The sequence below is a fragment of the Pedobacter sp. Bi126 genome, from assembly GCF_918698245.1.
In the GTDB taxonomy this organism is placed as follows: Bacteria; Bacteroidota; Bacteroidia; order Sphingobacteriales; family Sphingobacteriaceae; genus Pedobacter.
In genome coordinates this window covers 518,359-576,029 of the sequence record NZ_CAKKMS010000004.1, presented here as the reverse complement: position 1 = coordinate 576,029, position 57,671 = coordinate 518,359, and the positions used below count along the sequence as shown (strand labels likewise).

55 protein-coding genes (2 of these 55 only partly in view) are annotated in these 57,671 nt (G+C 37.6%); 28 read left to right on the top strand and 27 right to left on the bottom strand.

Translation table 11 applies throughout. The features are described 5' to 3' along the window. The 3 genes in view from LQ201_RS17360 to LQ201_RS17350 are tightly spaced (each overlapping or abutting the next) and all read left to right on the top strand, a layout consistent with a single transcriptional unit that may run on beyond the window. Positions 1-1,222, top strand: the 3' portion of a protein-coding gene (locus LQ201_RS17360) for a beta-ketoacyl synthase (protein WP_230144665.1). The gene continues 56 nt to the left of window position 1, outside the view; only the last 1,222 of its 1,278 coding nucleotides appear in the window; its start codon lies beyond the left edge, outside the window; its stop codon occupies positions 1,220-1,222. Further along, positions 1,215-1,475: an acyl carrier protein gene (locus LQ201_RS17355; RefSeq protein ID WP_131031059.1), complete on the top strand. Its 261-nt coding sequence runs from the start codon at positions 1,215-1,217 to the stop codon at positions 1,473-1,475. The genes LQ201_RS17360 and LQ201_RS17355 overlap by 8 nt, the downstream gene beginning before the upstream one ends. Then, positions 1,465-1,929 (top strand): 4'-phosphopantetheinyl transferase superfamily protein, encoded by a 465-nt coding sequence (locus LQ201_RS17350; protein ID WP_230144664.1) that lies wholly within the window; start codon positions 1,465-1,467, stop codon positions 1,927-1,929. Before LQ201_RS17355 ends, LQ201_RS17350 begins: the two co-directional genes overlap by 11 nt. Positions 1,930-1,970: 41 nt before the next feature. Here LQ201_RS17350 and LQ201_RS17345 read toward each other — a convergent pair whose 3' ends face one another. The 8 genes from LQ201_RS17345 to LQ201_RS17310 all read right to left on the bottom strand — a co-directional run bounded on the left by LQ201_RS17345 (position 1,971) and on the right by LQ201_RS17310 (position 9,775). Further along, positions 1,971-3,062 carry a carboxypeptidase-like regulatory domain-containing protein gene (locus LQ201_RS17345; RefSeq protein WP_230144663.1) on the bottom strand — a complete coding sequence of 364 codons (1,092 nt, stop codon included), beginning with the start codon at positions 3,060-3,062 and terminating at the stop codon, positions 1,971-1,973. Positions 3,063-3,121: 59 nt separating this feature from the next. Beyond that, complete coding sequence (locus LQ201_RS17340; RefSeq protein WP_121283822.1) at positions 3,122-3,304, bottom strand: hypothetical protein; 183 nt, start codon at positions 3,302-3,304, stop codon at positions 3,122-3,124. 61 nt (positions 3,305-3,365) lie between these two features. Further along, the gene (locus LQ201_RS17335; RefSeq protein ID WP_230144662.1) at positions 3,366-3,545 is read right to left on the bottom strand and encodes a hypothetical protein; all 180 of its coding nucleotides are present in this window, start codon (positions 3,543-3,545) and stop codon (positions 3,366-3,368) included. Between the two features lie 89 nt (positions 3,546-3,634). Then, entirely contained in the window at positions 3,635-3,943 is a 309-nt protein-coding gene (locus LQ201_RS17330) for a hypothetical protein (protein WP_230144661.1), read from the bottom strand. A 17-nt stretch (positions 3,944-3,960) separates the two neighbouring features. Then, complete coding sequence (locus LQ201_RS17325; RefSeq protein WP_230144660.1) at positions 3,961-6,162, bottom strand: peptidase domain-containing ABC transporter; 2,202 nt, start codon at positions 6,160-6,162, stop codon at positions 3,961-3,963. Between the two features lie 72 nt (positions 6,163-6,234). Next, positions 6,235-7,422 (bottom strand): HlyD family secretion protein, encoded by a 1,188-nt coding sequence (locus LQ201_RS17320; RefSeq protein WP_230144659.1) that lies wholly within the window; start codon positions 7,420-7,422, stop codon positions 6,235-6,237. A 309-nt stretch (positions 7,423-7,731) separates the two neighbouring features. After that, entirely contained in the window at positions 7,732-9,441 is a 1,710-nt protein-coding gene (locus tag LQ201_RS17315; RefSeq protein WP_230144658.1) for a hypothetical protein, read from the bottom strand. A 100-nt stretch (positions 9,442-9,541) separates the two neighbouring features. Beyond that, positions 9,542-9,775: a hypothetical protein gene (locus LQ201_RS17310; RefSeq protein ID WP_230144657.1), complete on the bottom strand. Its 234-nt coding sequence runs from the start codon at positions 9,773-9,775 to the stop codon at positions 9,542-9,544. A 288-nt stretch (positions 9,776-10,063) separates the two neighbouring features. Here LQ201_RS17310 and LQ201_RS17305 point away from each other — a divergent pair, with 288 nt between their 5' ends. From LQ201_RS17305 to LQ201_RS17270, 8 genes are all read left to right on the top strand, one after another. Next, entirely contained in the window at positions 10,064-11,476 is a 1,413-nt protein-coding gene (locus LQ201_RS17305; RefSeq protein WP_230144656.1) for a S41 family peptidase, read from the top strand. A gap of 132 nt (positions 11,477-11,608) precedes the next feature. Further along, positions 11,609-11,788, top strand: coding sequence for a hypothetical protein (locus tag LQ201_RS17300; RefSeq protein WP_057932114.1), 180 nt, complete (start codon positions 11,609-11,611; stop codon positions 11,786-11,788). A gap of 71 nt (positions 11,789-11,859) precedes the next feature. Beyond that, positions 11,860-13,272 carry a S41 family peptidase gene (locus tag LQ201_RS17295; protein ID WP_230144655.1) on the top strand — a complete coding sequence of 471 codons (1,413 nt, stop codon included), beginning with the start codon at positions 11,860-11,862 and terminating at the stop codon, positions 13,270-13,272. Further along, positions 13,269-14,405 carry a sensor histidine kinase gene (locus tag LQ201_RS17290; RefSeq protein WP_230144654.1) on the top strand — a complete coding sequence of 379 codons (1,137 nt, stop codon included), beginning with the start codon at positions 13,269-13,271 and terminating at the stop codon, positions 14,403-14,405. Before LQ201_RS17295 ends, LQ201_RS17290 begins: the two co-directional genes overlap by 4 nt. Further along, positions 14,402-15,127, top strand: a complete 726-nt coding sequence (locus tag LQ201_RS17285; RefSeq protein WP_230144653.1) for a LytTR family DNA-binding domain-containing protein — start codon at positions 14,402-14,404, stop codon at positions 15,125-15,127. Before LQ201_RS17290 ends, LQ201_RS17285 begins: the two co-directional genes overlap by 4 nt. Before the next feature lie 224 nt (positions 15,128-15,351). Then, complete coding sequence (gene pruA, locus LQ201_RS17280) at positions 15,352-16,986, top strand: L-glutamate gamma-semialdehyde dehydrogenase (RefSeq protein WP_230144652.1); 1,635 nt, start codon at positions 15,352-15,354, stop codon at positions 16,984-16,986. Positions 16,987-17,055: 69 nt separating this feature from the next. Next, positions 17,056-18,564, top strand: coding sequence for an arylsulfatase (locus LQ201_RS17275; protein ID WP_230144651.1), 1,509 nt, complete (start codon positions 17,056-17,058; stop codon positions 18,562-18,564). A gap of 112 nt (positions 18,565-18,676) precedes the next feature. After that, a complete protein-coding gene (locus LQ201_RS17270; RefSeq protein WP_230144650.1) occupies positions 18,677-18,937 on the top strand; it encodes a hypothetical protein in 261 nt (86 codons plus the stop codon). Between the two features lie 63 nt (positions 18,938-19,000). Here the strand turns inward: LQ201_RS17270 and can are convergent, their stop codons facing one another. The 3 genes from can to LQ201_RS17255 all read right to left on the bottom strand — a co-directional run bounded on the left by can (position 19,001) and on the right by LQ201_RS17255 (position 21,643). Then, complete coding sequence (gene can / locus LQ201_RS17265) at positions 19,001-19,657, bottom strand: carbonate dehydratase (protein ID WP_230144649.1); 657 nt, start codon at positions 19,655-19,657, stop codon at positions 19,001-19,003. Positions 19,658-19,659: 2 nt separating this feature from the next. After that, positions 19,660-21,267 (bottom strand): SulP family inorganic anion transporter, encoded by a 1,608-nt coding sequence (locus LQ201_RS17260; protein ID WP_230144648.1) that lies wholly within the window; start codon positions 21,265-21,267, stop codon positions 19,660-19,662. Positions 21,268-21,412: 145 nt separating this feature from the next. Continuing rightward, positions 21,413-21,643: a hypothetical protein gene (locus LQ201_RS17255; RefSeq protein WP_230146655.1), complete on the bottom strand. Its 231-nt coding sequence runs from the start codon at positions 21,641-21,643 to the stop codon at positions 21,413-21,415. 967 nt (positions 21,644-22,610) lie between these two features. Between LQ201_RS17255 and LQ201_RS17250 the strand changes: the two genes are divergently transcribed. The 7 genes from LQ201_RS17250 (at position 22,611) to LQ201_RS17220 (ending at position 28,477) form a co-directional block, all read left to right on the top strand. Next, entirely contained in the window at positions 22,611-24,152 is a 1,542-nt protein-coding gene (locus LQ201_RS17250; protein WP_230144646.1) for an acyl-CoA carboxylase subunit beta, read from the top strand. 89 nt (positions 24,153-24,241) lie between these two features. Beyond that, positions 24,242-25,414, top strand: a complete 1,173-nt coding sequence (locus LQ201_RS17245) for an MFS transporter (RefSeq protein WP_230144645.1) — start codon at positions 24,242-24,244, stop codon at positions 25,412-25,414. An 18-nt stretch (positions 25,415-25,432) separates the two neighbouring features. After that, on the top strand, positions 25,433-26,026 hold the full coding sequence (locus LQ201_RS17240) for a hypothetical protein (protein ID WP_230144644.1): 594 nt from the start codon (positions 25,433-25,435) through the stop codon (positions 26,024-26,026). Between the two features lie 2 nt (positions 26,027-26,028). After that, positions 26,029-26,442 carry a GNAT family N-acetyltransferase gene (locus tag LQ201_RS17235; protein WP_230144643.1) on the top strand — a complete coding sequence of 138 codons (414 nt, stop codon included), beginning with the start codon at positions 26,029-26,031 and terminating at the stop codon, positions 26,440-26,442. 55 nt (positions 26,443-26,497) lie between these two features. Continuing rightward, the gene (locus tag LQ201_RS17230; protein WP_230144642.1) at positions 26,498-27,613 is read left to right on the top strand and encodes a M42 family metallopeptidase; all 1,116 of its coding nucleotides are present in this window, start codon (positions 26,498-26,500) and stop codon (positions 27,611-27,613) included. Continuing rightward, complete coding sequence (locus LQ201_RS17225) at positions 27,613-27,879, top strand: hypothetical protein (RefSeq protein WP_029275483.1); 267 nt, start codon at positions 27,613-27,615, stop codon at positions 27,877-27,879. The genes LQ201_RS17230 and LQ201_RS17225 overlap by 1 nt, the downstream gene beginning before the upstream one ends. A gap of 187 nt (positions 27,880-28,066) precedes the next feature. Then, positions 28,067-28,477, top strand: a complete 411-nt coding sequence (locus LQ201_RS17220) for a PAS domain-containing protein (RefSeq protein WP_230144641.1) — start codon at positions 28,067-28,069, stop codon at positions 28,475-28,477. A 2-nt stretch (positions 28,478-28,479) separates the two neighbouring features. Here the strand turns inward: LQ201_RS17220 and xth are convergent, their stop codons facing one another. From xth to LQ201_RS17185, 7 genes are all read right to left on the bottom strand, one after another. Next, positions 28,480-29,256: an exodeoxyribonuclease III gene (xth, locus tag LQ201_RS17215; RefSeq protein ID WP_230144640.1), complete on the bottom strand. Its 777-nt coding sequence runs from the start codon at positions 29,254-29,256 to the stop codon at positions 28,480-28,482. A 313-nt stretch (positions 29,257-29,569) separates the two neighbouring features. Beyond that, positions 29,570-29,938 (bottom strand): two-component system response regulator, encoded by a 369-nt coding sequence (locus LQ201_RS17210; protein WP_230144639.1) that lies wholly within the window; start codon positions 29,936-29,938, stop codon positions 29,570-29,572. Between the two features lie 78 nt (positions 29,939-30,016). After that, positions 30,017-30,535, bottom strand: a complete 519-nt coding sequence (locus LQ201_RS17205; RefSeq protein ID WP_230144638.1) for an RNA polymerase sigma factor — start codon at positions 30,533-30,535, stop codon at positions 30,017-30,019. A 124-nt stretch (positions 30,536-30,659) separates the two neighbouring features. Beyond that, positions 30,660-31,310, bottom strand: a complete 651-nt coding sequence (locus LQ201_RS17200) for a response regulator transcription factor (RefSeq protein WP_230144637.1) — start codon at positions 31,308-31,310, stop codon at positions 30,660-30,662. A gap of 40 nt (positions 31,311-31,350) precedes the next feature. Further along, a complete protein-coding gene (locus LQ201_RS17195; protein WP_230144636.1) occupies positions 31,351-32,427 on the bottom strand; it encodes a PAS domain-containing sensor histidine kinase in 1,077 nt (358 codons plus the stop codon). A 698-nt stretch (positions 32,428-33,125) separates the two neighbouring features. Next, the gene (locus tag LQ201_RS17190; RefSeq protein WP_230144635.1) at positions 33,126-34,271 is read right to left on the bottom strand and encodes a Gfo/Idh/MocA family protein; all 1,146 of its coding nucleotides are present in this window, start codon (positions 34,269-34,271) and stop codon (positions 33,126-33,128) included. A gap of 147 nt (positions 34,272-34,418) precedes the next feature. After that, positions 34,419-34,844, bottom strand: a complete 426-nt coding sequence (locus tag LQ201_RS17185) for a helix-turn-helix domain-containing protein (protein WP_230144634.1) — start codon at positions 34,842-34,844, stop codon at positions 34,419-34,421. A gap of 274 nt (positions 34,845-35,118) precedes the next feature. Here LQ201_RS17185 and LQ201_RS17180 point away from each other — a divergent pair, with 274 nt between their 5' ends. Both LQ201_RS17180 and LQ201_RS17175 read left to right on the top strand, forming a co-directional pair. After that, positions 35,119-35,535 (top strand): DUF1801 domain-containing protein, encoded by a 417-nt coding sequence (locus tag LQ201_RS17180; protein WP_230144633.1) that lies wholly within the window; start codon positions 35,119-35,121, stop codon positions 35,533-35,535. Between the two features lie 381 nt (positions 35,536-35,916). After that, complete coding sequence (locus LQ201_RS17175; RefSeq protein WP_230144632.1) at positions 35,917-38,334, top strand: S9 family peptidase; 2,418 nt, start codon at positions 35,917-35,919, stop codon at positions 38,332-38,334. A 178-nt stretch (positions 38,335-38,512) separates the two neighbouring features. Here the strand turns inward: LQ201_RS17175 and LQ201_RS17170 are convergent, their stop codons facing one another. Further along, positions 38,513-38,677: a hypothetical protein gene (locus tag LQ201_RS17170; RefSeq protein ID WP_230144631.1), complete on the bottom strand. Its 165-nt coding sequence runs from the start codon at positions 38,675-38,677 to the stop codon at positions 38,513-38,515. Between the two features lie 238 nt (positions 38,678-38,915). Between LQ201_RS17170 and LQ201_RS17165 the strand changes: the two genes are divergently transcribed. From LQ201_RS17165 to LQ201_RS17145, 5 genes are all read left to right on the top strand, one after another. Continuing rightward, on the top strand, positions 38,916-39,812 hold the full coding sequence (locus LQ201_RS17165) for a DnaJ C-terminal domain-containing protein (RefSeq protein WP_230144630.1): 897 nt from the start codon (positions 38,916-38,918) through the stop codon (positions 39,810-39,812). A 5-nt stretch (positions 39,813-39,817) separates the two neighbouring features. Beyond that, a complete protein-coding gene (locus LQ201_RS17160; RefSeq protein ID WP_057932139.1) occupies positions 39,818-40,123 on the top strand; it encodes a chaperone modulator CbpM in 306 nt (101 codons plus the stop codon). Between the two features lie 94 nt (positions 40,124-40,217). Continuing rightward, positions 40,218-41,792: a helicase HerA-like domain-containing protein gene (locus LQ201_RS17155; RefSeq protein ID WP_230144629.1), complete on the top strand. Its 1,575-nt coding sequence runs from the start codon at positions 40,218-40,220 to the stop codon at positions 41,790-41,792. A gap of 120 nt (positions 41,793-41,912) precedes the next feature. After that, a complete protein-coding gene (locus LQ201_RS17150; protein ID WP_230144628.1) occupies positions 41,913-42,812 on the top strand; it encodes a sugar phosphate nucleotidyltransferase in 900 nt (299 codons plus the stop codon). Further along, complete coding sequence (locus LQ201_RS17145) at positions 42,803-43,879, top strand: phosphotransferase enzyme family protein (RefSeq protein ID WP_230144627.1); 1,077 nt, start codon at positions 42,803-42,805, stop codon at positions 43,877-43,879. Before LQ201_RS17150 ends, LQ201_RS17145 begins: the two co-directional genes overlap by 10 nt. A 705-nt stretch (positions 43,880-44,584) precedes the next feature. On the opposite strand, the gene dnaK is transcribed toward LQ201_RS17145, so the two are convergent. Next, positions 44,585-46,495 (bottom strand): molecular chaperone DnaK, encoded by a 1,911-nt coding sequence (gene dnaK / locus LQ201_RS17140; RefSeq protein WP_230144626.1) that lies wholly within the window; start codon positions 46,493-46,495, stop codon positions 44,585-44,587. Positions 46,496-46,938: 443 nt separating this feature from the next. On the opposite strand from dnaK, the gene LQ201_RS17135 reads away from it, so the two are divergent. Then, positions 46,939-47,298: a DUF1304 domain-containing protein gene (locus LQ201_RS17135; RefSeq protein ID WP_230144625.1), complete on the top strand. Its 360-nt coding sequence runs from the start codon at positions 46,939-46,941 to the stop codon at positions 47,296-47,298. Positions 47,299-47,480: 182 nt separating this feature from the next. Here the strand turns inward: LQ201_RS17135 and LQ201_RS17130 are convergent, their stop codons facing one another. Continuing rightward, the gene (locus tag LQ201_RS17130; protein WP_230146654.1) at positions 47,481-48,668 is read right to left on the bottom strand and encodes an SAM-dependent methyltransferase; all 1,188 of its coding nucleotides are present in this window, start codon (positions 48,666-48,668) and stop codon (positions 47,481-47,483) included. Between the two features lie 244 nt (positions 48,669-48,912). Here LQ201_RS17130 and LQ201_RS17125 point away from each other — a divergent pair, with 244 nt between their 5' ends. Continuing rightward, positions 48,913-50,649 carry a GMC family oxidoreductase gene (locus tag LQ201_RS17125; RefSeq protein ID WP_230144623.1) on the top strand — a complete coding sequence of 579 codons (1,737 nt, stop codon included), beginning with the start codon at positions 48,913-48,915 and terminating at the stop codon, positions 50,647-50,649. Between the two features lie 11 nt (positions 50,650-50,660). Then, on the top strand, positions 50,661-51,293 hold the full coding sequence (locus tag LQ201_RS17120) for a gluconate 2-dehydrogenase subunit 3 family protein (RefSeq protein ID WP_230144622.1): 633 nt from the start codon (positions 50,661-50,663) through the stop codon (positions 51,291-51,293). A 105-nt stretch (positions 51,294-51,398) separates the two neighbouring features. Here LQ201_RS17120 and LQ201_RS17115 read toward each other — a convergent pair whose 3' ends face one another. The 6 genes from LQ201_RS17115 to rpsM form a co-directional block, all read right to left on the bottom strand. Further along, positions 51,399-54,368: a glycoside hydrolase domain-containing protein gene (locus LQ201_RS17115; protein WP_230144621.1), complete on the bottom strand. Its 2,970-nt coding sequence runs from the start codon at positions 54,366-54,368 to the stop codon at positions 51,399-51,401. A 315-nt stretch (positions 54,369-54,683) separates the two neighbouring features. Then, positions 54,684-55,208, bottom strand: a complete 525-nt coding sequence (gene rplQ, locus LQ201_RS17110; protein ID WP_029278659.1) for a 50S ribosomal protein L17 — start codon at positions 55,206-55,208, stop codon at positions 54,684-54,686. Between the two features lie 111 nt (positions 55,209-55,319). Beyond that, complete coding sequence (locus LQ201_RS17105; protein WP_025145205.1) at positions 55,320-56,312, bottom strand: DNA-directed RNA polymerase subunit alpha; 993 nt, start codon at positions 56,310-56,312, stop codon at positions 55,320-55,322. Positions 56,313-56,397: 85 nt separating this feature from the next. After that, on the bottom strand, positions 56,398-57,006 hold the full coding sequence (rpsD, locus tag LQ201_RS17100) for a 30S ribosomal protein S4 (protein ID WP_029282720.1): 609 nt from the start codon (positions 57,004-57,006) through the stop codon (positions 56,398-56,400). 61 nt (positions 57,007-57,067) lie between these two features. Continuing rightward, a complete protein-coding gene (gene rpsK, locus LQ201_RS17095; RefSeq protein WP_025145207.1) occupies positions 57,068-57,457 on the bottom strand; it encodes a 30S ribosomal protein S11 in 390 nt (129 codons plus the stop codon). A 152-nt stretch (positions 57,458-57,609) separates the two neighbouring features. Beyond that, positions 57,610-57,671, bottom strand: partial view of a 30S ribosomal protein S13 gene (gene rpsM, locus LQ201_RS17090; protein WP_010599886.1) — the 3' portion only. 316 nt of this gene lie beyond the right edge of the window; only the last 62 of its 378 coding nucleotides appear in the window; the start codon falls outside the window, past its right edge; it ends in the stop codon at positions 57,610-57,612.

The window sequence follows — 57,671 nt, the reverse complement described above, 5'->3', positions numbered from 1 at the left end:
CATTGATGAGTTTTCAGATGCCATAAAAAAAGGACTTTCTGGCATCCGCCATCAGCCCGATCTGGAAGCCTTAAACTTCTCTTGTCAGATTGCAGGCAAGCCAGTACTTAGCGAAAAGCGGATCAGCCAGTATTTTACACCGCTTGAATTACGAAACCTAAACAGTACAGGAATTATATATGGTGTTATTGCTGGCTTGGATGCCTGGAAAGATGCGGGCTTAACCATCGAAAATAATGAAGAACCCGACTGGGACAGCGGTACTATTTTCGGAGCAGGCACTTCTGGTATAGATAAATTTAGATGGGCAATTAATAAAATAGATGCGCTTGAAATCAAAAAACTGGGAAGTTCTGTAGTGATACAAACCATGGCCAGCGGTGTAAGTGCGTTTATCAGCGGCAAGCTCGGCTTAGGTAATCAGGTAAGTACCAACTCATCTGCCTGCGCAACAGGAGCAGAAAGCATATTGCTGGCTTACGAAAGAATTAAAACAGGTGAGGCTACAAGAATGCTAGCAGGAAGTACAAGCGATAGCGGCCCTTATATCTGGGGTGGTTTTGATGCCATGAAAGTTTGCACCTTTAAACATAATGATGAACCGGAAAAAGGTAGCCGCCCTATGAGTGAAACGGCAAGTGGCTTTGTACCTGGAAGCGGCGCGGGTGCTTTGGTATTAGAATCGCTCGAAAGTGCAATGGCTAGAAAAGCCAAAATATATGGCGAAGTACTCGGCGGCCATATCAATTCTGGCGGTCAGCGGGGCTTAGGTACGATGACTGCACCAAATCCTACCGCTGTACAGCGATGTATCCAAACAGCATTAAAAAATGCGGGTATTGAAGCCCAGGAAATCGATGTTATTAATGGCCATCTTACCGCAACCACCAAAGATGCCCTGGAAATAGAAAACTGGAAAGCAGCACTACAATTACCTGCCGATGATTTTCCGTATATCAATTCTTTAAAAGGTATGATTGGCCATTGTATTGCAGCATCAGGGAGCATAGAATGTGTAGCCTCAATGCTTGAGCTTTCAGAAGGATTTATTTTTCCCAATATTAATTGCGAAGACCTAAGCCCCGAGATTTCCGCTTTAATTGATGCGAAATGCATTCCGCAAACTTTAATTCAACAACCAATTAATATCTTAGCTAAAGCCAGTTTTGGTTTTGGTGATATTAACGCCTGCATTATTTTTAAAAAATATACCCATGAATAAAGAAGAGATTATCGAAGCCTTAAAAACAATAGTTGAACCTTATAGCGAGGAGGTATCAGCCTTGGCACATATTGACGAAAACACCGATTTTATAAACGATTTAAAAATAAATTCGGCCAACCTGGTTGATATTGTTTTAGATATTGAAGAGAAATTCAACATCGAAATAGACAACGATTCGATGGCTAAAATGCTTACAGTAAAAGCCACCACCGAAATTATAGCTCAAAAACTGGAAGCGAATGCTGGGTAACGATATCGTTGATCTGGATCTGGCTAAAATCCAAAGTAACTGGAGGCGTAAAAATTATCTCGATAAAATTTTCACCGCCGAAGAACAGTTACTGATTGCGTCAGCAAAAAAACCTGATGAAATGGTATGGCTGTTATGGAGTATGAAAGAATCGGCTTATAAAATTTATAACCGTAAAACCGGAATCAGAAATTTCGCCCCTAAAAGTTTAAACTGCACTATTTATCCAAACATCGATCAGATAAAAGGCATAGTAAGTATAGACAACGATACATATTTCACTAGAAGCGACATACAGCTACAATATATTCATACCATTGCTGCTCCTGTTTATGGCAAGCTAGAAGAAATTAAAGTAACCATTTACGAATCACCAAATCATCCAAGTAACTATAAATGCACTAAACCAGGTTGTATAAGCCATCATGGGCAGTATTTGGCTTTGGTGTATTAATTAAGCTTATGCTTTAAAGTTAAGAAGGCAGATCTGATAAACTAAAAGAATCTATGAACTGGTATTTCATGTTTAGTTTTAAATTTGCTCAATTCATCACAATCCCCAGTTTGTTCGAGGTATTTTTCTAACCCACACTTATTAACATCAAAATTCCATTTATCTATATCTGCCCCCATTTGACGGAATACAAATATTTCATCATTTGTTGAATAGGAATTTCTTCCAATCACTTGCTTTGCACTTATAGATCCAGAAAAGAGTTCATTATTTAGATAAGCATAATCATAAAATAAAAAATGCTTTTTATTTACATATTGCTCGTAATACCGGGCTTGTTTTAATGAATTAGTTTTTTTATCCAAAATCCATAGGTAAGAAACCACAAGCTTTTCATTGGCAGAAAGGTTTCCTTTAACATTAATAACGATATTAATACTATCAGATTTAATACTTTCTTCCGTAATATTCAACTTTACCAGCTCATAGAAATGATTTGGCAATAATCCCAAACGTAATTTAATTTGAGGATTACTCCCATAAGTTACTTTCGGACGGCTATTTGAGTTAATTGGATTACAAGCGTAATCAATATTTAATTTTACTTTTTTACTACTACCAGCTACAATAAGCTCTTTTAAATCAGGACAATTCAGGTTTAATAATCCTTCATTTAACAAGATAACCTTTTCGTTATTTCTAACAACAGACTGCCTCAAAAAAACCTTTGCGTTAAAAGCATTTGGATTTAATTGTAGAAAAGATGCGTTCAATAATGAATCAATTGTTTTTCGTTTGTTAAAACTTACTTGAACATCATCTAATTGAAATGTCTTTGCAGTTAAAACTATATTTTTCTGAAGTGAATCAGTTAAAACAAAAGTGGTAGCATCATAAAAAGGAAAGGTTACCTTCAATGTATCGCCCAATTTTGTGCTGACTTCAAAATAACCAGATGCATCACTATTGCCAACATGTTTGCCGGAAATTATTATTGAAGCGCCTATTAGAGGCTCTTTACCATCAAAAACATGCCCTGTAAGGTAAAATGATTGCGCATCAACATTACCAGAGAATATAAAAAACAAAGTCGCTAAAAAAACATTTTTAACGTTAAATATATAGTTAAACATAAGATGGTTTGTAAGAGGAAATAAAAAGAGCAGGACAAATACCTGCTCTTTTCGTTTAATTATTTTCCATGTGCTCCGTCTGAGCCTAAGGTAAGTCCAATATTATCCTGTAACCAATGATAAGCATCATCCAAAGCATTACCAACTGCTTCGAATGCTCTGCTAAACCAGCTTCCGCCATCAATTGATTTCATTTCTGTTAAAGATAATTCTTCAACCTCGTATTTTTTTAGATTTTTCATGTTATAATTTTTAATTAGTTTTAGGTCAGCTATTTAGACCAATGGGTTTATATTTAGTTATTTAAAGGTTTGAAGTGGGATCAGCACCTACCACATCGGTAACGATTTCGTGCACTACATCCAAAACAAACTCTTTTATCGAATTCCACGCCCTGCCAATCCAGCTGCCTCCTTCAATAAGAGATATTTCTGAGCGGCTCATCTCCTGAACATTGAAATTCTCCAGATTTAATTTTTTCACAATTTAGATTTATTTAGTTCACCTACTCGTTAAAGGCTTTTCGGTATACGCCTTTTTGTTGCAACGCTACTAAATTACTTTTGCCCACTCTATAAAAAAAGGAGTGGATAATTTTGCTGGTAAAAAAAACCAGCATTTATATTCATTAACTCCTGAGGCTTTAAAACCGTAAAATCGGCGCTAATATTTACTTCGAATGCCTGGGTATAATAATATGTTTGTAACTGTCTCGAGTATTCTATTGGAGCGCCCATTAGTTTCAGCTCATCTAATACTACATATAATCTCGAGGTTGAAATTGATAACCTTCTTGCTAAATTTTCAGGAGCGCCTGTACGGCTTTCTTTTATCAATTTATGGATAATCTTAATGCGATCGATGTATTCTAATAGTTTCATAGTAAAACTGATGATAATTAAATGTTATCCCTTACAAACTCTAGTGTGGGTGTTATCAAACTTGTTTGGTCATCATCACCAAATTGTTGTTTCCATAAGTTGGCGTAATGGCCATTTGCAATCATCATTTCAATATGGCTCCCCTCCTCTACAACCTTTCCTTTATCTAATACAATAATCTGATCAGCTTTTCTAATCGTAGGTAACCGGTGCGCAATGATGATGATTGTTTTCTTTTGCATCCTCAACAAATCTATTGTTCGCTGCACATACTGCTCAGAAGCCGAATCTAAAGAGGAAGTGGCTTCATCCAGAATTAAAATTTCAGGATTGCGGTACAGTGCCCTTGCTATTGCAATCCTTTGTTTTTGTCCGCCCGATAAAGAGGCTCCGTTTTCACCTAAATAAGTCTGAAAACCTTCTGGCAAAGCTTCAATAAAATCGATAATCCCCAGTTGTGTGCAAATACTAATAATCTGTTGCATATTTGGTTCATAATCGCCAATGGCAATGTTTTCGATTACATTTCCTGCAAAAAGGTCAATTTTTTGCGGCACAACGCTTAGTAAATTCCTTAAAGAGGCATTGTTCAAATACTTAAGCGCATGATTACCGATAAAAATATTGCCCGATTGTATCGGATAAATATTTTGTAGTAACGACATTAAGGTAGACTTCCCAGATCCGCTTTCTCCTACGATTGCGGTAAAACTTCCAGCCTTAATTTTTAGGTTTAAATCTTCAAACACATTTACACGACTGCCATATCTAAAGGCTACATGTTCAAACCTGATATCGCCCATTAATTCTTTCGTAAGGAAAATGCCCGACGAATTTTGTTCAATCTCCAGGTCCATAATTTCGAACAAACGATCGGAGGCGATCATGGCATCCTGGATAGATTTATTTGCTCCAATTAAGGAAGTAGCCGGACCAGTGAAGTAACCAATAAGGGTATAGAAGGAAAATAATTCCCCAGGGGTAATTTCGCCATCTAAAACATAACCTGCGCCCACCCAAAGCAAGATGATAGTGAGCATACGGGCAATAACTTCGGTTGATGTTCCAGAGAAAACAGAGTTTAATCCTGATTTATAAATTGTTCTGAGCAGGCCAATAAAATGAGTTTCTGTTTTTTCGTTGGTAAACCTTTCAAGACCAAATCTTTTAATTGTGGCTACATTATTTAAGCCCTCAACCAATTGCGATTCCAACTCGGCCGACTCCTCCATCAACTTGCGCTGCATTTTCTTGTTCAGTTTATTGCTGATGAAATAAATCAGTAAATACAATGGAATAACCGCCAACATCATTAATGCCAGTTTCCAATAGTAACTGAACATTAAAATAAAAGAGAATACAACAATAAAGCCGTTTACAACCAGGTTAATAGAAACATCGTTTATAAAAGCCCTTATTTTAACGGCATCGTTTACCCTTGAGATAATTTCGCCCACCCGCATGGTATCGAAAAACTGCTGAGGCAGTTTTAAGAGGTGTTTGTAGTAGCCCAATATCAATCGGGCATCTATCTGCTGGCCCGTGCGGATTGTAAAAATAGTTTTAGCCGTTCCAATAAATAATTGCAGCGCTAAAATGGCCACCATCATTAAGCTCATTAAATTAAGCAGGTTCCGATTACCTTCTACCAGAACATGGTCGGTTATTTTTTGAACAAAAACTGAGGTAGATAGTCCAAGAATGGTATAAATCAAAGCACCAAAAAGTGCCTGCGTTACAATACTTTTATGCGGTTTAATCAGGTTCCAAAAGCGGCTTTTGGTATCGACCTTTTCATTGCCTTGCTTAAAACCCTCATCAGGTAACAACAGAACCAGTACACCTGTCCATTCACTTGTAAATTCGTCAATAGCTTTGCGGTGTATTTTCCCATCACCGGGGTCCATTACTTCAATGGATTTATCGGTTACTTTATAAATAACTACATAATGCTGCAATTGCTTCTTTACCACCACATGCGCAATGGCTGGCAATGGAATTTTAGAAAGACTATCTAAACTGCCCTTTACGCCTTTTGCTTCAAAACCCAGTTTATTTGCAGCTTCTATCAAACCTAAAACATTGGTTCCTTTTTGATCGGTGCTGGCCAATTGGCGAATGCGCGCAACAGGCATTTTTAATTTATAAAATGCAGCTATAGATGCCAAACAAGCAGCGCCACAATCGGTAATATCGCGTTGTTTTATTAGTGTAGACATTAGAAGGGAGATATTAGATGCGAGACTGGAGATGTGAGATTGGATGATTTGAGAATTTTCGGCTTTGGTCTTTTAGCTTTTAACTCCGTTTGGATTTAACCAATCATCAACTTTATCATAAAGCAATTGATACAAGTTTCGTTCTGCAATAGTAAAGTGTGCATTAAAGGTCATTCCCTTTTTTACCTGCCCTTTATAACCGTTTTTTAACTTTAAATAATCCTTGTCTAATTTACACTTCACTTTAAAATAAGGGCTTTGGTTAATCAATATAATATCGTCAGAAATGTCGGCTACTACACCGGCAAGCAGGCCCCATTGGTTATAGTTAAAGGCATCGATCTGAAACCTGACGGTTTGGCCAGCTTTAATTAAACCGATATCAGCAGGTTTAATATAACAGATGGCCAACAAAGCACTATCAGGCGATATCTCACCAATTTTCTGATTGGCGGTAATGAACGAACCCAATTGTAAACCTGATAGATTTTGCACTGTTCCGGATACCCCTGCGGTTAAATGATATAATTTCTCCTGCTCGGTAAGCTGGATTTTCTGACCATCGAGATCTTTTAATTCTTTTCTATATTGATTAGATTCTGTTTGCCACTGTGTTTTGTACTTTTTAGCCACCAGATTAAAATCAGAAAGCGCCTGATCGTAATTAAACTTATATTGCTCATACTCTGCTTCGGTAACCACCTTCTTGCTATACAGTGTTTCATACCTTTTATAAATCTTGTAGGCCTGTTCGCGTGCATTTAGTGCATTTTGAATCTGCTCCGCGTATTGTTGCCAACTTGCCGCATACAGGCCGGTTTGCAATGCAGGTTGCCCTGCATTGCTTAAGTCGACCAGTTTTAAAACGAGGAGCGCATCATTTAACAAATTTTTTAATTCACCTGAGCGATTATTCAAAATCACATTTTGTGTTTCAGGTATAGTAGGGTCTATATTTAAAAGAAGTTGTCCTTTTTTTATTTTTTTATTATCGGTTAAATTAATCAGGGTAATTTTCCCTCCCACAGGTGCCAGCAGTTCTGTTCTTTCAATATTACTCTGCAAAGAACCATTGCCCTTAACGCTTACCGTTGTATAAATAAATGGTAAGGCCGCTAAAGCCACAAGAATGAATAGAATTGTGGCAGAATAAATAATTTGTGTCCTTACCTTGGTATGGTGTAAAAAAATGATGGAATTATCTTCGAAATTGGCTTCTTCTGTAAAAGGCATATCATCAATTGGCTTGGTTAAGGCCAAGTTTGTAATTATTAAATTATGCCAGAAAAAAGATACACGAAAAGGGGGATTGTAGGGATGAAACTGTTTTTGACCTTAGAAAATAAAAAAACCGATAGATGCACAGCAGGCAATATCGGTTAACAATATTTTAATCGTATTAAGCTTTCTAAGAATTAATTTATATCATATTTAATTAAATACAGCTTTCTACTCAAAATACAGTTTAAATTAATTTGAGGGTTACTGGGATTTTCAATTTAACCATCAGATTATTTTTCTTTGTTGACTAAACTTTTCCGCAAAAATTATTAGAGAAACACCACTCCGTTATTTCTTAAATATAACGCCTAACCCTATAGCATAATGGCTAGGGGTAATACTTAGGGTATTTAGTATAGTGCTATTTAGTCCAGAGTTGAATCCAGAAGATAAAAATATTGCTTTTTTATGGGTTAACTCATAGGCTACCCTAAGCCCATAATTAAAAGTATTATTACGGACTTTACCCTCATTGTAACGAACAACTATCTGTTCAAAACCTGCGTAAGGTGTAAATGTTAAATTCCTTGAATTTTTATTTAAAATAAAATCATTTGAAATATTCAAATCAAATGTAGAAAGATTGATATGTTTATTGTTACGCAGGTTCGTATTTACCTGAAATCCTAAAAATAGATTTTTATATAACCTATAATTGATACCTAATCCAAAGCCATAATTGATACTTTCTGAAACGCGATAAAATTGATCATTCATTAATACTGGAAATTTTGTCAAACCTAATGTGGTACGTACATTATCTTTATTAAAATAGTCAAATACCCTTCTTCCAAACTGTCTCTTTATTTTTTGATTATCTGAATTAGCTATTCCATTATTACTTTTTATTGTATCAAGTGATTCACTGGATAATCTTTCCATTCGCCCTTCCTTTTCGGCTTTTTGAAACAAATGACTATTATTCTCCCATTCCTCATTATTTCTGGGTTTATTAATTAATAAAACATCATCCCGATGTTGAACAATATCTTTATATGAAATCTTATCCACATCTATGCTATCGATTTCAGTTCGAATAAAATCAACTGTAGTGCGAGGTGATTCTTTTTTCAATTCGGACGAAGCAAAAGTATGGGTTTCTTTCAAGTACCACTTCTCCCCTATTTTTTCATAAGCAACCCGATAATTTAACATTTTAAGAGGTAAAAAGCCAGCCCTTATCAGGTTATAAGTATATGTGTTTGCGGCAACAAATGCGTAGGTAGCTGTATCTATATACAATGTTGCCTGGATTTTATCATATTGCTTACTGGTATCACGTGTTGTTATATTAATTACAAATACTTTATGATTATCGTATATCTCCTTACCAGCAAGTAAATAATCAAATTTCTTCTTTTTAGCAATTTTATGAAGGATATAATTATTGTGAGCGATATCCTGAAAATCAACAACATTATAGTTCGATGTATGTTTCAGATACTTAAGAGTTTTATCATACAACGTATCCATGCGATTTTGCACCACAGCAACCGTGGTTTTTTCTTTCGAATCGTAGGCTGGTACATAAGCTTTTATTAATGCATCCGACTTAAAATATTCAGACTGGTTACGCCATGATTGTGTTCTCAATATTCCTTTAATGATAATAGGCTTATTTGGGTAGTTGTAAACAATTCTTTTAATTGCTTTTTTTATAATATCATCACCTGCTCCAATGATAACTTCCTGTAATTCAATACTGCTTTCGGTTAATTTAACTTCATAAAAATGATTAGATTGATATATTAAACGAATATTGAAATAGCCTACATGACTAAAATTTATCCCAAGCGCTGTTAAAGTCTTTAATGGAGCAGTCATTTCAAAATAACCATCGTGATCTGTACGTGTATACTCATTACCTACTTTTACGGTCGCTCCTGATAATTTTATGTTATTTTTTGCATCTACTACCCTACCTTTTAAAGTTACGGATTGTGTATAAGCATTGCTTGATACTAATAATAAAAGATAAATTATAAGTGTAAATTTCATATTTAACAATAAGTGATCTGAAGAATTTATTCTAAAAACAGATAAAGAAGGAATTGGAAATAATTTTAATTATTTCCAATTCCTAATTAATATTAGTCAATTAGATTGGAATAATAACTGCACCAGCTCCGGCGCCAATTAATCCTGCGGTAAACCAGTTATCACTACCAGATACCACCTCACCATTTATAGTAATCTCGCCAGAAACAAGAGCAAGAGTGGCACCAACAACAAAACCAATTAGCGCTCCAAAAAAGCCACCTCCTACAGTTTCATTTATTTCTTTAGCATCCATCTCCTGAACACCGAAGTCTTGTAATTTTAAATTTTTCATTTTTAGTTTTTAAAGTTTATTCCCTACTCTTTAAAGGCTTTTCAGGTTTCGCCCATGCCGGCCTAACACGAAACAAGTATTGGATATTAAATTTCAATCAAAAAAAAGATACACTAAAAGGCTTTTTATAGGGATAAAAGAGGCATTACATCAGAAATAGCTCAATATTGAATCAAACTGGCGCTAATTAGATGTTACATTAACCTGCACAGAAGATAATACAGATATGTATTTTAAAATAGTTTACCCTTTAAGTATAAATATCGACTATAATTGTAATTGAAAACTATGAAAAAAATTATCTTCTACTTATTGCTCTTATTTCCATTTTATAATCTACAAGCCCAGAACTGCGATTGCGGTGATAACTTTAGTTATCTTACCAATAGAATAACAAAAAACTATGTAGGTTATGCTGATAAAGTCACACCTGCAAATAGCCAGCAGTTTAAAAAATTCACCGATAGTCTGCAACAGGTAGCGAATAAAGCTAATCCCTATAAATGCCTGAGTGTATGCCGAGAATGGATAGATTTTTTTAAAGATAAACACATGGCTTTTGGCATGGACTTCGATAAGCTCACCGCTGATTCGGTAAGGACATTTTTTGCAAACGAAGAAAAAACCACCTGGACAGAAAACAGTTTTAAATCTTACCTGCACCAGAATAAAACCAAACTCGATAGTATAGAAGGGATTTGGAGTGCTGGTATATATGAAGTTGGGGTGGTTAAAGACACTAACCCTAATCAGTTTATGGGATTTGTATTAAAGGCTGATTCGATAAGATGGATGACCCAGCAAGTTAAATTCAGGTTAGTAAAAAAGGATGGACGATATGAAATGATTTATTTCAGCGGAGGAGACCATTCGGAACAGCACCCCAAATTATCAAAGCAAAAAGATACCATAACCCTTGGCATATTCGGTAAATGGATAAAGGCACCCAAGCCAACTGCAGCTATTACACCAAAAAAAGAGATAGATCTCTCCCCAAAATTCCGGGTTTTGGACAATGAAACGGCCATCTTTGAAATGCCATCTTTCGGCAAATTAGATTATGTGGCCCCCACAGCAGCCTTAATCAAAAAGAATGAAAACATACTAAAGAACACCAAACATTTAATTGTCGACTTAAGAAATAACAGCGGTGGCTCTGTTTTAGTGTACGAAAAACTGATGCCATATCTATATACCAATCCCATTCTACAAGAAGGCGGTTACGTTTTGGCAACACCAGACAATATTAAAGACGGTTATTCCAAAGAATACCCTGAAGCTTCTGACAGTATTAGAAATACTTTTAAGAAACGCCTCATCAAGTTAAAAGCTCACGAGGGAGAACTTTATAAGCTGTACCCTATTGACACTATCAGATTTAAAACAGTTTATAAGAACCCTGAACGCGTTTCGTTTCTCGTTAACGGCGGCACAGGAAGCGCTGCCGAACTGTTTTTGCTAGAAGCCAAACAGAGCAAAAAGGTGAAATTATATGGCCAAAATTCTGCTGGTGCTGTAGATTACACCGAGTTTATAAAAATAGAAATGCCATGTAAATACTATACTCTTTATTATCCTGCTTGTAAGTCTTTAAGATTACCAGATTATCCTTTAGATAATATTGGGATTAAACCCGATGTAGAAATACCTGCCGATACCGCCGATTGGATTGATTTTGTAAAGAAATATAAAACTAAATAACGATTCACTATTTAAACTATACAATCTACTGGTTTGATACAGATAAATGGCTGTTTGGTGTATAATTTTTGGCTATTGAATTCAGAAATAACACTTTTAAACACATTTATTTAACTATCTATTATTACGATTATGAAAAACAAAAAATTAGAAAAAAGAACACAGTTTATCTTTAAGAAAAAAACTATTATTAATTTAGATAATGACCAGTTGAGGAGAATTAATGGAGGAAGTAATCCTACAGGAGGAGGCCATTCAGGAAATCCACAATGTGATGAACTAAAAACGGTAAATCAAACAGTAAGTGGTTAAGAGATAACTGAAGCTAACAATTATAGTTTACATTAAGAATGAAAATGTAAACTATAATCATCCCATTAAATATGAAAAATATCATCTTATCTGTTTTGTTGTTCTTTTCCTTTAATAGCTTATGGGCACAGAACTGCAACTGCTCTGATAACTTTCGTTACCTTACTAATAGGATAACGAAAAATTATGTGGGGTTTAAAGATAAGATTACAATAAAAAATCAGCAACAATTTCAGAAATTTACCGATAGCCTGCAAACAATAGCAGACAGATCAAATGCTTATAAATGTTTGAATTTAGGCAGAGAATGGCTCGCCTTTTTTAAGGATAAACATATATCATTTGGAATGGAGTTTGATAAATTAAATCCTGATTCTGTGAGACATTTTTTTTCAATGGAGGAAAAAACTAGCTGGACAGAAAACGTTTTTAAATCTTACCTCGCGCAAAACAAAGAAAGCATTGATAGTATTGAAGGGATTTGGAGCTTTGGCATATATGAAGTTGGAATTATTAAAGACATAAAGCCTAATCAATTTATTGGCTTTATATTAAAGGCAGATTCGATCAGATGGATGCCACAACAAATTAAGTTTAAATTGATAAAGAAAGATAGTCAATATCAAACAATATTCTTTAATGGAGGCGATCACTCAGAACAACATCCTATACTTTTAAAAAATGGTGACACCCTAAATTTTGGGATCTTTGGCAAGTGGATAAAAAGCCCTAAAACTAAGCAAGAGACGCTACAACCAATAACTGTGAATAATAGCGCCCCATCATTTAGCATTCTTGATCGGAAAACCTCACTCATTAAACTCCCATCATTTAATTCTAAATATAAAACTCAAATCGATAATTTAATTCTTAAAAACAAGTCTCAACTTGACCGTACTGAGCATTTGATTCTTGACGTAAGGGATAACTCTGGAGGCTCGACTAAGTGCTTTGAGAAACTATTGCCTTATTTATACACCAACCCCATAAAAGTGGATGGAGGAATTGTTTTGGCTACAGAGGACAATATACGTGATTGTTACGAAATAGATTATCCTAATATTTCTAAGCAGAGTAAGATAGAAATGAAAAATGATGTTAAGAAATTAAGAGCTCACCTAGAAGAGCACTATCTTTTGTATAAAGAGTATAGAATAAAGTTTTCGAAGGTTTTAAAAAATCCGTCGCGGGTCTCAATTATAATTAATGAGAATACGGCAAGCAGCGCTGAACTTTTCATATTAAGAGCAGAGCAAAGTAAAAAAGTGGTTTTATATGGCAGTAACACATCAGGCGCAGTTGACTATGGTGAAACTGTACTTATAAAATTACCATGTAACTTTTACTCTCTTAGTTATCCTGCTAGCAAATCACTACATAGCGTAAAGCGACCACTAGACAATGTCGGTATTACACCTAATGTAAAAATACCTAGCGATACAACTAATTGGGTTGATTTTGTAAGAACATATTTTTTTAAATGATAAACACAAAGAAGAATTACAGGGTATTTATATATCATTTGATTTTTTGGATAGCTTATATGCTATTAGGCAATCTATTGGAATATCCCTTAGATCCAGAAGGATTTGTTTTTAGCCCGATTGATATATTAATCTCTCAGCTGCCAAACATTTGTACAGTATACGTGTGTATTTTAGTTTGCAAAAAATTTGCTAGTCCAATAAAACCGCTTTTACTTATTTTGGGGACAGTATTTGCTTTTACAGTTTGTTTTTTACTATGGTACATCACAAGTTACCATATAAGACCCCATTTTAGAGTGAATGGTCCAAAATCCCCTCCATTTAATTTTTTAAATTATGGAGCTGCAGTATTATGGGTTTTCATAAAGTATTCTATTTTGGGCTTTGGGTATTATTTTGCCTCTGAAGGAATTAAACGCGAACGAAAACTACGCCTCATCGAAAAAGAAAAACATGAAGCAGAATACGCTTTTCTCCGTGCACAGATTAATCCTCACTTTTTAAACAACACCCTTAATTTCTTTTTTGCGAAATCGTTACCCTTATCTCAAGAGCTTGCCGATGGCATTATGACACTCAGTAAAATCATGCGCTATTCCCTGGAAATGGATAAAGATGACCGCATGACATTAATAGAAGAGGAAATTGAGCATATTAAAAATGTAATTAAAATTAATCAGCTTCGTTTCAATAACAAGTTACAGATCGATTTTAGTGTGAATGGAAATACCGATAATGTAAGATTGATTCCATTAATTCTAATTACTGTTGTAGAGAATATCTTAAAACATGGCAATTGTACAGATAATTTGCATCCTGTTAAAATAGCCTTAAGCATCAACGAAACCGACCATCATATCCGTTTAAGCACTTGGAACAAAAAGAAAAAAGGGCCTAAAGAACTCTCGAGTGGTATAGGTATGGAAAACATAAGGAAAAGACTCTCAAATCATTACAAAAAAGGGGTTGCATTAAACATTAATGAAACCGAGATTGATTACAGCCTTGAATTAACTTTGCCTTACAATAAGGTTGCCGATCACCAAGAAAAACCATCATCATCTGACAATTTAGGCTTTTTGGAACAGTTCAAGATACCACAAATTAAACCTCAACCATACGCCTCATGATTAACTGCATTATTGTTGATGACGAAGATCATGCCATTGAAGTAATACAACATTACCTAAAGTCTGTTGCGGCAATACAGATCGCCGCAACATTCACCAATCCGATTGATGCCCTGAGTTTTTTAAGCAGCAACCCTGTAGATCTCATTTTTCTGGATATTCATATGCCAGAGATATCGGGCATTGATTTCATCCAAACGATGAACAACAAAGATGTACAGGTAATACTTACCACTGCCTATAAAGAGTTTGCCACTGCCGGTTTTGATCTTGATGTGGTTGATTATTTAGTTAAACCTATCCCCTTGCCCCGTTTTTTACAAGCCATAAACAAGGCTCAAAAGATTATTAACACTAAAAAAGTTCATATCCCTGTGAACCAGCAAGATGATGATTATTTCATGGTTAAAACAGAGGCTAAAGGTAAAATGCTAAAAATTAATATCGGCGAAATTGATTTTGTTGAAGGCATGAAAAATTATATTGCTTTTCACCATAATGGGATTAGAACGCTTGCGCTCCTAACCATGAAAGATGTAGAGGAAAGGTTGCCAAAAGCGCAATTTATCCGTGTGCAGAAATCGTTTATAGTTGCGCTTAATAAAATCACCTCCATTGATGGAAACAGGATTATTTTAAAAGGCATTTCTGCAGAAATATTGATTGGAGAAACTTATCGCAAAGATTTTTTAGACATGATGAAGCAAAAGCTGCTTTTGTAACCCGTGTTGACAACTTTCTTGCCACCTTATTAGTAAAGTTGTCAACTTTTCTTATACCCACATTTTAACCACAACTTCTTTAAAATTACCTGCTCATTGGCTTTGGTCTCCAGGCTTCTATCTCTGGCTATTCCAGTCAAACGTTTGCTCTATTTTCTTTACAGAATAATAGAATTGCCTACCCCAAAAAGCATTATCTTTGTCCAAATCATAAAAAATAAAATATGCTTAAAGGATTTTTTAACGTACCTACCCCGGTTAACGAGCCTATTAATAGCTATGCGCCAGGCACAAAAGAACGTTCGCTTTTAAAAGAGGCTATCGCAGAGGCACGTTCTAAACAATTGGATATTCCAATGTTTATTGGCGGAGAAGAAATACATACTAAAAACAAAAAGAAAGTAGTAGCTCCACATGATCATCAGCATGTACTGGCCACATTTAGTTATGGCGACAAAAGTCATGTGAAACAAGCTATAGATGCTGCCTTAGCTGCCAAAGCTGATTGGGAAGCTTTAGCTTGGGAACACAGAGCTGCCATCTTTATGAAAGCTGCAGATTTGATTGCTACAAAATACCGTTACAAAATTAATGCTGCAACCATGCTTGGGCAAAGTAAAAATGCCTATCAGGCAGAGATAGATGCCGCTTGCGAATTGGTAGATTTCTTACGTTTTAACGTAAGTTATATGCAGGATATTTATGGCCAGCAGCCTCCAGTATCTCCAAATGGCATGTGGAACAGAACCGAACAACGCCCTTTAGAAGGTTTTATATTTGCTTTAACTCCTTTCAACTTTACAGCAATTGCGGGTAATCTACCTGCTTGTGTAGCCATGATGGGTAATGTGGTGGTTTGGAAGCCTGCTGATACGCAAGTTTATGCGGCTAATGTAATTATGCAAGTTTTTCGCGAAGCGGGCTTACCTGATGGTGTAATTAACCTTATTTTTGCCGATGGTCCTGAAGTAGGCGATGTAGTTTTTAATCACGCTGATTTTGCAGGTATTCACTTTACCGGTTCTACCAAAGTTTTTCAGGAGATATGGAAAACAATCGGCACAAATATCCATAAGTACAAATCATACCCACGCATAGTTGGTGAAACTGGTGGTAAAGACTTTATTTTGGTTCACCCAAGTGCAGATGTTGCAGCTTCGGCTACTGCAATTGTACGTGGTGCTTTCGAATACCAGGGACAAAAATGTTCTGCTGCCAGCCGTACTTATATCCCACAAAGCCTTTGGCCTGAGATCAAGAAATTAATGATCAGAGATTTAGCTTCATTTAAAATGGGTGGAACTGAAGATTTCAGCAATTTCATTAATGCTGTAATTGATGAACGTTCTTTCGATAAACTGGCTAAATATATTGATCAGGCTAAAAAAGATAAAGGGGTTGAAGTTATTGCCGGTGGTAATTATGATAAGAGCAAAGGTTATTTCATAGAACCAACTGTTTTAGTGGTTGACGATCCGAAATATACCACTATGTGTGAAGAACTTTTTGGCCCGGTATTATCTGTATACGTATACCAAGATCAAGAATTCGACCAGATTTTAGAAGTAATTGATACCACTTCACCTTATGCTTTAACAGGGGCTATTTTATCACAAGATAGATATGCTATAGAAAAAGCCAGTTACGCATTACGCAACTCAGCTGGTAATTTTTACATTAACGATAAATGTACAGGTGCAGTAGTTGGGCAACAGCCATTTGGCGGCGCCAGAGGATCAGGTACAAACGATAAAGCAGGTGCAATGATTAACTTGTTGCGCTGGGTTTCCCCACGGACTATTAAGGAAACTTTTAATCCGCCAACTGATTACCGTTATCCGTTTTTAGCTGAAGATTAATATTAACATATAAGGCCAAGCATCATTGTTTGGCCTTTTTTATGCCTAACCGAATATCCCTTTCTAACCATGAACCACAAATTTTTACTATCCCTCATTATTGTCCTCGCCAGCTTTAACTTTTACGCCACAGCACAAAAGAAACCCAATGTAATTATTATCTATGCTGATGATTTGGGTTATGGCGACCTCAGCTGTTACGGCGCAACAAAAATAAAAACCCCAAATATTGACGCATTGGCAAAGCAAGGGCTGCGGTTTACCAATGGTCATGCAACCGCATCTACCTGTACGCCTTCACGTTATTCCTTAATGACGGGAAGATATGCATGGCGTAAAAAAGGAACGGGTGTTTTGCCAGGCGATGCTGCATTGATTATCCCAACAGATAATAGTTCCTTACCATCAATTTTTCAGCAGGCTGGTTATAAAACAGGTCTTGTTGGCAAATGGCACTTAGGCTTGGGCAATGCAGTAGAAAAAGACTGGAACAAAGAAGTGAAGCCCGGGCCAAAAGAAGTCGGTTTTGATTATTCCTTTATTTTCCCGGCTACGGCCGATAGGGTACCTACTGTTTTTATGGAAAATCAATTGGTAGTGGGTTTAGACCCTAAAGATCCGATTACAGTTGATTATAAAAGTCCGGTTGGTACTGATCCAACAGGAAAAGACCATCCAGAACTGTTAAAAATGCCTGCTGAAGCTAATCATGGGCACAACCAAACCATTGTAAACGGCATTGGCCGTATTGGCTATATGCAGGGAGGCAAACTTGCACGCTGGACTGATGAGGAAATTCCGGTTACCTTTTTAACCAAAGCGAAGAATTTTATCGAAAATCATAAACAGGAACCTTTTTTCCTGTATTATGCATTAACCGAACCGCATGTACCGCGTTTGCCTGCCACCATGTTTAAAGGGAAAAGTGAACTGGGCAATCGTGGTGATGTAATTTTACAACTCGATTGGGCAGTTGGCGAAATAACAAAACAACTAAAATACCTGGGCCTTGATAAAAATACGATGATCATTTTCAGTAGCGACAATGGTCCTGTAATTATGGACGGCTACGAAGATCAGGGTTTCGAAAAATTAAACGGCCATACACCTGCAGGTAGTTTACGTGGAGGAAAATACAGCATTTTAGAAGGTGGTACACGTGAACCTTTTATTATTTCGTGGCCAGCAACAATCAAACCGGGTGTTTCCGGAGCCTTAGTTTCACAGATTGATTTTTTGGCCTCGTTTGCCAGCTTTTTCAATGTAGAAAGCAAAAACGCAATTGACAGTAAAAATGTATGGGATGCTTTTACCGGAAAAGACCAAAAAGGCCGTGATTTCTTTATCGAACAGAGTAATCAACTGGCAATTGTTAAAGATAACTGGAAATATATCAGGCCATCAAAAGGAGAAGCTTTTTATAAACTTACCCATACCGATAGTGGAAACCTGCCTACAGTGCAACTGTATAACTTAAATGATGATTTGGGTGAAAAGAACAACCTTGCATTAAAATATCCGGAAAAGGTGAAAGAATTGGAATCTTTATTAAGTACCGAAGAAGCGAAAACCAAATAAAACCGATCGGCTGGTCGATTTCCCTGACCAACTCGACTTATACAACACCATTTTAAAGATGTAAAACCAATCTTCTTTTATGCTGTTTTATATAATAGCTTAAAAGAAGATCATGGAAAACACAAAAGATAACAACAAAAATCTGGGCAATAAAAACGCTGATAACAGTGCAGATAAAACCAATATGCCCGATCAGCAGGTGCCGCGCCACCGGAGCAACGATAACGAAAAGAAAAATAGTGTTGAAACTGAAGCCGGTAACCTTGGCAGAGATTTCGGAATGGGCGATTTTGGTTCGGAAGAAGCAAGAACAGATGCAGAAAAAGGCAATAAGGGAGAAGCAGGAAATATGCCCAATACCACAGAAAAATAAAAGCCCCCGATGTAAAATCGGGAGCTTTTCCTAACAACTAAAAAATAGCACTTATTGGTGCTTTTATCCTACTTTAAACGCAGGGGCAACATCATCAAGACAAGTACAGGTTACTTTTAAGTCTTTAATGATTCCTGTTTTTAAACTATAAACCCAGGCATGTACGGCTAACTCCTGGCCATTGGCCCATGCACTTTGTACAATTGATGTATTGGTTACATTTGCAGCGCCCTCAATGGCATTTAATTCAACTAAGCGGTCAAAACGCTGATCAGGATCTTTGATTGTCGCCATTTCACGTTCGTGCGTACGGTATACATCACGGATATTTCTCAACCAGTTATCAATAATTCCAACCTGTTTATTGCCTAATGCAGCTTTCACGCCACCGCAGCCATAATGGCCACAAACAATAACGTGTTTTACTTTTAATACATTAATGGAATAATCCAGCACTGAAAGTAAATTCATATCGGTATGAACCACCACATTGGCGATGTTTCTATGTACAAAAATATCGCCTGGTCTGGTGTTGGTAATCTGGTTTGCCGGCACACGGCTATCAGAACAACCGATCCACAATACCGGTGGGCTCTGACCTTCAGACAGTTTATCAAAAAAGGCAGGATCATTGTCAATTGTATCTTTAACCCAGTCCCTATTGCCTTGTAACAGGCTATCGTATGTTATATCTTTCGTATCTATTGTTTTTGCGCACATAATTATGACTTATTAATATCTTCTTCTACTTTTATATTTAATTTTGGTACTGTATAATGTTTTTGGATATTCTCCAATGTGACGATAATACCCTTGGTATAAGCATTATGTTTGTAATTATAAATCGTTTCCAATACATCAGGATCGATATACCTGGCATTCGAACCATCAATAATTACATCTGTTTCTTTCGGAATATTCGTTAAAACTACTTGTATTGCTGCTTTGTTCAGAAAAGAAACCTCTTCTGCCAGTTTAATCCTGATGTGCTTTTTATCACCTTCATTTGTAATTCTGTAAAAGAACGGGTTACGCATATTGGTACGGAGTAAATAGAAAATAGAAACCAACATACCAACGGCCACACCTTTTAGCAGATCGGTAAATAAAACTGCAAGCACCGTAACTACAAATGGCACAAACTGGTCCCATCCTTTATGGTACATGTGTTTAAATAAACTAATACGGGTTAGTTTATATCCTGTTACCAAAAGGATTGCGGCCAAACACGACAACGGAATCATGTTAATTACCCCTGGAATAAACAAAAGTGAAAGTAATAACCAACAACCATGAAAAATAGCCGACATTTTGGTCCGGGCACCAGCGTTAACATTCGCCGAACTACGAACAATTACCGATGTCATAGGTAAGCCACCAACCATACCACTGGTGATGTTGCCTAAACCTTGGGCGATTAATTCTCTATTTGTTGGCGATACACGTTTAATTGGATCTATTTTATCTACTGCCTCTATGCTTAATAAAGTTTCTAAACTTGCCACAACGGCAATAGTTGCAGCTGTTATATAAACATTTTTATTAGCCAACTGAGAGAAATCGGGCATGGTAAACAGGCCTAAAAATTCGCCAAAACCACTTACCACTGGAATTTTCACCATCTGATCGGCGCGTAGCGGATGATCGGTACCAGCAAAAAGTATAGTTCCAAGAACCCCAAGTGTTACCACCAACAATGGTGCAGGTACAACCGCTAATTTTGGAAATTTAGGCCAAACAATCAGAATAGCTATCGATAATAAACTGATAACCACAGCAGCCAAACTAAAATGGCTTACCGCTGCTGTAATCGCAGAAAAAGTATTTTCGTGATCTTGCTGAAAGAATCCTTCGTCGCCACTAAAATCGGTATCAACACCCAACGCATGTGGCAACTGTTTTAAAATCAAAATCAGTCCGATTGCTGCAAGCATCCCCTCAATTACACTCGAAGGGAAGTAATTACCAATAGTTCCGGCTTTTACCAGGCCTAAAATCATTTGGAATACCCCAGCCAATACAACTGCAAGTAAAAAGGTTTGATAACTCCCCAAAGATGTTATGGCACCCAAAACAATAACGGTTAAACCCGCTGCAGGGCCACTAACGCTCAATTGCGATCCACTGAAAGAGGCAACCACTACCCCTCCAATAATACCAGTGATCAAACCAGCAAATAACGGTGCACCTGAGGCTAGTGCAATACCTAAACACAATGGCAAAGCCACTAAAAACACTACAATACTTGCAGGTAAATCTTTCTTTAAATTCTTTTTAAGAATATATTTCTTCACGTCCGAACCTGAAAAGGCCGGGTTAAACTTTTGCATAACGATATAATTATCTAATAAATTTTAACGAATAAATCGCGGAGGAATCTTAAAAGCGATCAAGGAACAAGCATATCGTATAAATATTTAACACAACATACCTGCTCAAATTACTGATTGCAATAAGTTACCCCAATAAAAAAGACTAAATAAAGTTAGGTGGCGGTGTTGGTACCGTAGGGTGATATGGATCTACATATCTTTTGAAATGTTCGATGAAACTGCTCTTCAGAAAGAAATGGCTTGAAGAGAATTCGTAAGAGAAGATAGGATGATTAAGTTCAACGAGTTTGAAATCGGTAAATTTTGCAGTGTCTTTGGCGGTATCCTTCCCGCCTTCATGCTCTAACTCGATTTGCATGATTACAGCGTTCATGATTTCCTTGTCAATACTCGTACAAAATACCGGCGCACCAGATATACCCATCTTCGCCATGAAGATGAACATGAATGAGGCAACGATTAAATACTTGTATTTCCTTAAAAACATCTAAAATCCTAATGTTGTTTTAATACTAACGGTTACAAAAATAAACGGATAATTGGTTTTTCAATGCTTTAAGCTGTAAAAAAAATGTAATTTAACAGATAAGGCGATTGCATTCGACATAAAAGCTGTTTCTTGCACTGCCTTAGGTTAAATAAACCCGATTGTCGGGAAGAGCTTCCGATCCTTCATCGGAACTCGTACCAAAAAGCGGGACCTAACCTACCAAAAGCTCAGAGCCAACCGTTTCTTATTAAATATTATTATTTTTTATTTGGAAATGAAAGGTTAGTATTTCATAGGTGCTGTAGTCCCGCCATTCGCTAATTCCGATGAAGAATCGGAACCGCTGCTGTTGGGTTTAGTTAACAGCGGTTTGTTTTCCAAACACCGGCCTAAGTGAAATAAACCCGATTGCCGGGAAGAGCTTCCGATCCTTCATCGGAACTCGTACCAAAAAGCGGGGCTAAAAAAGCCAAAAGCGCAGAACCAACCGTTTCCTATTAAAATTATTATTCTTTATTTGAAAATGAAAGGTTAGTATTTCATAGGTGCTGTAGTCCCGCCATTCGCTAATTCCGATGAAGAATCGGAACCGCTGCTGTCGGGTTTAGTTAACAGCGGTTTGTTTTCCAAGCACAGGCCTAGGTGAAATAAACCCGATTGCCGGGAAGAGCTTCCGATCCTTCATCGGAACTCGTACCAAAAAGCGGGGCTAAAAAAGCCAAAAGCGCAGAACCAACCGTTTCCATAGCCAGCCTTCTGCTTTACTCGACATGGTATGCTTAAAATAACACCTCGTTTACCTTGTATTACCGCTGGTAATTTTTAATTTTAAAATCTCATAGCGTTGCAAATGGACAAAAAAATAGCATTACTTAAAGATAAAATTAACCAGGCAAACCTTGGCGGTGGACAGGCCCGAATCGACAGTCAGCATAAAAAAGGTAAACTTACAGCCCGCGAGCGCATTCATTTTTTAATGGATGAAGGGAGCTTTGAAGAAATTGGCATGATGGTTACGCACCGAAGTACTGACTTTGGAATGGAACGCGAAAAATATCTTGGCGATGGTGTAGTAACGGGCTATGGAACAATTAATGGCAGGTTAACTTATGTATTCTCTCAGGATTTCACCGTGTTTGGAGGCTCACTATCCGAAACCCATGCAGAGAAAATTTGCAAGCTTATGGATATGGCCATGGAAAATGGTGCACCACTGATCGGTTTAAATGATAGTGGCGGTGCCCGCATTCAGGAAGGGGTTGTTTCTTTGGGCGGTTATGCCGATATCTTTTATAAAAACGTACAGGCTTCGGGTGTAATTCCGCAGCTATCGGCCATTATGGGGCCATGCGCAGGGGGTGCTGTTTATTCGCCAGCCATTACCGATTTTATTTTAATGGTAGAAAATACTTCTTATATGTTTGTTACGGGCCCAAATGTGGTTAAAACGGTAACGCACGAAGAAGTAACCTCAGAAGAATTAGGCGGTGCCAGCACACATGCTACAAAATCGGGCGTTACCCATTTTGCCTGTGCCAACGAAATTGAGGCTATTAACCATGTAAAGAAACTACTGAGCTATATGCCGCAAAACTGTGAGGAAATAGCCGATCATTTACCTTATGAAACAGCCGATGAAAGCCGACCAGAATTAAACACTTTTATGCCCGAAAATGCTTCACAACCTTACGATATACGTGAAGTGATTTCTGTCGTGGCCGATACGGATAGCTTTTTAGAGGTGCATGCTGCTTATGCCGAAAATATTGTGGTAGGCTTTGCCCGCCTTGCAGGGAGAAGTATTGGTATTGTAGCCAATCAACCCGCTTATTTGGCAGGCGTTTTAGATAGCAATTCTTCTACCAAGGCAGCACGTTTTGTCCGCTTTTGCGATTGTTTTAATATTCCATTATTGGTATTTGAAGATGTTCCAGGATTTTTGCCGGGTACAGATCAGGAGTGGAATGGCATTATCACCAATGGGGCAAAATTGCTATACGCTTTTAGTGAGGCTACTGTACCACGCATTACTGTAATTACCAGAAAAGCTTATGGTGGTGCCTATGATGTGATGAACAGCAAACATATTGGTGCAGATATGAACTACGCCTGGCCAAGTGCAGAAATTGCTGTAATGGGTGCTAAAGGTGCTGCCGAAATTATTTTTAAAAGAGAAATTACTTCAGCAGAACACCCTGAAGAGAAATGGCTGGAGAAAGAAAAATTATATTCAGATATCTTTGCCAACCCTTATCGCGCGGCCGAGCGCGGCTTTGTTGATGAGGTGATTGAACCAGCCCAAACCCGTACAAAGTTGATAAAAGCCTTTAAGATGTTGGAAAATAAGGTGGTGAATAATCCAAGAAAGAAACATGGAAATATACCTTTGTAGAAAATAATCCCAGTCATTGGTCCATAGTAAGGTTTGTATCAATCCAGACTATAGAGACTCATGACTGAGGGCTTCCGACTTAAGACTAAATGCAGATTACTCAGAAATTATCACGCGCCGATATCCTCCTCATGGCTTTTTGCACAGGCCTGATTGTTGCAAATATTTACTACTGCCAACCTTTGGTAATCTTAATTGCAAAAGATTTTAACCTCACCGAAACCGATGCCGGACGGATTACCTACCTCACGCAGATCGGTTATGCTTTAGGGCTTTTCCTTTTAGTACCGCTGGGCGATATGTTTGAGCGCAAAAAACAGATCCTTGTAATTACGGGACTGGCAATCTTCGCCTTACTGGTTGCCGCGGTTTCACATACCTTTTTTGTACTGGAAGTTGCCTCAATTTTAATTGGCACCTGCTCTATTGTACCCCAATTGATTTTGCCCTTAGCGGCTAATTTAAGTACCGACGAGAACCGGGGAGCCAATATCGGTATGATTATGAGCGGTTTACTGGTCGGAATTTTAGCTTCGCGGGCGGTAAGCGGCAGTATTGGCTTTTGGCTAGGCTGGAGAGCCGTTTATTATATTGCGGCCGGAATTTGTGGCCTGCTTATTTTTTTAATGGCCAAACGTTTTCCACAGAGTTATCCTGCCTTTAAAGGTACCTACAAAGAACTCATGCGTTCGATGTTCAGTTACATTAAAACCCAACCTGCCTTAAGGGAGACTTCGATTATTAACTTCCTGGCTTTCGCCATTATTAGTGCATTTTGGACTACCATGGTATTGTTTCTGGCTAACCCACCCTTTAATTTCCAAACCCTGCAGATTGGATTATTTGGAATTGCTGGCGCCGCAGGCGCATTGGCAGCGCCATTGGTTGGAAAGTTAAGCGACGGTAACAATCCGCGCAAAAACTTAATGATTGGTTTTATATTACAAATCGTTAGTATCGCCTTGTTTTATTTTACTGGCAGCCATTTGTACCTGTTTGTAATTGGCATTGTGCTTATAGACATCGGTCAGCAAGCCATACACGTAACCAACCAGACCCGAATTTACACCCTAATACCAGAGGCCAGAAACAGACTAAACACCATTTTTATGTCGGTTAGTTTTATTGGCGCCAGCTGTGGCTCAGCTTTGGGTTTGTGGCTGTGGGACCAAGGCGGATGGGCATTATTCTGTTATGGAATGACGGGAATAATTGTCCTTAATATCTTAATTTATCAGTTCTACGGAAGAAAAAACAAATAACTAATCAATAAAAATTTCATGAAATCTAAAAACGCGATCAAAACATTTTCGGCCTTACTTATTTGCCTGGCCATTTTCGGTAAAGCAAAAGCGCAAGACAGTACAAAAGTAGAACAGCCAACCGAAGTAAAATCATTAAATAAAATCAGGTTGACCATATTGGGACTTGGCTACGAAAGGGAGCAAAAAGTGGGTAAAACAACTTCAGTTTATTTTGGTGCAGGGGCCCAAGGCGTTTTTATTTATCGAACTGAGATTTCCATTGATAACAATTATAATTTTAGCTTTAACACAGACACAGATTTCAAAGTTTACCCTGCTCTTAATGCAGGATTTAGGCACTATTACAATTTTAACAGAAGGATTAAAAAAGGTAAAAGAACTTTAAATAACAGTGCTGGTTATGTAGGCCTTGATGTATTAGCCATTATCCCAACACAAAGTGATACCGTATATGGTTATCAGATTAATATTATGCCGCAATGGGGATTTCAAACTGCTGTTCGTAGAAAAGTTAACTTCGAATTGGCTTTAGGCCCTTTAGCTGCAATTAACAAAACCGATACCTATTACGGAATTGGCGGAAAAATCGGCTTTAGCTTTTTATTATAATTATGGTTCAAATTGAGCAAATATTCCCTTCTCTAACCTGGCGGATCAGGCACGAGGCCATGTATCCAGAATTACCTTTTGATAGCGTAAAGCTTCCGGATGATTTTGAAGGCATCCATTTTGGATTATACCTCGATCATAAGTTAACTGGGGTAGTTTCTTTATTTCATGATGGAGATGTTTATCAGTTCCGTAAACTTGCCGTTCTGCCCGATACTCAAAAAGCAGGTTATGGCTCACAACTAATGGCCTATATCCTTGATTTTTGTAAAATTCAAAAAGCGACAAAACTATGGTGCAACGCGCGTGTAAATGCTAAGGAATTTTATTTTAAATTTGGCTTCCACGAAACCGATAAAACCTTTTTTAAAGATGGTTACGATTTTGTGGTAATGGAAAAAGAATTATCAAGTTAAGTTAAAATGAGTATGATGTCTCAAATCTAAATACTCAAATCTCATATCTATTAAAATGGCTAAGAAAAAAGACGACGAAAAGAAAAAACATGTTGCTGTGGTAACGAAAAAATCGCTACACTTTCTTGAAGAATACATCAATAATCCTGCTCCTACCGGTTACGAATGGGAAGGGCAAAAACTTTGGTTAAACTATTTAAAACCATATATCGACGAACACTTTATCGATAACTACGGTACCGCTGTAGGTGTTATTAACCCTAAAGCTGCTTTTAAAGTAGTTATAGAAGCACATGCCGATGAAATTTCCTGGTATGTAAATTACATTACCGCAGATGGTTTAATTTATGTAATCCGCAATGGTGGTTCAGATCATCAGATTGCGCCATCAAAACGGGTAAATATTCATACTGAAAAGGGATTGGTTAAAGCAGTATTCGGTTGGCCAGCGATCCACACCCGACATGGCGAAAAAGAACAGGCACCAGAATTAAAAAACATCTTTTTAGACTGTGGTTGTACTACAAAGGAAGAAGTAGAAAAATTGGGCATCCACGTAGGCTGTGTAATTACCTACGAAGATGAGTTTATGGTTTTGAATGACCGCTATTATGTGGGCCGTGCCTTAGATAACCGTGTGGGCGGCTTTATGATTGCCGAAGTAGCACGTTTATTAAAAGAGAACAAGAAAAAACTTCCTTTCGGCTTATACATTGTAAACTCTGTACAGGAAGAAATCGGTTTACGCGGTGCCGAGATGATTGCCCAGCGAATTAAACCCAATGTGGCCATTATTACCGATGTAACACACGATACCACTACGCCAATGATCAACAAAAACATTCAAGGCGATTTATCGGCCGGTAAAGGCCCTGTGGTGTCGTATGCGCCAGCTGTTCAAACCAATTTAAATAAATTATTAATTAAAACGGCTGAGAAAAACCATATTCCTTTCCAGCGCCAGGCATCTTCGCGTTCTACCGGAACCGATACCGATGCTTTTGCCTATTCGAATGGCGGCGTACCATCAGCATTAATTTCTTTGCCGTTACGTTATATGCATACTACCGTAGAAATGGTGCACAAAGAGGATGTTGACAATGTAATCAGCTTGATTTATGAAAGCTTATTGAACATTACCGACGGTCAGGATTTCAGAGAGTTTAAATAATGGAAAAAGTAAATCATCAAAAGATCATCATCAGCACCTTGCTAAAGGTTTTGCTAATGATTGTTATTATTTTCATTCTTAACTCCTGGCCAAACATTAAACAGAGTTTTAGTGGCAATGTGCCAGCATTCAGTTATTGGCTTGATCATAGTTTCAAAATAAGTAATATCATCCTCATCTTAGGATTTGGTGGTTATTTCTACTATAAAGATTTGAGCGATCAAAAAGAACTGATAGAAAAGTCAAAAAACACCAATCAGCATTAATTATTCCCAAGTAAGTCAAGTTTTAAAGCTTGACTTATTTTTTGCCTGCTCGGGCAACTACGCAAAACCATCCTACCTTTTGCTTCTCATTTTATTTAAACCCCTGAGCACTACGCTTATTTTTATTAATACTCAAAATACTTTTACATTGTTTATGTAATTTCCCCAAATAGTTTATCCTTTATTTATGAGTACAAATAAGAAAAATATTGATCTATCCATTATTTGCGATGATCATTGGGATGTGGTGTTCGACCACCTTGGTCTTGGTTTTTGGGAATTAAGTATAGCAACGGGCATCCTCCGTTCAACCCGATCATTTAAGAAAAGCCTAGGTTGCCCACCAGATGAGGTTTTAAGTTATGAAAAAGTTTTAGGCCTAATTTTACCAGACGACCTTGACCACGTTCAGGATGAAATTGAACTCACGGTTTCGAAAGAAAAAAACAGTTACCACTCGGTATACAGGATTTGCAGGCCTGATGGAGAAATTAGATGGATTAAAGCCGATGGAATACTATCCCAACCGGACGGCGAATGCTTAAAATTAATAGGAACAATTTTAGATGTAACCGATTTAAAGAATAAGCTGCAATAATATTAAACCTCGCTAAGTTCAATCCATACCGGCCCGTGATCGCTTGTTTTTTCCCAGCCCCTCACGTGTTTATCTACTCCCGCAGATTTTAAGCGATCACTAACCTGAGGGCTTAGTAAAAAATGATCAATTCTTAATCCCGCATCTCTACCGTATGCATTCCTGAAATAATCCCAAAAGGTATATATCGTTTCCGTAGGGTATAATTTTCTGATCGCATCTGTCCAGCCTTGCGCCATTAAATTTTGAAATGCCAAACGGGTTTCGGGACGGAATAAAGCATCTTCAACCCAACGTTCTGGTTTATAGGCATCAAGCTCTGTAGGTATTACGTTATAATCGCCACATAAAACTACTGGTAAATTATATTCCAACAGTTTTGCCGCGTGGGCCGTAAAACGCTCAAACCATCGCAACTTGTATTCGAATTTTGGTCCTGGTGCCGGATTTCCGTTCGGAAGGTAAAGACAACCAATTATAACATTATTCACCATTGCTTCGATGTATCGGCTGTGCAAATCTTCAGGATCGCCATCCAAATTTCGTTTTAGCTCTTTTATTTCCAGATTTCGAGCCAATATAGCAACGCCATTCCAACTTTTTTGACCATGCCAAATGGCATTATAACCAGCATCTTTAATAGCCTGCTCCGGAAACTTTTCTTGCGGTGCCTTTAATTCTTGTAAACACACTACATCAGGTTGGGTTTCTTCCAGCCAACGTAACAGCACAGGTAAGCGCCCATTTATTCCGTTTACATTATAAGTTGCTATTTTCATCTGTATCAATATGTTTTAATGGTAATGAAGCAATCATGATTGACCTGGAGTACAGTTTGAAAATCATGATAATTTCATTTTATAAATCTCCGCAATAAAACTCAAAAATGAAACTAAGTATTTCAGATAGTAAAACTCAGCGTGGCTTAACACCCTTCTAATATGTAATCTTTAACTATTTACACTGCTTTTTTAAAACTAATAATAAACTAAAATGTTTAATTTTGGAGATTCATTCATGTTTGAGCGCATGTTTGAGTTTAGATATAGGGATAGGCTGTTAGTCTATCCCTTTTTTATGCTCAAATGATCTTTAGTTTTTATCCAACAATGTTTTCACCTTTTGTTGGAGATCCATAATATCAAAAGGTTTTTCAATGATGGCCGTTGGTGAGCAGCCTAAATTATCCATATTTAAAGCCGAAAGCAATATAATGGGCAAATGAGCTGTTTTAGGATTGTGCTTTAATTTATTGCAAATATCCCGCCCATCATGTTTACCAATACAGATATCCAATAAAATAATATCTGGCAGAAAATCAGCGATTTCTTCTTCCAGATCATCGGCGCTTAAAGCGCCTTTAATCAGGTAATGCTCTTCCTCAAAAATTAAATTTATAATGTCGTGGATGTTTTCATCATCATCAACTATGAAGATTTTATTAACTAGCACGTTGCTCATATGCAACAAATCTAGTTTAAGTTAATTAGCTCACATGATGTATTTATACCTGAATTTACCGAATAAATGATGAGAACATTAAGCAGCCAAACCAGATTTATAATTTTTAAGCATCTTTTTAAGAAGCCCTCTTGCTACATGTATTTTGGTTTTCACAGTGCCCAACGGGATATCGAGCTCAGCAGCAATTTCATGATATTTATAACCTTCAAAATAACGGCAAAAGCAAAAACGGCAATCTTCTGGCAAAGCATTTAATGATTTCTGGATGTCCTCCATCATAAACTTTGCCGCACCACCATTAGATGATGCGCTTGGAACCAGTTGGAGGGAAGTTAAATCCTCTTCCTGCTGGATCATTTCATTTTTCCTTTTTACCTTATAATAATGATTAAGAAAGGTATTTTTTAGAATTGTAAAAAGCCAAGCGCGTACGTTACTTCCCATTTCAAACTTAGCCGAAAACCTAAACGCCTTCATAAAGGTGTCTTGAACTAAATCAGCTGCATCGTCTTCATCATGCGTATAGGCTAATGCGCGATCGAAAAGTGGTTGCCTGTATTGGTATATGTCACAATTGAAATTTAATGTTTCCATAATTCGTTTTAGGTATGATGTAGATATTCAACAAACAGCACCATGCAATGTTATTTGTAGAAATACCCGATTTTTTACGGTTTATTTAAAACACTAAAAAATTGCCCTAAAACGATCAAAAATACTAGGCTACATAACCATTTCGCATAGCAAAACGAACCAAAGAAGCAGAGTTTTTTGTGCCGGTTTTACTGATTAAAGCTTCTCTCTGGCTCTCTACTGTGCGCCTGCTTAAGTACAATTTATCCGCTATTTCCTGATTCGTCAACCCATCTGCAATGAGTTTTAATACATTAATTTCGCGTTCAGAAAAGTTGATTTCAGTATTCATTTTTTGCGAAAGCATATTTAACTGGGTATTAAAACGCTCTAAAATGGAGATGCATAAATTAGAGGAAAGATAGCGTTTTCCTTTCATTACATGTTTTAGGCAAAACAGCAATTCATCTTCTTCGATATCTTTTGACAGGTAAGCAAAAGCGCCTGATGTAAAGGCATTTGACGCGTACTTTTCATCATCTAAAATAGACAAAACAACTACTTTCACGTCGTATCCCCGCTCCTTAATGGTACTGGCTAAACCTATTCCATCGAGCCCAGGCATTACAATATCTGATAAAATGATATCAGCTTTTATTCCCTTTTCCAAAAGTTCCAAAACCGCCAAACCGTCTGATACTTCTGCAACAACCTTGATGCCTTCGTGTTTTTCTATAAGTGCTTTAAGTGAGGTTCGGATAATATGGTGATCATCCGCAAGAATAATGTTAATCATAATTCAAATATAACTTACACTGTTTTAAAATTAAAAAAGGCTACTTAGGCAGCTCAATATAGAAGGTAGTTCCGATACCAATTTTGCTTTTAAACCAGATTTTCCCTTGGTGCAATTCAACAATTGCTTTGATTATTCCCATACCAAATCCTCCCGATTCTTCGCCTTTCAAACCTGGCCTTAAAGTTTCGGGCAAATGATCAAAAAGGCCAGCCTGCAACTCATCTGGAATTCCAACCCCATTATCGGCTACTGTAATTAAAACAGTACTTTCATATTCCTCGGCATGTAAAGTAATATTCCCATAATCGGCAGTGAATTTTATTGAATTTGAGATTAGATTATTGATCACCTGCATAAATTTCATGCTATCCAGGTGCAGGTAAATCTGTTCGGCAGAACTTGTGAATTTAATATTCTTCATTTTGCCTAGTTTCGATCGTTTGTAAAAACGAACAACATCCCTAAGTTCCCAGACCAAATCGGCCCGCTCCTTGCCAATTTCTATTACCGACGATTTTAAAAACTCCCGGTTAATCATGCTCCGTACCAAAAGCAGGTTACGCTCACACATATCCAGAATAAAAGCTAGTGAGTTTATCATCTGCTCATCGCCTGTTTGGGCAACACCATTTTTCATAGACGAAGCAGTTAATTTCATCATGGCCAACGGTTCCTTTAAGTCGTGTGCCAATACTTCTAAGGTTATATTTTTTCGGGCGTTTATTTGTTCAATATGGATTTTATTGTGCCGCATTATCGTGGTATCTTCTACTGTACCTACTAAACGCTTTACTTCCTCATCGGCAACGGCAAACACAATTACCCGCACATATTTTTCTCTACCGGCAAATATTAACCTGAATTCATATTTTTTCTCCGTACCTTCTTCCAGGCATTCTTTGTAACAGGACATTACATGTGCAATATCTTCAGGATGTACCCGCGCTAAAAGTAGTTGAGGATTAGCCGCAATTTCATCAAGGCCGAGTTCCCAAATTTTACTTATCGATTTATTGAGGTATGAAAAATTTTTTGCCGTATAATCGAAAATAAAATACCCGTCAACAGAGCGGTTGCCCAGGTTACAAAAAAGCTCTTTATTTAATTCGACCATGATTTAATGTTTGATAATTTGCCACTAAACGATTTAATTATATCATCGGCAGCAACCACATCACAAACATCACACACCTTAAAAAGTTTTAATCAAAAAACGCGTACAATACTTCATATGGAAACAAGCGGCTAAAACCCTTATGACCGGGAAAGAAGATGAATATTTAAGCTATAGAGCAGAAGTTAGCCCAATCTAAGTTTCTCCTTAGCCACACATTTTATTCATTTTCAGGTTATCTACTAGCCTTTTATAATTCGCATGGCAGAAGAAACTGACCACAGCAAATGACGCCCTAATATTTAATTTCATTCAAGTAAATCATTATTGGCATTTTGTAATGTATAAATCTCGGAGTTTAAACAGGCTTTGTTCGGGTAACATTGTCACAACTCCGTCTTAAGTCCGAACCAACTCCGAACCAAACCCGTCTCAACAGTTAATTTCTCCATAAGTTTTTTGCCAGTTCTTGATGTAGATTACGCTTGATCCGTTTTTAGAGATATTAACATTTTCCACACGATGTGCAAAATTATTTTGCGGATCAAAACCAACTATTGCCTAAATTGTTAAGCATAAAAGAAAGATAAAAAAGTCCTGTGAGCGGGAGATCCGCGGAGGGCAGGCACACCATAGAGAAGACACTATTCTTCTTACCAATAGCCATCGCACAGGTGGCTATTTTTATGATGTAGTGACTATTTTAAAATCACCTTTTTGCCTGTTTGAGCTGATTTTTTAGCGGCCGCTAAAATTTTGACCACAATTAAATTATTCGGCAGCGATGATAAGTCATTTGCTGGATTAATTTCTCCTTTTAAAACTGCAGACAGATAACTTAAATGGTTTGAATAAATTGGCTTCGATGTCTTAGCCTGATAAATTTTATAATCATCCTTCCCATTATTCTTTAGCCTTAACGTTTTATCATTAACGGCCTGCATGTATCCATTTGCTCCAAATACTTCCATATCTTTTATGCTAAAGGGCCAATTCCACGATGCTTCGATAATCCCCGTAGCCGATGGGTACTCCAATAAAATTGTTGCATCGTCATCAACATTCGGATAAACATCTTTTTTAATCTGATGGGTAATTGCACTAACCGAAATTGGGGCTTTTCCATCCATTAACCAAGTCATTAAATTAGCACCATAACAGCCAAAATCTACCAATGCGCCTGCCCCGTTCTGATTGGGATCGGTTAACCAGCTTAAAAACTCAGCACTCACTCCAATTTCTTTCGGTCCCTGATGGCCATCGTGCACGATTATTTTACGTAAGGCACCAATGGTATTGGATTCCTTTACTTCCTTGTAAAGCTCTTGATTACTCGGATACCAGGTAGTTTCGTAATTGGTGAGTACATGTACTTTATACTGTACTGCTAGTTCAGCCATTCTTTCTGCCTGCTTAACTGTTATCGCCAATGGTTTTTCTACCATTACCGATATGCCGAGGGGAGCGGCAGCTTCTACTACAGCCAAATGTTCGCTTATAGCATTGTATGCCAAAACAACATCAGGTTTCTTTTTCTTTAATAAATTAGTAAGGTTATTATAAAATAAGCTATCGGGAATTTTATAGCGGTTTTTAAACCTTTTAACAAGCCCAGGATTACTTTCGGCAATACCAATAATGTTCACTTCAGCTTTTTGGTAGCTGTTCATGATGAGATAAACGTGATCGTGAGTTAGTCCTGCTATTGCCACATTTAATTTTTGCTGTGCTTTAACAGTGCAAGAAAGAAGTAAAAAGCAAAGAATAAAGGTATTGGCCCTAAAAAAACACTTCATCAGATAAGTAGTCATCATACGCTCATTTCTAAATTTGATGGTTACCAAATTAGAAAATTTAAAAAGCTCTTGATGCTAATACCTAAAAATATTACAATGTTGAAGATAGGAAACGAAGTGGTAGGATTAAGATATAAATAAAAAGAAAAATCTAACGGGATGACTTAGCTTATTTCTATTGGCGAAAACTTAGTTTTATTGATATAAAAATGTATCAGGTCTTTTATTTCTAAGTGGAAATTCCTTATTAATTGGCTCTAACTCTTGCTGCTCTTCTGTAATTAACAGGTCGTTGTATTTTTCTAGCAGATGAATATATTTATTCATCCAGAAATACACAGAATTATTATCCGAACCGATTTGTTTACCGGGATCTGCCGCTTGATTGATGGATTCGGGGTTGTACTTGGGGAAAGCTTCTGGAAATGCCGAAGAAAGATCCTGACCTAATAACTTGCCTACCTGCCAAATTACTTCATGCCCGATTCTGTCTTGACCAAACCAGTTGTAAATTGTTCTGCGGCTTACATTAAGTTTCCTTGAAAGCTCACTGATGCCCATGCGATCTCTGCGCACTAAGCGTTCAAGAATTTCTCCTTGTTTTAGTTGTTGTGTTGTCATTGAGATAATTAATTTTAAAAAAAATGAAAAAATAATTAAATCAGTTATCGGGGACGATTGACAATTCAAATGTAAGAATAAGTGTATAAGGTTGTATAAAAGGTGTTGATTTTTTGACATATGTCAAACTGCATTAGCGAATTACTGTGAAATATGCTCAAAATGAGTGATTTCTAAATCTACTTTTCCCAAGAAATAACGTATTACTTTAAATACAATTGCCGCAGAAATTGAAATTATTTAATCAAATCTTATATTCATTATAAAAAAAGACATGGCAAAGAATAAAACTACCGAAAACGATTTAAGCGTTCCAGACTTTTTAAATACCATTCCCGATGAAAATAAAAGAGCAGATTGTTTTAACCTGTCGGATATCTTAAGTTTAATCACAGGTTTTGAAGCTAAAATGTGGGGAAATGCCATTGTTGGTTTTGGAAGTTACCATTACAAATATGAAAGCGGCCGGGAGGGCGATGCACCATTGGTTGGTTTTTCGCCACGTAAAGATGCCATAGCTTTATACTTATCTTCGCAATTTAAAGATCGTGAAGAACTACTGGCTAAATTTGGCAAACACAAAACAGCGAAAGCTTGTATTTACCTAAAAAAAATGAGCGATATCGATGTTGCGGTTTTAAAAGAAATGACTATCAATTCTGTAGAGCGGATAAAAAGTTTATATCCTTAAGGATGGAAAATGTATGATGGAGCTGAAGCCGCCGTTGATTAGTGCTTTTCTTTTGCCATAGCTGCACAAATTTATAGATATGTCATTCTGAGGGTCAATTTATTATATATAGATCAATATAGATGACAGGATATATTAACGGAGATAAATCACTTCAAGTATCATCGTTGCGAGAAAGCTTTTTCAGCCGACAGCCTGTCCCGACCTTCGCGAAAGCAATCTTTCTGGCAACGATCGTTAGCAGGAAAGATTGCTTCCTCGTTCCTCGCGATGACGAGCTCTTTACAAGTATCCCTTCATGATGTAAATAAGAAGTTACGCGGTAATAAGTTAAATTTTACAATATTTGATTATTCCTTATTTCGAACAAATTAACCGGAAATGATAAAAAAATTACACCTCTATTTATTGATAGCGGGCGCTTGTGTTTCGCTTAACTCGGTTGCACAAGATGCAGTAAGCTACCAAACACCCCCAAAAGAAATTGCCGATTTATTACTTGCCAAACCAACACCTGGCGTAAGTATTGATGGCAAAGCAGAATGGATCTTGTTTAGCGAGCGCAACTCCTATCCCTCAGTCGAAGAACTGGCTTTGCCCGAATACAGAATTGCAGGTTTAAGGTTAAACCCAAATAATTACTCACCCAGCAGGCAAACCTACATCAACAATTTTAGCTTAAAAAACATCAAATCCAACCAAACGTTTCAGGTTACAGGACTGCCAAAACCACTATATGCCAGCAACATTAGCTGGAACCCGTCAGAAAATAAAATTGCCTTTACCCATACCACTCAAAAAGGAGTAGATCTTTATATTATTGATCTGGCTACAAAAAAAGCTGTCAAAACCAATAAGGCTTTTTTAAATGTGGTTTTAGGTAGTGGCCTTACCTGGTTAAATGATAATACCATTATCTACCGTACGGTAACTAAACCAGCAAGTGCTGCACCTACAAAACCATTGATGCCAAAAGGGCCAACCATTCAGCAAAATTTAGGTAAAGCCGCACCTAGCGCCACTTTTCAGGATTTAATTAAATCACCTTTCGATGAACAATTGTTCGAGTTTTTTGCAACCTCCCAATTGGTAAAAAATACAGCAGGTGTAGAAACGGCAATTGGAAAACCAGCTATTTACGGTTCGACAAGTTTATCGCCTGATAAAAATTACATGATGATCGAAACTATACGCAAACCTTTTTCTTATTTGGTTACTGCAAACGGTTTTCCATCAACAGTAACCATTACCGATTTAACCGGTAAAACCATTAAGGTTATTGCTGAACTGCCTTCATCTGAAGGTACACCATCTGGTTACGACAATACGCAAAATGTACCGCGTGGTTTCGATTGGAGGGATGATGAACCTGCTACACTGGTTTGGAGCAAACCATTGGATAGCGGTTTAATTAAAAAAGATGTTCCCTTTCATGATGCAGTTTATGCGCTAAGTGCACCTTTTACCGGCACAGAAAAAGAATTATTTAAAACACAGACCCGTTACCGTGGCGTGCAATGGGGTGATGCCAACCTTGCCCTCATTATGGAAGGTTTACGCAGCAAACAAACCAATAAAGTGAGCCGTTATAACCCTACAACAGGCGAAGCAGAAGAATTGTACAGCCGTAATCAAACAGATGCCTATGGTAACCCTGGTTCTCCGGTTACTACTAAAAACAAATATGGCCGACAGGTAATTAAAACGGTTGACAATGGCACTAAACTGTTAATGAACAATATAGTAGGTTCATCAGAAAAAGGAGACTTACCTTTCTTAGCCAAATTCGATTTAACCACTAAAAAGAATGAGATTATCTGGCGCAGCGCCGAAGGAACCTTCGAATATGTAAGCGATGTAATTAATCCTGACAAACTGGTTTTGCTTACCCGTAAAGAGAGTCAAAAATTAGTCCCCAACTACTTTATTAAAAACCTGATGCTTCGCATCGCCGATCAACCCATTACTAATTTCACTAATCCATATCCATCTTTAGAAGGCATTACCAAACAGAAAATTTCTTACAAACGTGCCGATGGTGTAGATTTAACAGGCGATCTGTATTTACCCAAAGGTTACAACAAAGACAAAGATGGTCCATTACCTTCATTAATTTGGGCTTACCCACGCGAGTTTAACTCTGCAGCAGATGCGGCACAGATCCGTGGATCGAAAGACAAATTTACTACCATTAGCTGGGCCTCTCCCATTTTCTGGGTAACCCGTGGTTATGCCGTATTAGATAACGCAGAAATGCCAATTGTTGCCAAAGATGGTAAAAAGCCTAACGATACCTTTGTAGATCAATTACAACTCAATGCGGAGGCAGCCATTAATAAACTGGCTGATTTAGGCGTTGGCGATAAAAAACGGATGGCCGTTGGAGGGCATAGTTATGGCGCATTTATGACCGCAAACTTATTGGCTCACACTAATCTCTTTGCTGCAGGTATTGCCCGCAGCGGAGCTTATAACCGGACGCTTACGCCCTTTGGTTTTCAAAACGAAGAGCGTACTTATTGGCAAGTACCGCAGTTGTATTACGAAATGAGCCCGTTCAGTTATGCAAATAAAATTAAAACTCCAATATTGTTAATCCACGGCGATTCTGACGATAACCCAGGCACTTTCCCTATTAATAGCGAACGTTTGTTCAATGCGATTAAAGGTGCAGGCGGCACTACCCGTTTTGTATTTTTACCTTATGAAGCACACAGCTACCGCGGCAAAGAAAATTTGCTTCACATGCTTTGGGAACAAGACCAATGGTTAGAAAAATATGTGAAAAACAAAAAATAAATCTCTCTCTCTACCTTTATCGATTAAAGTGCCTCTATATGGGGCGCTTTTTTTGTTTAACGGCCTTTCCTTTGCGCGCTGACAGTTATTCCTATCTGATACGATAAAGTAATATTAGTTCAATCACTTAGTTTCTGCCTTTCTTATAATTATGTTTATGCTAAAGTTCCTTAATCAGTCAGATGGTAACATCTAACTGCACACGCATGATTAATATTTTGAGGATCTGGAGCGCAATGACAGCAACATTAGGTCGGGTTCCATCCTGCTGTCCGCTACAATCCTTTTGGATATCCGTGCCGATTAATAATCCATCATTAACCAAAAGGGATTTCGCTGCCATCAGGGCTATTTAACCTGGGATAGAAGGTGTAAACCGTTGATGGGATATACTCAGCGGAGATCAGCGTAATCTGCGGAAACAAAACCTTAACTTTCTCAACTTAATTATAAGGTACTTCAAACTACAAACAAACTACCAACTAAGTGGTTAAGACAATTCCCATTGAAATACACCATTATAAAACCTACATTTATACAATTAAATTGAACATTACTTTTACTTATTTGTTAAAGCCATTATGGACTACATAGACTATTATAAAATCCTCGATTTAAAAAAAGATGCAACAACTGAGGATATTAAAAAAGCTTATAGAAAATTAGCCCGAAAGCACCACCCTGATCTTAATCCCAACAATGAAGAAGCCAATAAAAAATTTCAGCAAATTAATGAGGCAAACGAAGTTTTAAGTGATCCGGAAAAGCGTAAGAAATATGACAAGTATGGTAAAGATTGGCAACATGCCGATCAGTTAGATGCCCAGCAACAGCAGCAAAGGCAATACCAGTCGCAAGGCGGCGGATATGGCGGTAATAGTTATTCAGGAGGTTTTGGAGGCGAAGATTTTTCTGATTTCTTTTCTTCGATGTTTGGCGGAGGCGGAGGCAGGAGCAGTAGAAATTCTCCTTTTAAAGGTCAGGATTACAATGCCGATTTGCAATTGGATCTACTCGATGCGTATACCACACACAAACAGACCTTAACCGTAAACGGCAAACAAGTACGCATTACCATTCCGGCGGGCGTAGAAAATGGGCAGAAAATTAAACTACCAGGTTACGGTGCACCAGGTGTTAACAATGGCCCTCCAGGAGATCTATACATCAAATTTAACATTACAGATCATCCTAAATTTAAACGAAAAGGGAACGACATCTACCTCCAGGAAGAAATAGACCTATATACTGCCATTTTAGGTGGCGAAAAAATTGTAGAAACCTTAAACGGCAAGGTCAAACTTAAAGTGCCAGAGGGAACACAGCCCGATGCTACTTTACGTTTAAAAGGAAAAGGGTTTCCACTTTATAAAAAAGAAAATCAGTTTGGGGATTTATATATCAAGTGGCAGGTAAAATTACCTACCAATCTAAATGTCGAACAAAAAGAACTATTCGAAAAACTTTCCAAATTCTAACCATTATGGGAACCAATCTAATACCTGTAGAAGACATCTGTGCTTACCACCACGTAGAGATCAACTTTATCCAATCGCTTGAAGATTTCGGCCTGATCCACACCACCGTTAAAAAGCAATCGCTCTTTTTGCCAGTTGATGAATTGACCAAATTGGAGCAATATCTTCGTCTAGCACATGATCTGGAAATCAACTTAGAGGGTATTCATGCTGTTTCGCATCTGCTTAATCAATTGCAAAATATGCAGGAAGAAATAACTGCACTTCAGAACGAACTAAATTATTATAAGCAGCTTAACCAACACCATTAAACAACCGTTTGTGCAGTATTTTGCATTAAAAGTGGAAACAAAAACACAATCTTTTTAAGATATCTTTCTTAAATTGGCAATCTAATTTAAAAAAATGAGCGATCTTTCTTCAAAATTCATCGAAAAAATAAAATCAACCTATGCCCCTACAGGCTCGTACATTTATTTAGGCGCCGGAATTTTAGACGGTCAGGTTTACAGTGAAGCTGAGGTTAATTTGTCGCTAAAAATGATGAATAGACATGGTTTAATTGCTGGAGCAACCGGAACAGGTAAAACACGGACCCTACAGTTACTGGCAGAACAACTGTCAGATGCCGGCGTACCTGTTTTTATGTTAGATGTGAAGGGCGATTTATCAGGCTTAAACCAGCCCGGTTCCGTTAATCCAAAAATAGAAGAAAGAGCACAACAGCTCAACAAACCTTTTTCTCCATTAGGCTTTCCCATCGAAATTTACTCCCTTTCGGGTAAAATGGGTTCTCAGATGCGGGCAACGGTATTAGAATTCGGGCCAACACTTTTATCGAAAGTATTAGATTTAAATGATACCCAGTCAGGCGTTATGGCAGTAATATTCAAATACGCCGACGATAACAAAATGCCGATTATCGACTTAAATGATTTAAAGAAATTAGTTTCTTATTTATCAGAAGGTGCCGGAGCCGCCGAAATAAAAAGTAGTTATGGCACCATTTCTACCGCTACTTCCGGTACAATATTAAGAAAAATTGTCGCCATAGAGCAGCAAGGACTAGCAGGTATGTTTGGCGAAAAATCTTTTGACATTGAAGATCTTTTCGAACGTGTTGATGGCAAAGGAACCATCAGTTTGTTAAATATTGCAGATGTTCAAAATCAGCCCGTATTATATTCTACATTTTTATTGAGCTTACTGGCTGAGTTATTTAATACCATGCCCGAAGTTGGCGATTTAGACAAACCAAAACTGATCTTCTTTTTTGATGAAGCACATTTATTGTTCAAAAATTCTTCGAAAGCATTTTTAGAGCAGATTGAAACCATTATCAGGTTAATCCGTTCAAAAGGAATTGGTGTTTTCTTCTGCACCCAGGCACCTACCGATGTTCCTGAAAGTGTTTTAGGGCAATTGGGTAACCGCGTGCAACATGCATTAAGGGCATTTACCCCTAATGATGTAGATGCCTTGAAAAAAACTGTTAATACGTATCCAAAATCAGATTTCTATGAGATCGATAAAATATTAACTTCGCTTGGAACAGGGCAGGCTTTGGTTACCGTATTAAATGAAAAAGGTATACCAACGGAAGTATCTGCTACTATGCTTACCCCACCAAGGGCTGTAATGGGGCCACTTACCGCTGCAGATTTCGATCAGCTTGTTCATGCCAGTTCGAAGTATACTAAATATAAAGATCCTGTCGATCCTGAAAGTGCTTATGATATTTTAACTAAACGCATTAATGAGCAAACTGCAGCAGCAGAACAAGAAAAGCAGGAAGTTGAGGCTCAGAAACAGGCCGAACAGGAAAGCAAGCCTAAACCGGGCGAAAAGAGCCTTGTTGAACAGGTAATGGGCGCAACAATAACACGCCAGATTGGTAAAGAAATTGTTCGCGGTATTTTTGGCATGCTTACAGGAAAGAAAACACGTTCAAAAACCGGTGGTGGACTTTTTGGATTTTAAAAAAACTTATTAATTAACACAATAAACGCTCAAATAACTAATTTCGCAAAATGAAACCATGATGGTGAATTAATCGTTCCATCATCGAGGTCTTCACCCACAAAAAATAATAAATAATAGATGAAACCCACCCTATTAATATTGGCTGCAGGAATGGCTAGCCGTTACGGAAGTATGAAACAAATCGATGGTTTCGGCCCAAATGGAGAAACCATTATCGATTATTCAATATATGATGCAATTAATGCTGGCTTTGGCAAAGTTGTATTTATTATTAAAGAAGAGTTTGTAAACGAATTTAAAGCCATTTTTGAACCGAAGCTTGCAGGTAGAATAGAAACAGATTATGTTTTCCAAAACTTCGATTTAAAACAATTTGGCATAGAAGAAGAAATATATAGGGAGAAACCCTGGGGTACCGCACATGCAATCCTTTCGGGCAGAAACGTAATTAAAGAACCATTCTGTGTAATAAACGCTGATGATTATTATGGTTACGATGCCTTTAAAAAAATGGTCGATTTCTTAACCACCGAAGTAATGGATAGCAATTATTCTATTATCGGCTATGAGATCGGCAAAACCCTATCAGAGTTTGGTGCCGTTTCGCGTGGTGTTTGCCAGGTAGATGAATCTGGTAACTTAAAAGAAATTGTAGAACGTACAAAGGTTTATCCTAAAGATGGCAATATTTTTTACGAAGAAAATGGCGAAGAGTTCCCTTTAGCTTATGAAACGCCTGTTTCAATGAATTTCTGGGGATTTACACCAGCGGTTTTCAAAATTACGGAAGAATTGTTCAGAGAATTTGCTGAAGCAAACAAAGATAAGCCTAAGGCTGAATTCTTTATTCCATTAATTGGCGAAAACCTGGTAAAAAGCAATATTGCAACCTTCAAAGTAGTGCCAACCTCAAACAAATGGTTTGGTGTTACGTATAAAGAAGACAAACCTTATGTTCAGGATAGTATTGACCAATTGGTTAAAAACGGAACATATCCAGAAAAACTATGGAGCTAAATTTAGATTCCGAAGTTTTAAAAGCCTACGGATACGCTAAAGAAAATACAAAAATTACACAAATAGGTACGGGTTTAATTAACCGTACTTATTTGCTTTCACCCCTATCCGAAAAGAAGAAATACATTCTTCAAAATATAAATACTTCGGTTTTTAAATCACCCCAGGCCATTGCCAACAATCTGAGGTCTATTGCCGATTACCTCACCTTCACTTACCCTGAATATCTTTTCATAAAGCCTGTTTCTACAACAAATAGTGAAGAAATGGCGCACATTCATCATCAATACTGGCGGATGCTTCCTTTCGTGCCAAATACCATCTCATTAGAAGTTTTAGCCGATCCTAAGCAAGCATATGAAGCTGCAAAACAATTTGGCAAACTGAGTAGATTATTGGATGATTTTGATGCGAAAACACTTCAGCCTACTATCCCAGGTTTCCACGATTTAGGCTTAAGGTACGAACAGTTTATTTTAGCCCTAAGCCATGCAGAAGAAACATTAAAAGATGAGGCAAAAGCACAAATTGAAGATGCTTTAGCACATAAATATATTTTAGATTATTATACCTCATACTCGCACAGAACTGATTTCCCTGATCGTGTAATGCACCACGATACCAAAATCAGCAATGTTTTATTAGATAATAAGACTTACGAGGGTATCTGCGTAATCGATTTAGACACGATTATGCCTGGTAAATTCATTTCTGACCTGGGCGATATGATGCGTACTTATCTTTGTGCCTTCTCTGAAAATGAAACTGATTTAGATAAGACTAAAATACGCTTACCTTACTTTGAGGCCACGATAAAGGGTTATTTATCCGAAATGAAAAGTATTTTGACAGAAACAGAAAAAGAACTCATCTTATTCTCAGGCAAATACATGATTTATATGCAGGCCCTGCGCTTCTTAACTGATTATTTGAGCGGTAACAAGTACTATCCTATTAGTTACCCCACACAAAATTTAGACCGGACCAAGAATCAGTTTAAACTATTGCAAGAAATTGCTGCGAACGAAAAAGAGTTACAGGATATTATTGAACAGAATTTAATTTAGTTTCAAAATAACCTAGTCGAATCCCCACATACATATGATTTTAAAAAGAAGAAGGTGAAAATAAATAATTTTAAGGTTTGGCTTTTTATTCCTGCCATGTTCATTTTTTGTATTTTCACTTTCATAACGCTTCTTGCAGCTGGAGCTGTTGATGAAGGTACGGATGGCAATAGTACCGTAATACAAGCATTAGCCAAACTATTTTATATCTTTCGTTTTCCTACGCATACCATATTTTTCAACTTTATGGATGGAATTTTCTTCTTTCTCGGACTAGGAATAAATTGTTTATTCTACAGTTTTATAACCGAAAGGATCGTTTCTGCGTTTAGCAAAAAAAATTAAACAATATGCCAATATTTAACCATACCAGGCATTTAAGGAACACATAAGTTCACCTTATCGCTATTCAAACCCTTCCAAAAGTACTAAACGCCCTTCCTAAACCCGACAGCAGCGGCAGCCCCGAATTTTTCATGAGGGCTACAGCGATGGCGGGGCTTTAGTTCCTGAAAAGCACAGAACCATTCATTTCCAAATTCTTTTAACCATATAAGACATATTAGAAACATATAAGCTTAATGGGGTTTTACATCTCTTATATGGTCAATGCTTAAAAGCAAAAAAAGCGCTCCTGAATTTAATCAGAAACGCTTTTATTTTATCCTCCCAAGACTTACGACTCAGGACTCAGACTTAAGACTATTATTTCTTATCGTCTTCTTTTACTTCTTCAAAATCAACATCGGTAACGTTATCGCCACCACCTTGAGGCTGACCATCAGCTTGTGCTTGTTCGCCACCCTGAGGTTGCTCACCAGCTTTGTACATTTCCTCAGATGCTGCGTTCCATGCATTTTGCAATTCAGCTTGTGCTGCATCGATATCTGCAAAGTTACGAGAACCGTGCGCTGCTTTTAATTTCTCTAAACCAGCTTCGATCGGTGCTTTTTTATCAGCAGATAATTTATCACCAAACTCTTTTAATTGTTTCTCAGTTGAGAAGATTAAAGCATCAGCACCATTGATTTTATCAGCTTCTTCTTTCTGCTTAGCATCGTCTGCTGCATTAGCTTCAGCTTCTTCTTTCATTTTTTTGATCTCAGCATCAGTTAAACCTGAAGATGCTTCGATACGGATTTTTTGCTCTTTGCCGGTAGCTTTATCTTTAGCACTAACGTGTAAGATACCGTTGGCATCAATATCAAACGATACTTCTACCTGAGGCACACCACGAGGTGCTGGTGGAATACCATCTAAAATGAAACGGCCAATTGTACGGTTCTGAGCAGCCATTGGGCGCTCGCCTTGTAAAATATGGATTTCTACTGAAGGCTGGTTATCAGCTGCAGTTGAGAAAGTTTCCGATTTTTTAGTTGGGATAGTTGTGTTAGACTCGATTAATTTAGTCATTACACCACCCATAGTTTCGATACCTAATGATAAAGGCGTAACGTCTAATAACAATACATCTTTAACATCACCAGTTAACACACCACCTTGAATAGCAGCACCGATTGCCACAACCTCATCAGGGTTAACACCTTTACTTGGCTCTTTACCGAAGAAAGCTTTAACCGCTTCCTGAATAGCAGGAATACGTGTAGAACCACCTACCAAGATAATTTCGTCGATATCGCTTGTGCTTAAACCAGCATTTTTCAAAGCAGATTTACAAGGATCGATAGTACGTTTAATCAAACTATCTGCCAATTGCTCAAATTTAGCACGGGATAATGTACGTACTAAGTGTTTAGGGCCGCTAGCATCAGCAGTGATGTATGGTAAGTTAATTTCAGTCGAAGTTGTGCTTGATAACTCGATTTTAGCTTTTTCAGCAGCTTCTTTCAAACGTTGTAAAGCCATTGGGTCTTTAGCTAAATCCATACTGTTTTCAGCTTTGAATTCGCTAGTTAACCAATCAATAATAATGTGGTCAAAGTCATCACCACCTAAGTGTGTATCACCATCAGTAGATTTTACTTCGAAAACACCATCACCTAATTCTAAAACAGAAACGTCATGCGTACCACCACCACAGTCAAAAACAACAATTTTCATGTCTTTGTGTGCTTTATCCAAGCCATAAGCTAAAGCAGCTGCAGTAGGCTCGTTAATGATACGTTTTACAGTTAAACCTGCAATCTCGCCAGCTTCTTTAGTAGCCTGACGTTGTGCATCGTTAAAATAAGCTGGTACAGTAATTACCGCTTCAGTTACTTCCTGACCCAAGAAATCTTCAGCAGTTTTTTTCATTTTCTGTAAAATCATTGCAGAAATCTCTTGTGGAGTATATTTTCTGTCGTCGATTTCAACACGTGGTGTATTGTTATCACCTTTAACTACTTTATATGGTACACGCCCAGCTTCTTTCGCACTTTCGTCGTAGCTGTTACCCATAAAGCGTTTAATCGAATATATCGTTTTTGTTGGGTTGGTTATAGCCTGACGTTTAGCAGGCTCGCCAACCTTACGCTCACCGTTTTCTGCAAAAGCAACAATAGACGGTGTAGTACGTTTACCCTCACTGTTTGCGATAACTACAGGCTCGTTGCCCTCCATTACGCTCACGCAAGAGTTTGTTGTTCCTAAGTCTATTCCAATAATTTTTCCCATTGTATTTGTATTTTCTCTTTTTAAAGTATTATAATTTCTACTCCTATTAAACAATGCTTGTGCCAATTGGGTTTTGGCAGATAATACCGGTAAAAGACTGATAAAATGTAAAAAAAGAGGCTATAGTTTACTGACAGCATGACAGAATAAGCTGAAAGGTTAAAGCTTAAAGACTAAAGCAAAGTGCAAATTCCTTAAAATGATCTGAAAATGAAAGTCAGCAGTGCTTCGGAGGCAACAGCCCCGTCCTAAAGGGACTCCTTTGGAGCTAACCGCTTTACTCCGTTTCACTCGTGTCCGCTATTATCGGGTTTATTGAACAGCAGTTTTTAGCGCTTCGGTGATAAAACCACAAGCAGAAATAATGAGTAATCATCTAAATGCCCTCAAAGTTTTATATCTTTAAATCACAATCAATCGGTGCAATCATTTAAATCTGTATAATGCAATTAGCAGCACAAATCGTAATCGGCTTAGTAGCCTTCATCCACATCTATATCCTTTGGTTAGAAATGTTCGCCTGGACCACAAGAGCGCCAAAAGTTTTTAAAACCATACCAAAAGATTTATTTGTGCCAACAAAAACATTGGCAGCAAACCAGGGATTATACAATGGCTTTTTAGCAGCAGGATTAATTTGGTCGTTATGTATAGCCGATCATCACTGGAAATTTTATGTGGCCATATTCTTTTTAACCTGTGTCATTATTGCTGGCATTTATGGTGCAGCCACAGCAAGTAAAAAAATTCTTTATGTACAGTCCATACCGGCATTAATTGCGTTGATTTTGTTGCATCTGTAAGTTCGATACGTCTTATCGGTCGGTGTCTCACCGACTGAAAATATCCGTTTGGTTTGATAGATTCTGATCCCGAATATTCGGGACAGAATGACGATGCTTCCTTATAGCTTAACCTTAGCATCATGATTTCGGCAATGGCTTTGCGTTTCTTTGCGAAAAACTTTGCATTCTTTGCGGTTAAATTAAAGCTCCAACAATCTTTCTAAATGATGATAGCCAATTCCAAAATATTCCTTGCTCGCTTTAATCTTTTGTAAAATCTCCGCTTTTCGCTCTGCACTATGCGCTTTGCTCTTTACCCCCACCACAAGCACATTTTTAGGTGTATGTGCATCCGAAACAAATTCGAAAACTTTGGTTTTATAGCCAAAATATTCTAAGATCAGTGCACGTATCCCATCGGTAACCATTTCGGCCTGACGTTCTAAAAAGATACCATATTTAGTTAAAAACGAAACATCATTCTTCACTTTATTTTGCTCAATCTCTCTCCGGATCTGTTTGTGGCAACAAGGCGCAACAACAATCAGCTCCGCATTGGCTTTTATCCCTTTAAAAATGGCATCGTCGGTAGCGGTATCACAGGCATGTAATGCAATTAAGAGATTCACCTCCTCAGCCTTATAATCTTCAATCGTTCCCTGAACAAAGTTTAATTTATCGAAAGCAGATTTTACAGCAACCTGGTTACACAAATCAACCATATCCTGCCTATATTCCACGCCTACAACTTCAGTTTCGAGCTTTAAAACCGAATGCAGATAATCGTAGAGTGCAAAAGTTAGATAACCCTTACCTGAACCCATATCAGCAACCTTTTTAATGGTTCCTTCTGGCAGCTCTTTAATTAAAGAACTTAAAATTTCGATATAATGGTTAATCTGGCGGAATTTATCCTGCGCATTTTTGAAAACCTTCTCTTCTGCATCGGTGATTTTCAGTTCCGTTAAATAAGACTTTGCCTCTGGTTTAATCAACCTGGCTTTTTCTTTATCGTGACTGGCAGATGGCGCTGCTGCACTTGATGCTTTGCTTTCCCTAAAAACAACCTTGCCATTGTTCAGTTCCTCCAAAATCAGATCCTTTTCGGTGGTAAACAAAGTACCGATTTTAAAACCTTTTTCGAGATAATCGGCAATCAAGCCTATTGCTTCATCAACTGCATAGTTTTTCACCACATCGCGGGTTTTATAGCGATAGGTAAAGGCCAGTTTATCTTCGCGTTTAATCACCACTTTGCGGATAAGAATCTGCTTTAATGCTTCCTCTTCTCCTTTATAGTGTCCTAAAGATACCTTTACAAAAGTTGCTGCATTTAAGCTTTCTTTTAAAGCTATGGTAAATTGTTCTATATATTCTAACACTGGCATCGATAAATTTTAAGGACAAAGATAGTCAAGTTTATCCGGAGCAGAACATATCCATGATAATGTAACAATAGGGCGACCATTTAAGATTTATTTACTTAAAAACGGCTAATCAAGCACTCACGTAATACGATTTAGAAATACGCATGGGCAATATTATCTATATTGATTCCAAAATAGCCGAACACTTCTATTTCAAAAAAATTAGCTTTAGATTAGAGTATATAAAAATAGCTAACCATAATCAATGAGTGACTTTCAGATAAAAAAATCGCCTACCGTTTATGATGCCATTGTTGTTGGCTCAGGTGCGGGAGGTGGAATGGCTGCATATGTTCTGGCACATGCAGGTCAAAAGGTTTTAATGCTCGAAGCTGGTCAAAATTTCGATCCGCGATTAGATTCACATCAATTAAAATGGCCTTGGGAATCTCCTCGTCGTGGTGCCAGTACAACGCGTCCGTTTGGAGATTTTGATGCTTCGTATGGAGGATGGGAATTAGAAGGCGAACCCTATACCCAGAAAAACAAAAGCGAATTCGAATGGTTCCGTTCGCGGATGCTCGGTGGCCGTACCAATCACTGGGGACGAATTTCTTTACGGATGGGTCCGGACGATTTTAAACCTAAAGATGGTTTAACCGATGCCTGGCCCATTACTTACGCGGATGTAAAACCGTTCTACGATAAAGTTGACCGTATGATCGGTATTTATGGAACGGCAGAAGGTTTAGAGAACGAGCCAGACGGAATCTTTATGAAACCGCCAAAACCAAGATTAAACGAACTTTTTATCAAAAAAGGTGCAGAAAAAGCGGGTGTAAAAGTAATTACCGGCCGTGGGTCTGTGCTTACCGAAGCCTTACCCAATAACAACGACCGTGCACCTTGTTTCTACTGCGGTCAGTGCGGAAGAAGCTGCAAGGTTTATGGCGATTTTTCATCATCATCATGTTTGGTGAATCCTGCAGTAAAAACAGGAAACCTTACTGTAATTACCGATGCCATGGTGCGCGAAGTAATTACCGATAAAGACGGTACTGCAAAGGGCGTTTCATACGTAAACCGTAAAGACCTGCAAGAATATCAGGTAAATGGCAAACTCGTTATTTTAGGTGCCAGTGCCTGTGAATCGGCACGTATTTTATTAAATTCAAAATCAACTTCTCATCCAAATGGCCTGGCCAATAGTAGTGGCGTGGTTGGAAAATATCTGCATGACTCTACCGGAGCAAGTGTTTCGGGCTTTCTTCCACAGTTAATGGACAGAAAACGTTACAATGAGGATGGTTTGGGCAGTGTACATATCTATTCGCCCTGGTGGTTAGATAACCGTAAACTAAACTTCCCCCGTGGTTACCACATCGAATATTGGGGTGGCATGGGTATGCCTGCATATGGTTTTGGCGGCGGTGTAGCCCAGATGAACGGAATGGTACCTGGCAGAGATGGCAAAATGAAAGAAGCAGGAGGTTATGGAAAATCGTTAAAGGATGATTATCGCCGTTTCTATGGAACTGGCGTTGGCATGGCTGGTCGTGGAACGGCAATTGCCAGAGAAGACAACTACTGTGAAATTGATCCGGACACCGTGGATAAATATGGTATTCCTGTTTTAAGGTTTAACTATAAATGGGCCAAAGATGAAATTCTACAGGCTAAGCACATGCAGGAAACCTTTCTTTCGATTATGAAAGAAATGGGTGCCGTGGTTACCTCCGAAATTCAGGGCGCAGATACCAATTATGGTTTACTGAACCCAGGAAAAATTATTCACGAAGTTGGAACCATCCGCATGGGCGACGATCCTAAAAAATCGGCGTTAAATAAATATTGCCAGGCACACGACTGTAAAAACCTGTTTGTGGTTGATGCTGGTCCGTTTGTTCAACAAGGTGATAAAAATGCCACCTGGACGATTTTAGCGCTTTCGATGCGTACAGCCGAATATATTTTAGCTCAAAAGAAAAAACAAAACATTTAAAGAATTGCCATATGAACAGACGTGATTCACTAAAAGCATTAGGTTTAACAGCCATCAGCACAACCGTGCTGCTCGATGCCTGTAAACAACCTGAAACAAAAACCGAAGTAGCCGCACCAGAAGAAACTGCAAAAGAAGCCGGAAGAGAACAATGGGAAATAGACCGTGATAAGAAATTAAAAGCTGAAACCTTTTTCACTAAACATGAAATGGCTACCATTACAGTTCTGGCTGATATTATCATTCCTAAAGATGAAGTATCGGGCAGCGCATCTGACGCCAAAGTGCCTGAGTTTATCGAATTTATTGTAAAAGATATTCCTGAACATAAAGTACCGATGCGTGGCGGCCTGAAATGGCTGGATGTGTACAGCTTTAATAAATTCCAAAAATCATTTGTTGAGGCATCCGAGGATCAGCAAATTTCGATTGTAGATGAAATTGCATATCCTAAAAAAGCCAGACCAGAAATGCAGGCTGGTGTAACTTTTTTCAATAGAATGAGAAACTTAACAGCATCGGGTTTTTACACGACAGAAATTGGTGTAAAGGATATTGGTTATGTTGGTAATGCACCAAACCAGTGGGCCGGTGTTCCAGCAGATGTACTGAAACAGTACGGAATGGAGAATGTAAAGGTATAATGCAAAAAATCGTCATTGCGAGGCACGAAACAATCCTACAACTATCGCTACCTTTTAGCGCATTAAGATTGCTTCGTGCCTCGCAATGACGAAAACTTATATAAACTATTCTACTATCAAAATCAAACCTTTTCCTTTTTCAACAGGAACAGATTTTCCATCAGGATAACTTCCCGAAGTTTGAAACTTGTCAATTGAAGGAGCGGCTAATTTTACTTTCCCGGCATCTAACCCCAGCTTGGCCCAATCGATAGTTAAATTAACCTTTACATCTCCTTCTGCCCAGCTTGCTAATGAAATCATTGTTTTACCTTTTTGTTTGTATACAGTTGCCAATACTTTGGGGTTATCAGTTTTAACCGGACAGTTTTCGCTCCAGTAACCGATCATCTCAGATCCTTTTATGCCGAAATTATCCCAGGCTTTCCATAATGGTTTTGGGTCACTTTTGTCAGACCATCCCAAGCGGCTTGTCATGCCGTAAATCATACCACGCCAAGGGTTTCCATCATCCTGTAACATCTCTCCCATTAATCCAAAAGGTATTCCGCTTACCTCTGTTAAAAAGAAATCGGGATTGTTTTTTTGGTAATCGAAATATTCGCCAAACCATAAACGGTTTAAATAAGGAAAATGTTCCAGGTATAAAATGGCACTATTGTTAAAGCCATCACTTTTATTGTATTGATTGGCAGAGTGCAAGTCGATAATACCAGGGTGGTTATCCTGTGTCAACACACGTTTTATACGCTTCATGGTTACACGGTCAAATGCCACATCATCCAGGTAAACACCATCAATCCCAACGTTGTTTACCAACCAATTCATTCCTTCTACGTAATAGTTGTGCCAACGGTTCATTCCGCTGTTAATTACGGCGGCATCTTTTATTTCAGGAACAAACCAGGCAGCAATATAATTGGAATCTAAATGCTCCTGTAACCAGCTAAAGCCTCCTCCTTTACCAGGAGAGTATACTTCAGTACCTAAACTCCTTAAAGCCGGCCACTCGTATGCATGGTTAGAAAGTTCGCGAACAGTATTGTAAATTTTAACTTTTAATCCTTTTGAATGTGCATTACCGATATAATCTTTCATCTTTTTCCATTCGATAAATGGATAATTGATCCAAGGGTTGATCGGCGTGGCATGGTGAATGTTCACCACCGTTGCACCTTTAGCTTTGATCGTATCTAAGTCACCATATTTATGATAGAAACGGTTGTCCCATTGAAAATCGGTGTTAAGTAGATGGAATGGTGTGATCAGTAAATTGAAATTATAATATAACACATCGCCTTTTTTCATGCTTCTTGCACCGGTAAAGTTATCAGCCAGCATCGAACTGCCCTTAACATTGATCTGGATACCACCTTTATCTCCATTACCCCACGATTTAGGCAATAATAAGGGCTTTTGAAGATAGAAATTAGTATTAAGCGGGCGAACATAGTTTTCGTCTCTTAAGTTGTAATAAAGGCCTGCATTTACATTCCCGATCCAAACGGCATCCTGATTTTTATTCGCTACATCCCATTTCCATTTTACGGTATCTGGTCTAACGCCACCTTTTTCACCTAAGCCCATCAAATATTTTGTAGAATTCTTATCAAAAGGGATATGAAAATCGACATTACTGAAATCGACATCTTTTAAAGCCGTTACTTTAATTACATAATGTACATAGCCATCAAACTCTAAAGCACCTTCTAAATCCATTTTCAGGTTTTCAGAAGTATTGGTGACCTTCCATTTTACCGTTCCAGCTTCTTTATCGGTAATCTGAAAATTGCTTGGTACAAATTTCTCCTGCGTTTTTGGCGTATTAAAGAAGTGAAAGTGAATAGGTTCTGCCAGGATATTATTAGGTTTTGCGCTGTAAGCCGTCATCTCAGCATTAAAGAACGTTTGAATCTGCTTAGGGAAACCATCGGCATTGATTTCGAACTTTCTACCTAAAAGCGAGATTACATTCCCATCAACTGTTAGTGGCGTATATGGTGCTACAACCGTATTCGCTTGTGCTAAAGTAGAATTTAGCCAAGTTAAGCGGGTCTGTTTATTTGGGGTTCCTACCCCAGCATCGGCTAAAACTTCATTACCCACTATAATTTTGACATCGATTACTTTCGATTTCCCATTGGCTTTAACCGTAAATTTTCCAGCATAAATACCTGCAACAATATTTTTAGGAATGTTAACTGTGATCCACATCGGCTGAATTTTGCCAGAGGCTACATTTACGGTTTCAACCAAAGGTTTGTTATCATAACTTGTTCCATTGGTATTTAAGCAGTTAATATATTTTGAAGAAATTACTTTTCCGGCTGCATTTTTTAAATCGCCAAAGCTAACCATTACATTTTTCAGGTCTTTCAGAGCAAATACGCCTAATTGAAAAGCATAGTTTTCACCTTTACCAGCCGATGCTGTAAAAGTATTTGCAGCGCCTTTCTGCACCCAGCGATAAGGTAAATCGTTCTGCATTTTGATTGGAAACATTCTGTCCTCTGGAAAAACGACAAAAGCTTCTGAAGCATATTTGGCCTTGATTGCAGCCGTTTCTTTGCCAGTGGCAATTACTTCCATTGGATAAAAAGAATTGAAAGCATCGATAGACTGGATCTCTACAACAGATGTATTCACTTTAACCTGTTTTGCCGCCGTTAACCATGCCTGGTCAGTCTGTTTGGGCTTTAAGTAAACTCCTTTCGGATAATTACTTCTTCCCTCATTTTTATAAGGGAGGTAGTAAACATAATATTTTCCAGCTCCAGGTGCTTCAAAATAAATATCAGCACTTTCTCTTGTCAATTTACCTGTGCCAACAACCGAAACAGTTTTGCCACTGGCATCTTGTACGATAATTCCTTTTAGTTCTGGATGTTCATCTCTCCGGCGCCAATCGATTTTAGCATGGGCAATTTTGCCTGTACCAGCAAACCGCACCACAACTCTGTGGTTACCTAACGAATCAGGGTTCCAGGCATTGTTACCATTGGTGTATTTTAGTGTTTGTGCATTAAGAGATAACTGTCCGAAAAGACAGAGTAATAGAAAAAGCCTGAATTTCATTTCAAATTTGTTTTCGGCTAATTTATAGATACCTAGCTAAAATTAAGCTATGTAATGAAAAAATGAGACAAACGTTTGATTGATTGGTTCATTAGTTCACTGGTCAATAGTTCATCAGTGGCTATCATGTGCCTATGGAGTTATGCCATAGATTGATAGTGGTGTCAGATGTTTCCATCTGACACATAGAAGAAATTCTTAAGATCTAATTTATTTTTAACAAACCGTCAGATGGTAACATCTGACAGCACAAAACGGCACAAAAAAAGTCCTGCTCTTTCGAACAGGACTTTTTTGATCTTAAGGTGAATAAAATTATTCTCCTTTTGGTTCTTCAGTAGCAGGAGCTTCTTCAGCAGGAGCAACTTCTTCGGCAACTTCGGCTTTCGCTTCAGCAGCTTTAGGTGCAGCAGTAGCTTTACTTCTACCACGACGAGTTGTTTTCTTCTCTTCTTTAACTTCTGCATCTTTACCGTAAACTGTATTGTAGTCTACCAATTCAATTAAAGCCATTTCAGCGTTATCACCTAAACGGTTGTTTAATTTAATGATACGAGTGTAACCACCTGGACGGTTTGCAACTTTCTCAGCGATTTCGCGGAATAAAATTGTTACTACTTCTTTATCTTGTAAATAAGCAAATACCGTACGACGTGAGTGAGTAGTATCATTTTTTGATTTAGTGATAATTGGCTCAACATAAGTACGTAAAGCTTTAGCTTTAGCTAAAGTTGTTGTAATTCTTTTGTGCAAAATAAGTGATGAAGCCATGTTAGCTAACATCGCCTTTCTGTGGCTTGCGGTTCTACCTAAGTGGTTTACTTTTTTACCGTGTCTCATTGTTTTTTAATTGAGTGTATACCGTCTCGTTGCAATTAAGCGGAGGGAATTATACACTGTGAAATAATATTTTGTTCAACGCTTTGCGCTAAGCGCATGGCGCCATGCTTTTTATTCTTCGTCTAATTTAAATTTAGACAGGTTCATACCAAATGATAAACCTTTTGATTTTACTAATTCTTGGATCTCTGTTAAAGATTTTTTACCGAAGTTTCTGAATTTTAACATATCAGCAACATCGTAAGAAACTAAATCAGCTAAAGTACGGATATCAGCAGCTTTTAAGCAGTTTAATGCTCTAACTGAAAGATCCATATCTACCAATTCAGTTTTAAGGATTTTACGCATGTGTAAAATTTCCTCGTCAACTTCTTTAGTTTCTTCTTTAGCTTGAGATTCTAATACTAGATTTTCATCAGAGAATAACATAAAGTGTTGGATAAGGATTTTAGCCGCTTCTTTTAATGCTTCTTCTGGATGAATTGAACCGTCAGTAGAGATATCTAAAACCAATTTTTCATAATCCGTTTTTTGCTCAACACGAAAGTTTTCGATCGTGTATTTAACATTTTTCATCGGAGTATAAATCGAATCGATTGCGATTACACCTACAACAGCATCAGCAACTTTATTTTCTTCAGCAGGTACATAACCACGTCCTTTATTGATGGTTAATTCCACTTCCAAAGTAACAGATTTATCCATATTGCAAATTACATGCTCAGGGTTTAAAACTGTAAAGTTGTTAGAGAATTTAGTGATATCACCAGCTTTAAACTGATCTTGACCATTAACGATGATGAAAACTTTTTCAGAATCACCTGAATCACCTGTTTTCTTAAAACGAACTTGTTTTAAGTTTAAGATAATATCAGTTAAATCTTCTACAACACCTTTCATGGTAGAAAACTCGTGAGATACGCCTGAAAAACGAATAGTAGTAATAGCATAACCTTCTAATGAAGAAAGTAAAATTCTTCTTAAGGCATTACCAATTGTTACACCGAAACCGGGCTCTAAAGGACGAAATTCAAATGTGCCATCGAAATCAGTTGATTTCTGCATGATCACTTTGTCTGGTTTCTGAAATGCTAAAATTGCCATTTATAATTTTTTAAATTCGTTATTGAATATATAGTAACATGAAAAAAGTTAATTACCCTTTTGAGGTAATTAACTAGTTCATTTATTACTTTGAGTACAACTCGATGATTAAGTTTTCCTTGATGTTTTCAGGAATCTCATCACGTTGAGGGTAGGTTAAGAATTTACCAGTTAATTCACTAGCGTTCCACTCTAACCAAGCAAACTTATTAATAGTTCTACCTGCAACTGAGTTACTAATTGATTCTAAAGATTTAGATTTTTCACGAACAGCAACCACATCACCAGCTTTTAACTGATATGAAGGGATATTTACAACTTCACCATTCACGGTAACGTGTTTATGGCTAACTAACTGGCGTGCACCAGAACGGGTTGTTGAAATACCTAAACGGTAAACTGTGTTATCTAAACGTGCTTCTAATAACTGAAGTAAGTTATCACCGGTAATACCAGCACGAGAAGATGCTTTTTTAAACAAGTTACTGAATTGTTTTTCTAATACACCATAAGTATATTTTACTTTTTGTTTCTCCATTAACTGGATAGCATATTCAGATTGTTTTCCTCTTCTTTTTGATGAGCCATGTTGCCCAGGAGGATAATTTTTTCTGTCTAACACCTTATCAGGACCGAAGATTGGTTCTCTGAATTTACGGGCGATTTTTGATTTTGGGCCTGTATATCTTGCCATTTTTTTTCTGTTTTAAAGTACCATCAGGCCTGTAACCTGAGATTCTTAGCTTTAAAATTAATTAAACTCTTCTCTTTTTAGGAGGACGACATCCGTTGTGAGGAAGTGGAGTAATATCTTTAATAGATGTTACTTCGATACCTGCTACTTGCAAAGTTCTGATTGCAGATTCACGACCTGAACCTGGACCTTTTACAAATACTTCAACTTTACGTAAACCTAAATCAAACGCAACTTTACCACAATCTGAAGCTGCTTGACCAGCTGCATATGGTGTGTTCTTTTTAGAACCTTTAAAGCCCATTTTACCAGCAGAAGACCATGAAATAGTCTGTCCGTTGTTGTTTGTTAAGGTAACGATAATGTTGTTGAAAGTAGCATTGATATGCGCCTGACCAACAGACTCAATTACAACGATACGTTTTTTTGTTACTTTTTTACTCTTAGCCATTTTATCTTTTAGATTTTAGATATGAGACTTGAGATATGAGACTTTCTCTACCCCGACACTCAGTATCCTACTTTTTATCTTTTATTCCAGATTTGAGCAGATTTTAAAGATATGGTGCTCACATCTAAAATCTCATACTTCATATCTATCTATTACTTAGTAGCTTTTTTCTTGTTAGCAACTGTTTTTCTCTTACCCTTACGAGTACGTGAGT

Bases quoted from the DNA above. Each gene is read 5' to 3' on its own strand.
- LQ201_RS17290 (WP_230144654.1), top strand. From the start codon at position 13,269: ATGATAAACACAAAGAAGAATTACAGGGTATTTATATATCATTTGATT.
- LQ201_RS17115 (WP_230144621.1), bottom strand. From the start codon at position 54,368: ATGAAATTCAGGCTTTTTCTATTACTCTGTCTTTTCGGACAGTTATCT.
- LQ201_RS17300 (WP_057932114.1), top strand. From the start codon at position 11,609: ATGAAAAACAAAAAATTAGAAAAAAGAACACAGTTTATCTTTAAGAAA.
- LQ201_RS17250 (WP_230144646.1), top strand. From the start codon at position 22,611: ATGGACAAAAAAATAGCATTACTTAAAGATAAAATTAACCAGGCAAAC.
- LQ201_RS17160 (WP_057932139.1), top strand. From the start codon at position 39,818: ATGGGAACCAATCTAATACCTGTAGAAGACATCTGTGCTTACCACCAC.
- LQ201_RS17105 (WP_025145205.1), bottom strand. From the start codon at position 56,312: ATGGCAATTTTAGCATTTCAGAAACCAGACAAAGTGATCATGCAGAAA.
- pruA (WP_230144652.1), top strand. From the start codon at position 15,352: ATGCTTAAAGGATTTTTTAACGTACCTACCCCGGTTAACGAGCCTATT.
- xth (WP_230144640.1), bottom strand. From the start codon at position 29,256: ATGAAAATAGCAACTTATAATGTAAACGGAATAAATGGGCGCTTACCT.
- LQ201_RS17270 (WP_230144650.1), top strand. From the start codon at position 18,677: ATGGAAAACACAAAAGATAACAACAAAAATCTGGGCAATAAAAACGCT.
- LQ201_RS17225 (WP_029275483.1), top strand. From the start codon at position 27,613: ATGGAAAAAGTAAATCATCAAAAGATCATCATCAGCACCTTGCTAAAG.
- LQ201_RS17180 (WP_230144633.1), top strand. From the start codon at position 35,119: ATGGCAAAGAATAAAACTACCGAAAACGATTTAAGCGTTCCAGACTTT.
- dnaK (WP_230144626.1), bottom strand. From the start codon at position 46,495: ATGGGAAAAATTATTGGAATAGACTTAGGAACAACAAACTCTTGCGTG.
- LQ201_RS17345 (WP_230144663.1), bottom strand. From the start codon at position 3,062: ATGTTTAACTATATATTTAACGTTAAAAATGTTTTTTTAGCGACTTTG.
- LQ201_RS17165 (WP_230144630.1), top strand. From the start codon at position 38,916: ATGGACTACATAGACTATTATAAAATCCTCGATTTAAAAAAAGATGCA.
- LQ201_RS17185 (WP_230144634.1), bottom strand. From the start codon at position 34,844: ATGACAACACAACAACTAAAACAAGGAGAAATTCTTGAACGCTTAGTG.
- LQ201_RS17120 (WP_230144622.1), top strand. From the start codon at position 50,661: ATGAACAGACGTGATTCACTAAAAGCATTAGGTTTAACAGCCATCAGC.
- LQ201_RS17315 (WP_230144658.1), bottom strand. From the start codon at position 9,441: ATGAAATTTACACTTATAATTTATCTTTTATTATTAGTATCAAGCAAT.
- LQ201_RS17145 (WP_230144627.1), top strand. From the start codon at position 42,803: ATGGAGCTAAATTTAGATTCCGAAGTTTTAAAAGCCTACGGATACGCT.
- LQ201_RS17210 (WP_230144639.1), bottom strand. From the start codon at position 29,938: ATGAGCAACGTGCTAGTTAATAAAATCTTCATAGTTGATGATGATGAA.
- LQ201_RS17285 (WP_230144653.1), top strand. From the start codon at position 14,402: ATGATTAACTGCATTATTGTTGATGACGAAGATCATGCCATTGAAGTA.
- LQ201_RS17155 (WP_230144629.1), top strand. From the start codon at position 40,218: ATGAGCGATCTTTCTTCAAAATTCATCGAAAAAATAAAATCAACCTAT.
- LQ201_RS17230 (WP_230144642.1), top strand. From the start codon at position 26,498: ATGGCTAAGAAAAAAGACGACGAAAAGAAAAAACATGTTGCTGTGGTA.
- LQ201_RS17255 (WP_230146655.1), bottom strand. From the start codon at position 21,643: ATGAACGCTGTAATCATGCAAATCGAGTTAGAGCATGAAGGCGGGAAG.
- LQ201_RS17195 (WP_230144636.1), bottom strand. From the start codon at position 32,427: ATGGTCGAATTAAATAAAGAGCTTTTTTGTAACCTGGGCAACCGCTCT.
- rplQ (WP_029278659.1), bottom strand. From the start codon at position 55,208: ATGAGACACGGTAAAAAAGTAAACCACTTAGGTAGAACCGCAAGCCAC.
- LQ201_RS17130 (WP_230146654.1), bottom strand. From the start codon at position 48,668: ATGCCAGTGTTAGAATATATAGAACAATTTACCATAGCTTTAAAAGAA.
- LQ201_RS17355 (WP_131031059.1), top strand. From the start codon at position 1,215: ATGAATAAAGAAGAGATTATCGAAGCCTTAAAAACAATAGTTGAACCT.
- LQ201_RS17330 (WP_230144661.1), bottom strand. From the start codon at position 3,943: ATGAAACTATTAGAATACATCGATCGCATTAAGATTATCCATAAATTG.
- LQ201_RS17310 (WP_230144657.1), bottom strand. From the start codon at position 9,775: ATGAAAAATTTAAAATTACAAGACTTCGGTGTTCAGGAGATGGATGCT.
- LQ201_RS17325 (WP_230144660.1), bottom strand. From the start codon at position 6,162: ATGTCTACACTAATAAAACAACGCGATATTACCGATTGTGGCGCTGCT.
- LQ201_RS17170 (WP_230144631.1), bottom strand. From the start codon at position 38,677: ATGGCAGCGAAATCCCTTTTGGTTAATGATGGATTATTAATCGGCACG.
- can (WP_230144649.1), bottom strand. From the start codon at position 19,657: ATGTGCGCAAAAACAATAGATACGAAAGATATAACATACGATAGCCTG.
- LQ201_RS17340 (WP_121283822.1), bottom strand. From the start codon at position 3,304: ATGAAAAATCTAAAAAAATACGAGGTTGAAGAATTATCTTTAACAGAA.
- LQ201_RS17220 (WP_230144641.1), top strand. From the start codon at position 28,067: ATGAGTACAAATAAGAAAAATATTGATCTATCCATTATTTGCGATGAT.
- LQ201_RS17135 (WP_230144625.1), top strand. From the start codon at position 46,939: ATGCAATTAGCAGCACAAATCGTAATCGGCTTAGTAGCCTTCATCCAC.
- LQ201_RS17275 (WP_230144651.1), top strand. From the start codon at position 17,056: ATGAACCACAAATTTTTACTATCCCTCATTATTGTCCTCGCCAGCTTT.
- LQ201_RS17200 (WP_230144637.1), bottom strand. From the start codon at position 31,310: ATGATTAACATTATTCTTGCGGATGATCACCATATTATCCGAACCTCA.
- LQ201_RS17245 (WP_230144645.1), top strand. From the start codon at position 24,242: ATGCAGATTACTCAGAAATTATCACGCGCCGATATCCTCCTCATGGCT.
- LQ201_RS17240 (WP_230144644.1), top strand. From the start codon at position 25,433: ATGAAATCTAAAAACGCGATCAAAACATTTTCGGCCTTACTTATTTGC.
- LQ201_RS17350 (WP_230144664.1), top strand. From the start codon at position 1,465: ATGCTGGGTAACGATATCGTTGATCTGGATCTGGCTAAAATCCAAAGT.
- LQ201_RS17295 (WP_230144655.1), top strand. From the start codon at position 11,860: ATGAAAAATATCATCTTATCTGTTTTGTTGTTCTTTTCCTTTAATAGC.
- LQ201_RS17175 (WP_230144632.1), top strand. From the start codon at position 35,917: ATGATAAAAAAATTACACCTCTATTTATTGATAGCGGGCGCTTGTGTT.
- LQ201_RS17235 (WP_230144643.1), top strand. From the start codon at position 26,029: ATGGTTCAAATTGAGCAAATATTCCCTTCTCTAACCTGGCGGATCAGG.
- rpsK (WP_025145207.1), bottom strand. From the start codon at position 57,457: ATGGCTAAGAGTAAAAAAGTAACAAAAAAACGTATCGTTGTAATTGAG.
- LQ201_RS17150 (WP_230144628.1), top strand. From the start codon at position 41,913: ATGAAACCCACCCTATTAATATTGGCTGCAGGAATGGCTAGCCGTTAC.
- rpsD (WP_029282720.1), bottom strand. From the start codon at position 57,006: ATGGCAAGATATACAGGCCCAAAATCAAAAATCGCCCGTAAATTCAGA.
- LQ201_RS17125 (WP_230144623.1), top strand. From the start codon at position 48,913: ATGAGTGACTTTCAGATAAAAAAATCGCCTACCGTTTATGATGCCATT.
- LQ201_RS17260 (WP_230144648.1), bottom strand. From the start codon at position 21,267: ATGCAAAAGTTTAACCCGGCCTTTTCAGGTTCGGACGTGAAGAAATAT.
- LQ201_RS17305 (WP_230144656.1), top strand. From the start codon at position 10,064: ATGAAAAAAATTATCTTCTACTTATTGCTCTTATTTCCATTTTATAAT.
- LQ201_RS17205 (WP_230144638.1), bottom strand. From the start codon at position 30,535: ATGGAAACATTAAATTTCAATTGTGACATATACCAATACAGGCAACCA.